The sequence below is a fragment of the Halomonas elongata genome, from assembly GCF_029081005.1.
GTDB classification, from domain to species: Bacteria; Pseudomonadota; Gammaproteobacteria; order Pseudomonadales; family Halomonadaceae; genus Halomonas; species Halomonas elongata_B.
This window is the reverse complement of sequence record NZ_JAJQTQ010000004.1, coordinates 113,279-170,949: the sequence shown is the minus strand read 5'-3', so window position 1 is coordinate 170,949 and position 57,671 is coordinate 113,279. Positions and strand designations below refer to the sequence as shown.

At 62.3% G+C, this 57,671-nt stretch carries 53 protein-coding genes and 1 other RNA gene (2 of these 54 running past the window's edge); 29 read left to right on the top strand and 25 right to left on the bottom strand.

The features are described 5' to 3' along the window. From LU493_RS04685 to grpE, 5 genes are all read right to left on the bottom strand, one after another. On the bottom strand, positions 1 to 153 hold the 5' end (the start) of the coding sequence (locus LU493_RS04685; RefSeq protein ID WP_275286630.1) for a DMT family transporter. It extends 747 nt beyond the left edge of the window; 153 of the gene's 900 nt are visible here — the first part of the coding sequence; its start codon is at positions 151 to 153; the stop codon falls past the left edge of the window. A gap of 8 nt (positions 154 to 161) precedes the next feature. Next, on the bottom strand, positions 162 to 782 hold the full coding sequence (locus LU493_RS04680) for a LysE family translocator (RefSeq protein WP_275286629.1): 621 nt from the start codon (positions 780 to 782) through the stop codon (positions 162 to 164). Between the two features lie 118 nt (positions 783 to 900). Further along, complete coding sequence (gene dnaJ / locus LU493_RS04675; RefSeq protein ID WP_275286628.1) at positions 901 to 2,040, bottom strand: molecular chaperone DnaJ; 1,140 nt, start codon at positions 2,038 to 2,040, stop codon at positions 901 to 903. 92 nt (positions 2,041 to 2,132) lie between these two features. After that, positions 2,133 to 4,073: a molecular chaperone DnaK gene (dnaK, locus tag LU493_RS04670; protein WP_275286627.1), complete on the bottom strand. Its 1,941-nt coding sequence runs from the start codon at positions 4,071 to 4,073 to the stop codon at positions 2,133 to 2,135. Between the two features lie 127 nt (positions 4,074 to 4,200). Further along, positions 4,201 to 4,830 carry a nucleotide exchange factor GrpE gene (grpE, locus tag LU493_RS04665; RefSeq protein ID WP_275286626.1) on the bottom strand — a complete coding sequence of 210 codons (630 nt, stop codon included), beginning with the start codon at positions 4,828 to 4,830 and terminating at the stop codon, positions 4,201 to 4,203. Between the two features lie 221 nt (positions 4,831 to 5,051). Between grpE and recN the strand changes: the two genes are divergently transcribed. Next, entirely contained in the window at positions 5,052 to 6,725 is a 1,674-nt protein-coding gene (gene recN, locus LU493_RS04660; protein WP_275286625.1) for a DNA repair protein RecN, read from the top strand. Between the two features lie 75 nt (positions 6,726 to 6,800). Here recN and fur read toward each other — a convergent pair whose 3' ends face one another. Next, the gene (gene fur / locus LU493_RS04655) at positions 6,801 to 7,247 is read right to left on the bottom strand and encodes a ferric iron uptake transcriptional regulator (protein ID WP_275286624.1); all 447 of its coding nucleotides are present in this window, start codon (positions 7,245 to 7,247) and stop codon (positions 6,801 to 6,803) included. A gap of 72 nt (positions 7,248 to 7,319) precedes the next feature. Between fur and LU493_RS04650 the strand changes: the two genes are divergently transcribed. Next, positions 7,320 to 7,742, top strand: coding sequence for an outer membrane protein assembly factor BamE (locus LU493_RS04650; RefSeq protein ID WP_275286623.1), 423 nt, complete (start codon positions 7,320 to 7,322; stop codon positions 7,740 to 7,742). A 6-nt stretch (positions 7,743 to 7,748) separates the two neighbouring features. On the opposite strand, the gene LU493_RS04645 is transcribed toward LU493_RS04650, so the two are convergent. After that, the gene (locus LU493_RS04645; protein WP_275286679.1) at positions 7,749 to 8,063 is read right to left on the bottom strand and encodes an RnfH family protein; all 315 of its coding nucleotides are present in this window, start codon (positions 8,061 to 8,063) and stop codon (positions 7,749 to 7,751) included. Then, on the bottom strand, positions 8,053 to 8,487 hold the full coding sequence (locus LU493_RS04640; protein ID WP_275286622.1) for a type II toxin-antitoxin system RatA family toxin: 435 nt from the start codon (positions 8,485 to 8,487) through the stop codon (positions 8,053 to 8,055). The genes LU493_RS04645 and LU493_RS04640 overlap by 11 nt, the downstream gene beginning before the upstream one ends. 129 nt (positions 8,488 to 8,616) lie before the next feature. On the opposite strand from LU493_RS04640, the gene smpB reads away from it, so the two are divergent. The 12 genes from smpB (at position 8,617) to LU493_RS04580 (ending at position 22,463) form a co-directional block, all read left to right on the top strand. Next, on the top strand, positions 8,617 to 9,108 hold the full coding sequence (gene smpB, locus LU493_RS04635; protein ID WP_275286621.1) for an SsrA-binding protein SmpB: 492 nt from the start codon (positions 8,617 to 8,619) through the stop codon (positions 9,106 to 9,108). 43 nt (positions 9,109 to 9,151) lie between these two features. Further along, positions 9,152 to 9,530, top strand: a transfer-messenger RNA (tmRNA) gene (gene ssrA / locus LU493_RS04630). A gap of 284 nt (positions 9,531 to 9,814) precedes the next feature. Continuing rightward, complete coding sequence (locus LU493_RS04625; protein ID WP_275286620.1) at positions 9,815 to 11,053, top strand: tyrosine-type recombinase/integrase; 1,239 nt, start codon at positions 9,815 to 9,817, stop codon at positions 11,051 to 11,053. A gap of 114 nt (positions 11,054 to 11,167) precedes the next feature. Continuing rightward, positions 11,168 to 11,875 (top strand): hypothetical protein, encoded by a 708-nt coding sequence (locus LU493_RS04620; protein ID WP_275286619.1) that lies wholly within the window; start codon positions 11,168 to 11,170, stop codon positions 11,873 to 11,875. Between the two features lie 103 nt (positions 11,876 to 11,978). Further along, positions 11,979 to 12,197, top strand: coding sequence for a helix-turn-helix transcriptional regulator (locus tag LU493_RS04615; protein ID WP_275286618.1), 219 nt, complete (start codon positions 11,979 to 11,981; stop codon positions 12,195 to 12,197). Between the two features lie 272 nt (positions 12,198 to 12,469). Beyond that, positions 12,470 to 12,655, top strand: coding sequence for a hypothetical protein (locus LU493_RS04610; RefSeq protein WP_275286617.1), 186 nt, complete (start codon positions 12,470 to 12,472; stop codon positions 12,653 to 12,655). Further along, positions 12,652 to 12,828 (top strand): hypothetical protein, encoded by a 177-nt coding sequence (locus LU493_RS04605; RefSeq protein ID WP_275286616.1) that lies wholly within the window; start codon positions 12,652 to 12,654, stop codon positions 12,826 to 12,828. Before LU493_RS04610 ends, LU493_RS04605 begins: the two co-directional genes overlap by 4 nt. After that, the gene (locus LU493_RS04600; protein ID WP_275286615.1) at positions 12,813 to 15,065 is read left to right on the top strand and encodes a hypothetical protein; all 2,253 of its coding nucleotides are present in this window, start codon (positions 12,813 to 12,815) and stop codon (positions 15,063 to 15,065) included. Before LU493_RS04605 ends, LU493_RS04600 begins: the two co-directional genes overlap by 16 nt. Continuing rightward, positions 15,065 to 15,358: a hypothetical protein gene (locus LU493_RS04595; RefSeq protein WP_275286614.1), complete on the top strand. Its 294-nt coding sequence runs from the start codon at positions 15,065 to 15,067 to the stop codon at positions 15,356 to 15,358. The genes LU493_RS04600 and LU493_RS04595 overlap by 1 nt, the downstream gene beginning before the upstream one ends. Before the next feature lie 523 nt (positions 15,359 to 15,881). Next, a complete protein-coding gene (locus tag LU493_RS04590; protein ID WP_275286613.1) occupies positions 15,882 to 17,858 on the top strand; it encodes a type I restriction-modification system subunit M in 1,977 nt (658 codons plus the stop codon). Further along, entirely contained in the window at positions 17,855 to 19,219 is a 1,365-nt protein-coding gene (locus LU493_RS04585) for a restriction endonuclease subunit S (RefSeq protein ID WP_275286612.1), read from the top strand. The genes LU493_RS04590 and LU493_RS04585 overlap by 4 nt, the downstream gene beginning before the upstream one ends. A gap of 73 nt (positions 19,220 to 19,292) precedes the next feature. Further along, a complete protein-coding gene (locus LU493_RS04580; RefSeq protein ID WP_275286611.1) occupies positions 19,293 to 22,463 on the top strand; it encodes a type I restriction endonuclease subunit R in 3,171 nt (1,056 codons plus the stop codon). Positions 22,464 to 23,721: 1,258 nt separating this feature from the next. Here the strand turns inward: LU493_RS04580 and LU493_RS04575 are convergent. The 7 genes from LU493_RS04575 to LU493_RS04545 form a co-directional block, all read right to left on the bottom strand. Continuing rightward, the gene (locus LU493_RS04575; protein WP_275286610.1) at positions 23,722 to 24,438 is read right to left on the bottom strand and encodes a DUF3800 domain-containing protein; all 717 of its coding nucleotides are present in this window, start codon (positions 24,436 to 24,438) and stop codon (positions 23,722 to 23,724) included. Between the two features lie 1,253 nt (positions 24,439 to 25,691). Next, positions 25,692 to 26,444 carry an SDR family NAD(P)-dependent oxidoreductase gene (locus LU493_RS04570; RefSeq protein WP_275286609.1) on the bottom strand — a complete coding sequence of 251 codons (753 nt, stop codon included), beginning with the start codon at positions 26,442 to 26,444 and terminating at the stop codon, positions 25,692 to 25,694. Between the two features lie 3 nt (positions 26,445 to 26,447). Continuing rightward, entirely contained in the window at positions 26,448 to 27,299 is an 852-nt protein-coding gene (locus LU493_RS04565) for a fumarylacetoacetate hydrolase family protein (protein WP_275286608.1), read from the bottom strand. Next, on the bottom strand, positions 27,296 to 28,294 hold the full coding sequence (locus LU493_RS04560) for an aldo/keto reductase (RefSeq protein WP_275286607.1): 999 nt from the start codon (positions 28,292 to 28,294) through the stop codon (positions 27,296 to 27,298). Before LU493_RS04560 ends, LU493_RS04565 begins: the two co-directional genes overlap by 4 nt. A gap of 3 nt (positions 28,295 to 28,297) precedes the next feature. Beyond that, positions 28,298 to 29,089, bottom strand: a complete 792-nt coding sequence (locus LU493_RS04555) for an amidohydrolase family protein (RefSeq protein ID WP_275286606.1) — start codon at positions 29,087 to 29,089, stop codon at positions 28,298 to 28,300. Further along, entirely contained in the window at positions 29,086 to 29,520 is a 435-nt protein-coding gene (locus LU493_RS04550) for an RbsD/FucU family protein (RefSeq protein WP_275286605.1), read from the bottom strand. Before LU493_RS04550 ends, LU493_RS04555 begins: the two co-directional genes overlap by 4 nt. Continuing rightward, positions 29,517 to 30,839 (bottom strand): L-fuconate dehydratase, encoded by a 1,323-nt coding sequence (locus LU493_RS04545; protein ID WP_275286604.1) that lies wholly within the window; start codon positions 30,837 to 30,839, stop codon positions 29,517 to 29,519. Before LU493_RS04545 ends, LU493_RS04550 begins: the two co-directional genes overlap by 4 nt. 101 nt (positions 30,840 to 30,940) lie before the next feature. Here LU493_RS04545 and LU493_RS04540 point away from each other — a divergent pair, with 101 nt between their 5' ends. After that, positions 30,941 to 31,654: a FadR/GntR family transcriptional regulator gene (locus LU493_RS04540; protein ID WP_275286603.1), complete on the top strand. Its 714-nt coding sequence runs from the start codon at positions 30,941 to 30,943 to the stop codon at positions 31,652 to 31,654. 15 nt (positions 31,655 to 31,669) lie between these two features. Here the strand turns inward: LU493_RS04540 and fucP are convergent, their stop codons facing one another. Both fucP and LU493_RS04530 read right to left on the bottom strand, forming a co-directional pair. After that, positions 31,670 to 33,043: an L-fucose:H+ symporter permease gene (gene fucP, locus LU493_RS04535; RefSeq protein WP_275286602.1), complete on the bottom strand. Its 1,374-nt coding sequence runs from the start codon at positions 33,041 to 33,043 to the stop codon at positions 31,670 to 31,672. Positions 33,044 to 33,353: 310 nt separating this feature from the next. After that, positions 33,354 to 34,292: a LysR family transcriptional regulator gene (locus LU493_RS04530; protein ID WP_275286601.1), complete on the bottom strand. Its 939-nt coding sequence runs from the start codon at positions 34,290 to 34,292 to the stop codon at positions 33,354 to 33,356. A gap of 261 nt (positions 34,293 to 34,553) precedes the next feature. Here LU493_RS04530 and rhmD point away from each other — a divergent pair, with 261 nt between their 5' ends. From rhmD to LU493_RS04485, 9 genes are all read left to right on the top strand, one after another. Beyond that, complete coding sequence (gene rhmD, locus LU493_RS04525; protein ID WP_275286600.1) at positions 34,554 to 35,738, top strand: L-rhamnonate dehydratase; 1,185 nt, start codon at positions 34,554 to 34,556, stop codon at positions 35,736 to 35,738. Between the two features lie 33 nt (positions 35,739 to 35,771). Beyond that, entirely contained in the window at positions 35,772 to 36,095 is a 324-nt protein-coding gene (locus LU493_RS04520) for an L-rhamnose mutarotase (RefSeq protein ID WP_275286599.1), read from the top strand. Positions 36,096 to 36,100: 5 nt separating this feature from the next. Further along, complete coding sequence (locus tag LU493_RS04515; RefSeq protein ID WP_275286598.1) at positions 36,101 to 37,000, top strand: amidohydrolase family protein; 900 nt, start codon at positions 36,101 to 36,103, stop codon at positions 36,998 to 37,000. Positions 37,001 to 37,031: 31 nt separating this feature from the next. Further along, positions 37,032 to 37,802: an SDR family NAD(P)-dependent oxidoreductase gene (locus LU493_RS04510; RefSeq protein ID WP_275286596.1), complete on the top strand. Its 771-nt coding sequence runs from the start codon at positions 37,032 to 37,034 to the stop codon at positions 37,800 to 37,802. 9 nt (positions 37,803 to 37,811) lie between these two features. After that, positions 37,812 to 38,609 carry an HpcH/HpaI aldolase family protein gene (locus LU493_RS04505; RefSeq protein ID WP_275286595.1) on the top strand — a complete coding sequence of 266 codons (798 nt, stop codon included), beginning with the start codon at positions 37,812 to 37,814 and terminating at the stop codon, positions 38,607 to 38,609. 60 nt (positions 38,610 to 38,669) lie between these two features. Continuing rightward, the gene (aldA, locus tag LU493_RS04500) at positions 38,670 to 40,109 is read left to right on the top strand and encodes an aldehyde dehydrogenase (RefSeq protein WP_275286594.1); all 1,440 of its coding nucleotides are present in this window, start codon (positions 38,670 to 38,672) and stop codon (positions 40,107 to 40,109) included. Positions 40,110 to 40,144: 35 nt separating this feature from the next. Beyond that, positions 40,145 to 41,671 carry a purine-cytosine permease family protein gene (locus LU493_RS04495; RefSeq protein ID WP_275286593.1) on the top strand — a complete coding sequence of 509 codons (1,527 nt, stop codon included), beginning with the start codon at positions 40,145 to 40,147 and terminating at the stop codon, positions 41,669 to 41,671. Positions 41,672 to 41,676: 5 nt separating this feature from the next. Then, positions 41,677 to 41,877 carry a hypothetical protein gene (locus LU493_RS04490; RefSeq protein ID WP_275286592.1) on the top strand — a complete coding sequence of 67 codons (201 nt, stop codon included), beginning with the start codon at positions 41,677 to 41,679 and terminating at the stop codon, positions 41,875 to 41,877. 151 nt (positions 41,878 to 42,028) lie between these two features. After that, the gene (locus LU493_RS04485) at positions 42,029 to 43,387 is read left to right on the top strand and encodes a GntP family permease (protein ID WP_275286591.1); all 1,359 of its coding nucleotides are present in this window, start codon (positions 42,029 to 42,031) and stop codon (positions 43,385 to 43,387) included. Positions 43,388 to 43,429: 42 nt separating this feature from the next. On the opposite strand, the gene LU493_RS04480 is transcribed toward LU493_RS04485, so the two are convergent. Then, positions 43,430 to 43,759 (bottom strand): DUF952 domain-containing protein, encoded by a 330-nt coding sequence (locus LU493_RS04480; protein WP_275286590.1) that lies wholly within the window; start codon positions 43,757 to 43,759, stop codon positions 43,430 to 43,432. Between the two features lie 78 nt (positions 43,760 to 43,837). On the opposite strand from LU493_RS04480, the gene LU493_RS04475 reads away from it, so the two are divergent. The 5 genes from LU493_RS04475 (at position 43,838) to LU493_RS04455 (ending at position 48,522) form a co-directional block, all read left to right on the top strand. Then, positions 43,838 to 44,770 carry a LysR family transcriptional regulator gene (locus LU493_RS04475; protein ID WP_275286589.1) on the top strand — a complete coding sequence of 311 codons (933 nt, stop codon included), beginning with the start codon at positions 43,838 to 43,840 and terminating at the stop codon, positions 44,768 to 44,770. Between the two features lie 115 nt (positions 44,771 to 44,885). Further along, positions 44,886 to 45,929, top strand: a complete 1,044-nt coding sequence (dctP, locus tag LU493_RS04470; RefSeq protein WP_275286588.1) for a TRAP transporter substrate-binding protein DctP — start codon at positions 44,886 to 44,888, stop codon at positions 45,927 to 45,929. Between the two features lie 55 nt (positions 45,930 to 45,984). After that, entirely contained in the window at positions 45,985 to 46,476 is a 492-nt protein-coding gene (locus tag LU493_RS04465; RefSeq protein WP_275286587.1) for a TRAP transporter small permease, read from the top strand. After that, positions 46,476 to 47,753 carry a TRAP transporter large permease gene (locus LU493_RS04460; RefSeq protein WP_275286678.1) on the top strand — a complete coding sequence of 426 codons (1,278 nt, stop codon included), beginning with the start codon at positions 46,476 to 46,478 and terminating at the stop codon, positions 47,751 to 47,753. The genes LU493_RS04465 and LU493_RS04460 overlap by 1 nt, the downstream gene beginning before the upstream one ends. Before the next feature lie 4 nt (positions 47,754 to 47,757). After that, positions 47,758 to 48,522 carry a M15 family metallopeptidase gene (locus tag LU493_RS04455; protein ID WP_275286586.1) on the top strand — a complete coding sequence of 255 codons (765 nt, stop codon included), beginning with the start codon at positions 47,758 to 47,760 and terminating at the stop codon, positions 48,520 to 48,522. Between the two features lie 208 nt (positions 48,523 to 48,730). On the opposite strand, the gene LU493_RS04450 is transcribed toward LU493_RS04455, so the two are convergent. The 7 genes from LU493_RS04450 to iolE all read right to left on the bottom strand — a co-directional run. Further along, positions 48,731 to 50,536, bottom strand: coding sequence for a TRAP transporter permease (locus tag LU493_RS04450; protein ID WP_275286585.1), 1,806 nt, complete (start codon positions 50,534 to 50,536; stop codon positions 48,731 to 48,733). Between the two features lie 66 nt (positions 50,537 to 50,602). After that, positions 50,603 to 51,997 carry a TAXI family TRAP transporter solute-binding subunit gene (locus LU493_RS04445; protein WP_343076080.1) on the bottom strand — a complete coding sequence of 465 codons (1,395 nt, stop codon included), beginning with the start codon at positions 51,995 to 51,997 and terminating at the stop codon, positions 50,603 to 50,605. A gap of 6 nt (positions 51,998 to 52,003) precedes the next feature. After that, positions 52,004 to 53,701, bottom strand: a complete 1,698-nt coding sequence (locus tag LU493_RS04440) for a purine-cytosine permease family protein (RefSeq protein WP_275286584.1) — start codon at positions 53,699 to 53,701, stop codon at positions 52,004 to 52,006. A gap of 547 nt (positions 53,702 to 54,248) precedes the next feature. Further along, positions 54,249 to 55,388 (bottom strand): Gfo/Idh/MocA family protein, encoded by a 1,140-nt coding sequence (locus tag LU493_RS04435; RefSeq protein ID WP_275286583.1) that lies wholly within the window; start codon positions 55,386 to 55,388, stop codon positions 54,249 to 54,251. Positions 55,389 to 55,445: 57 nt separating this feature from the next. Next, complete coding sequence (locus LU493_RS04430) at positions 55,446 to 55,832, bottom strand: tautomerase family protein (RefSeq protein WP_275286582.1); 387 nt, start codon at positions 55,830 to 55,832, stop codon at positions 55,446 to 55,448. A 178-nt stretch (positions 55,833 to 56,010) separates the two neighbouring features. Then, positions 56,011 to 57,513, bottom strand: a complete 1,503-nt coding sequence (locus tag LU493_RS04425; RefSeq protein ID WP_275286581.1) for a CoA-acylating methylmalonate-semialdehyde dehydrogenase — start codon at positions 57,511 to 57,513, stop codon at positions 56,011 to 56,013. A gap of 58 nt (positions 57,514 to 57,571) precedes the next feature. After that, on the bottom strand, positions 57,572 to 57,671 hold the 3' end of the coding sequence (iolE, locus tag LU493_RS04420) for a myo-inosose-2 dehydratase (protein WP_275286580.1). 803 nt of this gene lie beyond the right edge of the window; only the last 100 of its 903 coding nucleotides appear in the window; its start codon lies beyond the right edge, outside the window; its stop codon occupies positions 57,572 to 57,574.

The window sequence follows — 57,671 nt, the reverse complement described above, 5'->3', positions numbered from 1 at the left end:
CAACAGCGCGAAGGCCGAGCGGAAGAACACCGTCTGCCCCAGCGGCACCTCCGTGCTCACCACCTTGACGCACACCATCATGCTCGTGAACAGGATGCCCGACAGCAGCCGGAGCAGGATGCCGGCCATCGGCCGATCCGTGGCGTTGGTCATGAGCGTCCTTATCGATAGACCTGTGTCAGGCCATGCACCCCCAGGCTGGCCAGCAGGCCGCCACCCAGGCGCTGGGCGAGACGCCTCGAGCCCCTCGGGCCCTGCAGCCAACGACGCAACGGCGCGGCCAGCATCACCACGACCACGTCGGCCGAGGAGAACAGGAAGTTCGCGGCAATGCCGAGCCAGAACAACTGCCAGCCCATGGCCATGCCGGCATCCGGCTGCGCGAACTGCGGCAAGAAAGCCACGAAGAACAGTGCCGTCTTGGGATTGAGGATCTCGACCAGCATGCTGTCGATCAACACGCGGCGGCGCCCCTTGCCCGCACCATCAGGCGCCTCGGGCGAGCCGATACCGCGTTGCCACAGGCGCATGCCGACCCACATCAGATAACAGCCGCCGATGACCTTCATCGCCACATAGGCCGGCGGCACCGCGGCGAACAGTGCCGCCAACCCCAGCGCCGCCGCGATGACATGCACATAGCAGCCGAGATGCACGCCCAGTACCGCACCGAACCCCGCACGTCGTCCTCTGCCCAGCGTCTGGGCGGCGGTATACAGCATGGCGGGACCGGGCAGATAGGCGAAACCCAAGGCGGCGATCACGAAGGCGAGCCACTCCATGACACAGATTCCTTCTCGGCGGGGAAACCCATTACGGTAGAACGGCAGGCACATAAAGGAAAGCCCCCGCCGGGAGAACGACGGGGGCGACAGGGAGGCTTTTACGACACCCTGGTCGTCAAGGCTTCATGTCCTCGAAGAACTTCTTCACGCCATCGAAGAAATTGCTCTTCTTCGGCGAGTGATGGCTGTTGCTGCCGTCCAGGCTATCCTGGAACGTCCGCAGCAGGTCCTTCTGCTCCTCGCTGAGCTTGACCGGGGTCTCGACCACCACCCGGCACAGCAGGTCGCCGGCGGGACCGCCACGCACCGGTTTCACGCCCTTGCCCTTGAGCCGGAACATCTTGCCGGTCTGGGTCTCGGGGGGAATCTTGAGCTTCACCCGGCCATCCAGGGTCGGCACTTCCAGCTCGCCACCGAGGGTGGCATCGACGAAGTTGATCGGCACCTCGCACTGCAGGTGACGCCCTTCGCGCTCGAAGATATGGTGCGGCTTGATCGCCACCTGGACGTAGAGGTCACCGGGCGGCCCACCGTTGATGCCGGCCTCGCCCTCGGCGTTGAGGCGAATGCGATCGCCGGTATCGACACCGGCCGGGATCTTCACCGACAGCGTGCGCGTCTCGCGCTCGCGGCCTTCGCCGTTGCACTTGTGGCAGGGCACCTTGATGTGCTGGCCGCTGCCATGGCAGGTCGGGCAGGTCTGCTGTACGGCGAAGAAGCCCTGCTGCATGCGCACCTGGCCCATGCCGTTACAGGTCGGGCAGGTCTCCTTGCTGGAGCCCGGCTCGGCGCCATCGCCGTCGCAGCGCTCGCACTCGATGTGGCGCGGCACGCGGATGTCCACGCTGGTGCCCGCCACGGCGCTCTCGAGATCGAGCTCGAGGTTGTAGCGCAAGTCGCTGCCGCGCTGCGGAGCGTTCGGGTTGCGACGCGCCCCGCCGCCACCGAAGATATCGCCGAAGACATCGCCGAAGATGTCGCTGAAGCCCCCGGCCCCCGCGCCGCCGAAGCCGCCGCCTCCGGCCTGGCCATCGACGCCGGCGTGGCCGAACTGGTCGTAGGCCGCGCGCTTCTCGCTGTCGGTCAGGACCTCATAGGCCTCGGAAACCTCGCGGAACTTCTCCGCCGAGGTGTCATCATCCGGATTACGATCCGGGTGGTATTTCTGTGCCAGGCGTCGGTAGGCCTTCTTGATCTCTTTCTGATCGGCCCCACGCTCTATGCCCAGCACCTCGTAATAGTCACGCTTGGACATGTGTCTGTCCGCCTCCATAGCGACGCTGCGCAAACGCCAACGCGGGAGTCGAGCCCCCGCGCTGGCGCCAGCCGTGATTCAGACGTCGTGGTTTACTGCTTCTTCTGGTCGTCGTTGACTTCCTCGTACTCGGCGTCGACCACGTCGTCTTCCTTCTTCTGGCCCTCGGCCTGCTCGCCGGCGTCGGCCCCCGGCTGCTGGCCGGCCTCTTCGGCCTGGTCGGCGTACATCTTCTGCGCCAGGTTGCCGGACGCCTCGGTCAGGGTGTCGAGCTTGGCCTGGATATCGTCCTTGTCGTCGCCCTTGACCGCTTCCTCGAGCTCGCTGGCGGCGTTCTCTATGGCCTGCTTCTCGTCATCAGTCGCCTTGTCGCCGGCTTCCTCGAGGGTCTTGCGGGCGGCGTGGACCATGCCATCGGCCTGGTTGCGCAGCGCCACCAGTTCCTCGAACTTCTTGTCCTCGTCAGCATGGGCCTCGGCGTCCTGGACCATCTGCTCGACTTCTTCCTCGGACAGGCCACTGGACGCCTTGATGACGATCGACTGTTCCTTGCCGGTGGCCTTGTCCTTGGCCGACACGTTGAGGATACCGTTGGCGTCCAGGTCGAAGGCGACCTCGATCTGCGGCACACCGCGCGGTGCCGGCGGAATGTCGGCGAGATCGAAGCGACCCAGGGACTTGTTGCCAGTGGACTGCTTGCGCTCGCCCTGGAGCACGTGAATGGTCACGGCCGTCTGGTTGTCGTCCGCCGTCGAGAAGGTCTGGGTCTTCTTGGTCGGGATCGTGGTGTTCTTCTCGATCAGCGGCGTCATCACGCCACCCAGGGTCTCGATACCCAGGGTCAGCGGGGTGACGTCGAGCAGCAGCACGTCCTTGACGTCACCGCCCAGCACGCCGCCCTGGATGGCAGCGCCCACGGCCACGGCCTCGTCCGGGTTGACGTCCTTGCGAGCGTCCTTGCCGAAGAATTCGGCGACCTTGGCCTGGACCATCGGCATGCGAGTCTGGCCACCCACCAGGATGACATCGTCGATGTCGGAGGCGGACAGGTCGGCATCGGCCAGGGCGGTCTTGCACGGTTTCAGCGAGCGTGCCACCAGCTCTTCCACCAGCGACTCGAGCTTGGCCCGGGTCACCTTGACGTTGAGGTGCTTGGGACCGGTGTTGTCGGCCGTGATGTACGGCAGGTTGACCTCGGTCTGCTGCGCGCTGGACAGCTCGATCTTGGCCTTCTCGGCGGCTTCCTTGAGGCGCTGCATGGCCAGGTTGTCGCCGGACAGGTCGATGCCGCTGTCGGACTTGAACTGATCGACCAGGTAGTTGATCAGCGCCAGGTCGAAGTCCTCGCCGCCCAGGAAGGTATCGCCGTTGGTGGCCAGCACCTCGAACTGGGTCTCGCCGTCCACATCGGCCACCTCGATGATCGAGATGTCGAAGGTACCGCCACCCAGGTCGTAGACCGCGATGGTCTTGTCGCCACGGGCCTTGTCCATGCCGTAGGCCAGCGCGGCCGCGGTCGGCTCGTTGATGATGCGCTTGACCTCGAGACCGGCGATGCGGCCGGCATCCTTGGTGGCCTGACGCTGGCTGTCGTTGAAGTAGGCCGGCACGGTGATGACCGCCTCGGTGACGGTCTCGCCCAGGTAATCCTCGGCGGTCTTCTTCATCTTCTTCAGCACTTCGGCGCTGACCTGGGGCGGCGCCAGCTTGTTACCCTTGACCTCGACCCAGGCGTCGCCGTTGTCGGCCTCGGTGATGGTGTAGGGCACCATCTTGATGTCCTTCTGGACGACGTCGTCCTGGAAGCGACGGCCGATCAGGCGCTTGATGGCGTACAGGGTGTTCTGGGGGTTGGTGACCGCCTGGCGCTTGGCCGCCTGTCCCACCAGCGTCTCACCGTCTTCGGTGTAGGCGATGATGGACGGGGTCGTGCGTGCGCCTTCGGCGTTCTCGATCACCTTGGCGTCGTCGCCGTCGAGTACGGCCACGCAGGAATTGGTGGTCCCCAGGTCAATACCGATGATGCGTCCCATAGGAATTCCTCGAAATATCGATGTTGCGGATTCATTCATGTGCGCGGCGTTCGCCGCGGGGTTGCCGTCTATCTGGGGGCCCTCGGCGCCTTTTCAAGGGCTCCGGGCCGCTTTTCGGCGTGAAATCTCACTCGGCGGCCTGGCTGACCACCACCATCGCCGGCCGCACCAGACGACCATTGAGCAGATAGCCCTTCTGGATCACCTCCATCACGCTGTTGGGGTCCAGCTCGGCGTTGGGCACCATCGTGACGGCCTCATGGTACTGCGGGTCGAAGGGTTCGCCGGTGGGGTCGACCGCCTCGACGCCGAACTTGCCCAGCACATCGAGCTGCATCTTCAGCGTCATGGACACGCCCTCGCGATGCGCCTCGGTGGCGTCCTCGCCCATGGCGTCCAACGCCTTTTCCAAGCTGTCGATCACGGGCAGCAGTTCCTTGACGAACTTCTCCAGCGCGAACTTGCGTGCCTTCTCGGCCTCCTGTTCGGCGCGCCGGCGCACGTTCTGAGCCTCGGCGGCGGCCCGCAACGACTGATCCTTGGCGTCGGCCAGGCTCTGCTCGAGCTCCTCGACCTTGGCGGCCAGGACCTCGGCTTCCGGGTTGTCCGGCGTTTCGCCTTCTTCCTGGGGTTGCTCGGCGCTCTCGATGGCCTCCTCGAGCTCGCCTTCCACGGACTCCGGTTCCACCTGGGCATCGGCCTCTCCCTGTTGGCGGGAAAGCTCATCGTCCAGCGGTGTCTGCGGATCTTTGGCCATGCGTGCCTCCTGAATGACAGCCGGCGGCCATGGGCCGCCTGAAGACATGTTGTCGGGATGAATCGTCGTTGCGAGGTATATGGGGCTGACCGCGCGGAACTCAAGGCATCCGATCGAGCGGATTGATGCCGTGCGTTGTTGCGGGACATGAACTACTGTATAAACGCACAAGGCAATGGATGAATAGCCAGTCGCTTCGGACAAGCCCCGGGGGAAGCATCATGCTGACAGAGCTCGCCATTCGCGATTTCGCCATCGTCGACCATCTGGCGCTCGAGCTGGAGGGCGGCATGACCGCCATTACCGGCGAGACCGGGGCCGGGAAGTCCATCCTGCTCGGCGCCCTCGGCCTGTGCCTCGGTGAACGTGCCGATGCCGGCAGCGTCCGCCACGGCTGCGAGCGCGCCGACCTGAGCGCTCGCTTCGATATCGCCGAACTGCCCGCCGCCCGGGCCTGGCTCGACGAACGCGAACTCCCCGACGACGACTGCCTGCTGCGTCGCGTGGTCACCCGGGGCGGCCGCTCCAGAGCCTGGATCAATGGCCAGCCCGCCACGGTAGCGGACCTCAAGGCGCTGGGTGACCACCTGATCGAGATCCATGGCCAGCACGCCCATCAGGGCCTGCTGCGCGAGGAAACCCATCTGCACCTGCTCGATGACTTCGCCGGCCACGGCGAGACCGTGCGCGACATGGAGGAGACCTTCCACGCCTGGCGCGAAGCTCACCAACGGCTCAAGCGCCTCTCGGAGGATAATGACGAGATCCGCGCCCGCCTCCAGCTACTGCGCTACCAGGTCGAGGAACTCGACCAACTGGCCCTGGCCGAGGGCGAGCTCGAAGGCCTGGAATCGGAACAGGAAACACTGGCACACGCCGAGGAACGCCTGCGCGAGGCCCAGTTCGCCGCCCAATGTTGCGACGGCGACGAGGGCGGCGCCCTGCCGTTGCTTCACCAGGCAGTGAACCGACTCTCGGTGCTACCCGGCAGTGATCGCGGCGCCCTGGCCGATGCCTTGAGCATGCTGGGCGACGCCTGCATCCAGGTCGAGGAGGCCGGTCGCGAACTCAATCATTTCGCCTCCGGCGTGGAGCTGGACCCCGAGCGCCTGGGCTGGGTCGAAGACCGCCTCGGCGAGGTACATCGCATCGCCCGCAAGCACCAGGTGCCGCCCGACGAACTCGTCGTGCTGCACCAGCGCCTCGGCGAGGAACTGGCCGAACTGGAAGGTGGTGACGGCGATCTGGACGCCCTGGCCGGCGAGGTCGAGCACCTGAAGCAGGCCTGGCAGCAGCAGGCCGAGGTGGTGAGCGCCGCCCGCCAGGACGCCGCCCGACGCTTCAGCACGGCCGTACAGGAACAATTGGCCTTTCTGGCCATGGGCAAGGCCAGCTTCGATGTCGAGCTGATGCCCCGCGACGCCCCGTCCCCCGAAGGGCTCGAACGCGCCCGCTTTTCGATCAGCGCCAACCCCGGCCAGCCCGCACGCCCGCTGACCAAGGTTGCTTCCGGCGGGGAGCTGTCCCGCATCAGCCTGGCCATCCAGGTGGTCGCCGCCCGGCACTCCACCACCCCGAGCCTGGTCTTCGACGAGGTCGATGTCGGTATCTCCGGCGCCACCGCCGAGGTCGTCGGGCAGCTCCTGCGGCGCCTGGGAAAAGGCGGCCAGGTGATGACCGTGACCCACCTCCCTCAGGTCGCCGCTCAAGCCCACCAGCACCTGCATATCGCCAAGCAGGCCGAAGACGCGACCACCCTGACCCACATGGCGCTGCTCGACGAGGCCGGCCGGGTCGGCGAACTGGCCAGAATGCTGGGCGGCATGAAGCTGACCGACCAGACCCTGGCACACGCCCGCGAGATGCTCGACGCCAGTCAGCGCGCCCATCACTGATATTCCATACGCAAGACGGCGCCCCCGATCGCTGGATCGGGGGCGCCGTCGGTCACGCCTCATCGAGCAGGCGTGTCACTTCTTGCCGGGCGTTTCCTGGCGCGTCACCTTGGAACCCTTGGGGCGCACGTAGAGCACCAGGGCATGATCCACGAGTTCGTACCCGTGCTCCTCGGCGATCTCCTGTTGGCGACGCTCGATGGTGTCATCGAAGAACTCGATGATTTCGCCGCTGTCCAGGCACACCATATGGTCGTGATGCTCCTCCTGCGTCAACTCGAAGACGGCATGGCCGCCATCGAAGTTGTGACGAGTCACCAGACCGGCGGTCTCGAACTGTGTCAGCACGCGATAGACGGTAGCCAGGCCCACGTCTTCGCCCGCCTCGAGCAGGGTCTTGTAGACATCCTCGGCGCTCAGGTGGTGTTGCCCCGTGGCGTTCTCGAGGATATGCAGTATCTTGACGCGCGGCAGGGTCACTTTCAGACCGGCCTTGCGTAATTCATGGTTCTGGTCGGCCATGGTTGCTCTTCGCAGTATCAGGTAGGGTCGGGTATGATCGACCAAAACCACGATAGTGAAGAACAGGCGCAAATGCAAAAGCTGACTCGAACCGTCACCCTTACCGTCGCCCTGACCCTGATCAGTGGCTGCAGCTATTTCGGCGTATACAAGCGCGATCTGGCCCAGGGCAACCTGGTGACCGCCGATATGGCCGAACAACTGCAACCCGGCATGACTCGCCAGCAGGTGGTCAACCTGATGGGCAGTCCGATGCTCGAGGCACCCTTCGACGCCCAGCAGTGGGATTACGTCTATCGACTGGACGAGGCCTACGGCGGCATCGAGCAACGCCGCCTCACGCTGACCTTCCAGGGCAACCGCCTGGCTGACATCGATCGACATGGCGACTTCTCGCGTCCCCCGTCGGTCGCCAACGAGCGCGGTATCGGCCCGACGGATTCCGCCGGCGAGCAGGCCGGCAACCTGCTCAACGTACGCCCCGAGGACGACTGACCCGTCTCAGTCCCGCCGATCCGCGGCGCGGGCCGCCCGCGCCGCCTTGGGATCGATACGTAGAGGCCGGTAGACTTCTACCCGATCGCCCTCCTGCAATACGTACTGGTCTGGATCGCGCAGCGCCTTGCCGAAGATGCCGAGCGCGGCATTCTCGAAGGTTTCGGGCGGCACATCGGGGAAATACCGTGCAAGATCCGCCTCGCGCACCGCCGCACGGGCGCTGGAGCCCGCGGGCAATATCAGGGAGATGACACGCTGACGGTGCGGTAGCGCAAAGGCCACCTCGACGTTCACCACGCTCTTGTGCTCAGCGGCCATAGAGCTCATCGGCACGACGCGTGAAGGCATCCACCAGCTGGCCTGCCACCTGCTGGAACAGCTTGCCGAATGCCATGCCCAGCAGGCGGTTGGCGAACTCGAACTCCATCTCCAGACTGACCTTGCAGGTATCCTCGCCCATGGGCAGGAACAGCCAGCGCCCACGCAAGCGCTTGAAGGGGCCGCTGACCAACGACAAATCGATGCGTTCGGGCTCCTGGAGATCGTTGCGCGTGGTGAAGCTCTGCTCGATACCGGCACGGCCCAGCGTCATCTCGCCGACCAGGTGTTCGGCGTCCCGTTCGAGCAATCGCGCACGCCGACAGCCCGGTAGAAACTCCGGATAACGTTCGAAATCGTTGACCAGGTCGAACATTTGCTGGGGGGTGTGCCGCACCAGGGCGGACCGATTGACCGTTGGCATTGACCTCTCCGCTGACTTCAAGGGGCCCAAGGCGTATCATGAGCGGTTATTTCAGGCCTTGAATGGTATCACGCTTCCCCCCATATCGGAGGGGCAGGCCATCATCGGCAAGACAGGATATGAGGTTCCATGGCCAACAAGAAAGGTAAGGGCAAGGGCCCGGGCAGCAACGCCATCGCCTTGAACAAGAAGGCGCGTTTCGAATATCACATCAACGAATCCTTCGAGGCCGGCCTGGCACTGTCCGGCTGGGAGGTGAAGAGCCTGCGCGCCGGCAAGGCGCAGCTCACCGACACCTACATCCTGGTCAAGAACGGGGAAGCCTGGCTGCTGGGCAGTCATATCACCCCGCTCAACACCATCAGCACGCATGAGGTGGCCGACCCGACCCGGACCCGCAAGCTGCTGCTGCATCGCAAGGAGATCGCCAGGATCTTCTCGCGGACCCAGGACAAGGGACACACCTGCGTGCCGCTCAAGCTGTACTGGAAAGGCAGCAAGGTGAAGTGCGAGCTGGCGCTGGTGACCGGCAAGAAGCTCCACGACAAACGAGCCACCGAGAAGGACCGCGACTGGCAGCGCCAGAAGGGCCGCATCCTGCGCGAGCACAACAAGACATAAGGCTGTCACACCTATAGCCACTCTGTTAGAATGGCGTCGTTACGGGGGCGACATGGCTTCGACGCCGATGACAACCCCTGAGGTGCATGCCGAGAGCGTGATGTATCTCGTAAATCCAACATCACGATTAAATAGTCGCAAACGACGACAACTACGCTCAGGGCGCGCTGGCAGCGTAACAACTGCTAGCTTCTAGTCCTACCCGGCGGTGATGTGCCCATTCATCACCAAAGGGCACGAGCTCAGACTGATGGGATCGCGGCTGGCCCCGTCCTCGTGTCAGCCGTTAAAACTTAGAGGAATCGCGTTTCTGGATCCTGCCCGTCGGAGCCAGCGACGTTAAAACAAAAGACGGAACTAAGCATGTAGAGCCGATGGGCGAGTGTCGGCGGACGCGGGTTCGATTCCCGCCGCCTCCACCAAACCTAGGTTTCAGGACTTCCCAAGAAGCACTAGAAACCGCATGAACAGGGGCCTCAGGGCCCCTTTCTTGTGCCTGGACGTTTCATAGCATTCCTTGACATGCCCCCACCTAAGGGGGCATATCTGGGGGCACAACGCTGAAGCCGATACCCTGATGCCCCCAAACCTGCCAGAAGCCGCGCTATCCGGCGCCTGGCTGGCCGATAGCCCGCCCCCTACCCTTGGGGGCATCTGGCACTGCCGACAAGGGGGCATAAGGCGACCACCGCCCCGAGGTGCCCCCATGAGCCGCCAGACCAACAAGCTGTCCGCTACCGCCGTTAAGACGGCCAAGCCCAGGAACAAGACGTTCAAGATGACCGATGGCGGCGGCCTTTATCTGGAGGTATCCCCCAGCGGGAGCAAATACTGGCGGATGAAGTACCGCCACGCCGGCAAGGAGAAGCGGCTGGCCATCGGCGTCTATCCCGGCATTTCCCTGGTGGCTGCCCGCGAGGTCCGCGACGAGGCCAAGCGCCAGCTTGCCCAGGGCATCGATCCCAGCGCCGCCAAGCGCATCGCCCGCCAGCAAGGCGAGGAGGCCGCCGCCAATACCTTCATGGCCGTGGCCGTCGAGTGGCTGGAGAAGGTGCACCAGCACGACGTGGTGCCCGCCCACTACCAGCGGAACAAACGCCGCCTGGAGCGTGACGCCTTCCCGACCATCGGCAAGCGGCCCATCTCCGAAATCACCCCACCCGAGCTACTGGACTGCCTGCGCCGCATCGAGGAGCGCGGCCATATCGAGACGGCCCATCGAGTGAAGACACTGTGCGGCCAGGTATTCCGCTATGGCATCTCCACCGGGCGCGTCGAGCGTGACCCTGTGCCTGATCTGCGCGGCGCACTGCGCCCGCACAAGACCAAGCACTATGCAGCCGTGACCGATCCCAAGGAGGTAATCGGCCTGCTGCGAGCGATCGAGGGCTACGGCGGCCAGCCAGTCACCATCGCCGCGTTGAAGCTGGCGCCCCTGGTCTTCACCCGTCCCGGCGAGCTGCGCCAAGCCCGATGGACCGACATAGATCTGAAGGAAGCCACCTGGACCTTTCATGCCAGCAAGACGGGGCAAGCCCATATCGTTCCACTGCCGGCCCAAGCCGTGGCGATCCTGCGCGACCTGCACGGGCTGACCGGGCTGACCGGGCGAGCCGAGTATGTCTTTCCCGGCGTCCGTAGCAGCAAACGACCGATGAGTAACAATACGATCAAGGCCGCGCTGGACAGGATGGGCTTCAAAGGCGAGATGACAGCGCACGGTTTCAGGGCGATGGCCCGCACGATCCTGGCCGAGCGCCTGAATTATCCGGAGCACTACATAGAGCAGCAACTGGCGCACGCTGTGAAGGACAGCAACGGTCGCGCCTACAACCGGACTTCTCACCTGGAGCAGCGCCGGGAGATGCTGCAAAGCTGGGCCGATTACCTGGATACCCTGCGAGATGGTGCCGACAACGTGGTGCCGATCCGCGCCGGGGCCTGAGACAAGCGGCAGCCGCCGCACCCCGTTGGCTGGCTAGGGCCGATCACCCGAAAGCGTGGCAACTCCACCACGCCTGCCAGCCTTCCCCATCTGGAGTGCGTGAGGAGTAGCGCGATGTCTGATAACGAGCAGACGTTTGGGCTCGACATACCTGACAAAGTCCAACGCCATGGAAGCGACCGAGGTCTAATTGCCGGAGCAATGAACACCCCACCGCCAAAGACAATGGCTGACGAGTTGTCGCTTACTAGCCCTGACGGTCTACTACACGGTCGCGACGTACTTGCCCAGATGGTAAGCGAGCTGGTGCAAATGGCCCGATCCAGCGATGAGCAAGCACCCGCCACGGAGTATGCCGCTGACCTCTGCCTAAAGCTTGTGCAGGAAATTCAGCATAGCGCTACAGACCAAGAACTTGAGCGTCTGAGCAATGGGCATCGTCTCCTGCTGGCCGGCTACTTCTACGGCAAGCTGACGATGCCAGACAAAAATCGCCACGCCGAGATGTCGAGGCACGCCATTGCAGACATTCGGCGCCAGACAGGATTCTGGAGCGTCGATGCCGAGCGGGAACGTGGCAAACAGTGGATGAGGGAACGCGCCAGCGAGATATGGGCGGAGGACCACGCCAAGGAACTTCGTATTGGCGAGGTGGCAAGCATGGTCCACGACGACGTTGTGAAGGAGGCCGAGGAACGTCAGGGCCAAGGCGACGAAGGCCCTCATAAACACTGGCCAAAGTCACTCGACAAGATACGAGCAACGATTAGCAAAGTGGCTCCAGACTACGCCACAAAGCCAGGACGACCACCCAGAAAATAACCTCTCCCGTACGGAAACCCCCTTTTTCCGTACACGCGCACATTTTTAGGGCGCTTCCGTAATCCTAACCTTGGTCATGCATTCATTCCGTGAGGAACCAAGCGTGACCAAAACCAACCAGTCTTCCACCCTCATCCGCCGTCCCGAGGTGCTGCAACGCTGTGGCATCTCGAATACCACACTGCATCGACTCATCAATGCCGGCGACTTTCCTTCTCCGATTCAGATTAGCCCGCGCGCTGTTGCCTGGGTCGAGTCTGAAATCAATGAGTGGATTGAGCAGCGTATCGAGGCCAGCCGCAACCAAGGGGGTGCAGCGTAATGTTGACCACGACTAGCGCCCACGCCTACTATCCTCGTGCTGCCGCAAAATCGGCAGCCGATCTTGGCGGATCGGATCACTCAAGGCGCACGAGCGCCACCATCATGACGGGCGCTTTTTTTGTGCCTGCCATGCGTTATGGCGGCTGTGCGCGTGATGCCTTCGGGCATGCCGGTTTCCTTGAGTGCCGGTCCGCCAACTCGCGTACAGTCGCCCCCATCCGGTGCTTGGCGGCATCCGGGGACGACTCCTCAACTCAAGGAGCGTTACCCATGTCAATCTCACGCCTATCCCCTACCCGCAATCCATCTGCACGCGCTGCCGCCCATCGGGCCATGGCACGCGCCGCACTATTTGCCGATTCCAGCGCTTGCACTCGCCTGAAGCGCTACAACCATCACATGACCAAAGCCCGCCGCCTGGAAGCCAGCATTGCCGGCAAGGAGGAGGCGTCATGAATGATCGCGAGCGTATCAAGCTTGAAAGCTTGGCTGCTGACATCCGCGACGACTTGGCACGTGCTCAGTACATGGGCAAAGCCACCGTCGGCACATGGATGCTCATGAGCTACGTCGAGCGCCTGGAGAAACTGGTCAGGGAGATGGGGGAAGGCGAATGGCCGAACAAATGAAAGCGCCCGCCCCCCGGCAGGGGCAGGCGCATAACAGTCACAACACCGACCATTATGGCCACCCCTACCTAGAACGCAAGGAGATCGCCCTGGCTGACCTGCACGCGGTTTGCCAGACAAGCGTCACCGTCGAGACGGGCGAGGTGCGATGCCATGGCGCCGAGGACTGGCGCGGATCGATAATCCTTCGGGAGCTGGTGGATGCTGCCGGTGCGTCTGCCGGCTTCGAGCGAATCTTGCCGGAGAAGATACAGAAGTCTGAGGACGCCAAACCGGGTGACAAGTTCACGACACCGGGAAGCAAGGTGTCCGGCACCTTCACTCCCATTGGCTTCGTGCCGGCGGACCTGCTGAGCCTGTCAGGGCCGTTGATCGTCTGTGCCGGCCTGGCTGACGGCTACTCGATCCATGCGGCCACCGGGCACCCCGTTGCCTGCTGTGTTGGGGAGATGATGGTGGCCAGCGTCGTCAAGGTGCTGCGCACTGCTGCTGGTCGCGCCGAACTGCTAGCCGCCGTGGACAATGACGAGGCGGGGCATCGTGCCGCCGAACGGGCTGGGATCAAGTGGGCCTGCCCAGCCACGTGCAAGGACTGGAGCGACGTTCGCCAGGGAGAAGGGCTCCAAGCCGTCAAGGAGCAGCTACAGGCTACCCGTGAACAGGCTCCAGATACCCAGTTACAGGAAGAGAAGGGCAACGAAGAGCACGACAAGAAGCAGTCGCAAACCGATCTGATCGTGGCATTCGTCCAGACCTGGAACGACCTATTCCATGACGACAATGACGTGGCTTATGCCCGGCATCGCGGCACAGGTGAGGTATGGTCCATCGGCAGTCGCGCCTTTCGCCATTGGTTGACCGCCGAGTTCTACGCCCAGCACGAAAAGGCGGTGAAGGATCAGGCTCTGCGGGAAGCGCGTATGACGCTCGAAGGTATTGCGATGAAGGAGCATCGCACCGTCTACATCCGCTCGGCCGGCGGTGATGGCCACTACTGGCTGGATCTTGGCATTGCGGGCAGTAGTCGCTGTATTCACCTACGTTCCGGCGCCTGGACTATTGAAGAGCAAAGCGAACTAATGTTCTGCCGGTCGGAAAGCGCTGACACGCTCCCAGAGCCTCTGAGTAATGGCAGCATCGAGCCGCTATGGCGCGTGGCTAACATCCCCGAGAATGCCCGGATCATCGTTGTGGCCTGGCTGGTCGAGTGCCTGCGCCCCGACACACCCTACCCGATCATCGAGCTGCTGGGTGAGCAAGGCAGCGGGAAAAGCGGCACTCAAGCTGCATTGCGACGGTTGATCGACCCCAACGCCGCCGACCTGCGTGGAACGCCCAAGTCTGCCGAAGACCTGTTCGTCAGCGGAGGCGTAAACCATGTCATCAGCATCGAAAACGCCAGCCACTTGCCAGCACCTTTGCAGGATGCCATGTGCGTTGTGGCCACGGGTGGTGGCTTCGCCCGGCGCAAACTCTACACCGATGGTGATGAGAGCGTCATCCAGCTCAAGCGCCCCATCATCCTCAACGGCATATCGGCTGCTGTCACTCAGCAAGACCTGGTAAGCCGAACCATCACCATCGAGTTGCCGGTGATTCAGGATGCCCAGGCCAAGGACCGAATGGATGCCGACTTCGAGGCCAACCGGCCAAAGATCATCGGCGGCTTGCTGGATATAGCATCCAAGGCGCTCAAGCAACTGCCCGACATGGGGCTACCCACGCACCGACGCCCAAGGCTGGTCGAGTTCGCTTATCTTGGCATGGCTGTAGCCAAGGCGATGGGACGCGACCCCGAAGACTTCATGGCCGAGTTCACAGCGGCACGGCAAGACGGCCTCGAGCGCACACTCGAAGCCAGCCCGGTGGCGACGGCCATTCGCGATTGGGCCGAGATCCATCCTGGCGAAACACGAGACGAACCGGCCAAGCGCTGGCTGGCCATCCTCGCCGACTACAAGCCGACAGGAGCCGATGCCTGGCCACGGTCCGGCAAAGGGCTTGGTGATGCGATGCGCCGATCAGCGCCCGCTCTGCGACAACTCGGGATAGAGTGCAAGAGTCTCGGTAAGGGGGGTGGCGGTGTCATCCGCTGGAGGATCGGGAAAAACGTTCCTGAACCAATGTCCCCCATGTCACAAAGTCACAGTTCGAATGGTCGAGGGTGTGACTTTGTGACTTCTGGGACTTCGGCTGAAGAAAATTATTGGCCCAAGGTGTCCGGGGAGGAGTTCTAATGGCTGCGCTCGACTACCTCAAGGCTCACGAATTGGAGGCCGGGCCCCTGCCTGGTGGCCGCCTTTACGTCTGGCCTGCCGAGAACATCACCGAAGAAACCCGCGTCTGGATCAAGTCGCACAAGGCCGAGCTGCTGCAAGAGCTGGCGCCAGCGAACAGTGACAAGCGGCTTGCATGGCGTGTGATCCAAGGCGGCAAGCCCATCGCCACCATGGTCGGCAAGCTAATGTCACCTGAAGAGGCGCTGGCCGCTGCCCGAGCCCGCTGGTCCGATGCCACCGTGGAACCCTGATCACCACGTCGAGAACAGGCCCGTTGAGGCGGGCCTTTCCCTATTCAGAGCAAACACAGAACAGGCGACCGAATAGATGCATCCACTATGATGACGATCACCCACGCCAGTATGACCGAAGCCGCCGAGCAGGGCCTTCGTATTGGGGTTGACCCTACCCATGGTCCGCTGCCGCGCCACGGTGCGGAACCAACTGGGTAGTGAATGTCGAGCTCGATGCAGAGCACCTTGATCGACGCAAATGTTTCGCAAAAGCGGGCCTTACGCCGTTGCTGTCGGAGGCTTCACCCAGCAGAGCGTCACTGTCACTGATAGTGCGATGGCCGATCAACTCGACGTGGACAGCGACATTGAAGGGAGGTTTCCAGGGGGATACAGTTGCCCACCATAGTGGATGGCTCTCTGGCACCAGATTGCTGGCGTATAATACAGAAAAACCATCTGCAGCTCTCCTTTGAGGCCTGCGCCACGAACATCCCAGGGTGGATCGCACCGACCCAACACCCCTTTGCACGGAGCTCCAATGAACACGGAAAACCACTCCGGAATCGCATCCTTCATCTGGTCCATCGCTGAGCTATTACGTGGCGACTTCAGACAGTCCCAGTACGGCCGCATCATCCTGCCGTTCACCCTGCTACGCCGGATGGAATGCGTCCTGGAGCCAACGAAGGAGGCGGTGCTGGACGCCGCCAAACAGCACGCGGACAAATCGGAAACCGCCAAGGACCGCCTGCTGCACCGCGCCGCTGACCAGCCGTTCTACAACAACTCCCCGCTGAGGCTGGCGTCCCTGTCAGACACGCAGACCGGCGAAGACCTGATGAGCTATGTGCACTCGTTCAGTGCTCAGGCCCGAGCGATCTTCGAGCACTTCAACTTCGAGGACTTCGTCCAGCAGCTGGAAAGCAGCCACCTGCTGTATCAGGTCGTCCAGGAGTTTGCGGCGGTGGACCTGAGCCCGAAGCGTATATCCAACTTTGGCATGGGCAGTGTATTCGAGGAGCTGATCCGCAAGTTCGCGGAGAGTTCCAACGACACAGCCGGGGAACACTTCACCCCCCGCGACATCGTTCACTTGGCCACCTCCCTGGTGATGACTGGTGAGGAAGACCAGCTGCAGCCGGGCAAGATTCTGACCATCTACGACCCGACCTGCGGAACAGGCGGATTCCTCTCAGAGGCGGAACACTACGTGCAGTCCATCAGCGACCAGGTGAATGTCTCTGTCAGCGGCCAGGAACTCAACCCCGAGTCCTACGCCATCTGCGTGGGCGACATGCTCATCAAGGGCGAGAAGGTCGAGAACATCAAGCTTGGTAACACGCTCTCGGACGATCAACTGCGCGGTCAGACGTTCGATGTCATGCTCAGTAATCCGCCTTTCGGCGTGGACTGGAAGAAAGTGCAGGACAAGGTCCAGAAGGAACACAAGGAGCGCGGTTATGAGGGGCGCTTCGGCCCCGGCCTGCCAAGAGTCTCGGACGGCTCGCTACTGTTTCTCATGCATCTAGTCGCCAAGATGCGCCCGGCTGACAAGGGCGGCTCGCGTATTGGCATCATCCTCAACGGCTCGCCGCTGTTCACCGGTGGCGCCGGTAGTGGTGAATCCGAGATTCGACGCTACATGCTGGAGCACGACCTAGTGGAGGCCATTATCGCGCTGCCGTCGGACTCGTTCTTCAACACCGGCATCAACACCTACGTCTGGGTGCTGTCCAACGACAAGCCCGAGCAGCGGCGCAACAAGGTCCAGCTCATCAATGCGGCGGATCGCTACGCCAAGATGCGCAAATCACTGGGCAGCAAGCGCAACTACATCCCCGAGTCCGAGCAGGACGAGATCGTGCGCCTGTACGGCCGGTTCGAAGAGACGGACGAGAGCAAGATCTTCCCGACCGAGGCCTTCGGCTACCGCCGAATCACCGTGGAACGCCCGCTACAGCTCAACTTCCAGGCCTCACCCGAGCGCATCGAGCGGATGAAGGGCGAAAAGTTCTTCCAGAAGCTCCCCGAGGCCGACCAGGCCAACCTAGTCAGCGCCTGCGAGAGCCTGGGCGACACCCTCTACCACAACCGCGAAGCCTTCCTGGAAGCGCTCAAGGGTAAATGTACCAGAGCCACTTTCTACCCCAGTACGGCCCAACTCAAGAACATCTGGAAGGCGCTGGGCGAGCACGACCCGGTGGCCGACTACTGCCGGGATAAGAAAGGCAACCTGGAAGCCGATCCGGATCTGCGGGATAACGAAAACGTCCCGCTCGGCGAGTCCGTCTACGACTACTTCGAGCGCGAAGTCCTGCCCCATGTGCCGGACGCCTGGATCGATGAGTCCAAGACGGATGAGAAGGACGGCGAAGTCGGCATCGTCGGCTACGAGATCCCCTTCAACCGCCACTTCTACGTGTTCGAGCCACCCAGGCCGCTGGAAGACATCGACGCGGACCTCAAGGAATGCACGGATACGATCAAACGGATGATTGAGGAGATGGCGGTATGAGCTATCCGAGTTATCCAGAGTACAAGGCGACTGGAGCTGATTGGCTTGGTGAAGTGCCTAGCCATTGGAGGGTAACCCGCTTAAAACATGCTGCTTCCGTGAATATGGGGCAGTCTCCCGATTCTAGTGATTACACGGATAACGAAAGCCTGGATGCGATACCTTTTCTTCAGGGCAATGCAGAATTTGGACTGAAGAGCCCAACGGCTAAGCTCTACTGCCAAACAGCTAAAAAACATGCTCATGCTGGTGACATTTTGCTTTCTGTCAGAGCCCCTGTTGGAGCCTTAAATGTCGCTGATCGAGAGTACGGAATTGGACGTGGCTTGTGTGCAATCTCACCAGGTCAGAGAACGAACAGGAGCTTGTTATCCTGGGCACTCTCCTCGGCAGGTCCAGCTTTTGACTCTATTGCAACTGGCAGCACCTTCGAGGCAGTATCCTCCGAGCAAGTAGAGAATTTAAGTTTGACCATTCCTCCTTCTAATGAGGAACAAACCCAAATCACCCGCTTCCTAGACTACCAAACTGCCCGCATCGACGCCCTGATCACCGAACAGCAACGCCTGATCGATCTGCTCAAGGAAAAGCGCCAGGCGGTGATTTCCCATGCCGTGACCAAGGGGCTGGACCCGGATGTGGCGATGAAGGATTCCGGGGTGGAGTGGCTTAGAAAGGTTCCGGAGCATTGGGAACTTGTTCCCATAGGTTTGATTGCAGAAAAAGTTCAGACTGGTCCTTTTGGAAGCCAACTTCATGCTCACGAGTACGTTGAATCAGGGGTACCAGTTATCAATCCAGCGAACATTAAGGACGGCCAAATTGTCCCAGACAACTATCTTTCAGTGCGCGACGATGTAGTCTTAAGGCTTTCTCATCATAAGCTTTCTGCTGGGGACCTCATTGTCGGTCGTCGTGGAGAAATGGGGCGTTGTGCGGTGGTCCATGAGTACCAAGAAGGTTGGCTATGTGGCACCGGTTCAATGAAGATTTCTTTAGGCGATAAGGTGAACTCAAACTTTCTCTCAGAATTGATAAGAACTAGCGCCTTTAGGGAGCGCCTCAAGCTTGAATCCGTCGGCTCTACAATGGACAACCTCAATCCGGAAATTGTTTCCAGTATCAAGGTCCCCCTCCCTCCAAAACAGGAGCAAATTAAAATTGTTGAGACTTTAAATACATCTATGCGCTCTGTAGCCAAATTATTAGACAAGGCAGTGATGGGCATCGAGCTACTGCGAGAGCGCCGTTCTGCACTTATCTCCGCCGCCGTCACCGGCAAGATCGATGTCCGCGAATGGGAACCGCCGGTTTCTGAAACCCTCCCCCAATCCACTCCCAGCGAAGAAACGCCGGCCTGAGCCCAATTCAAGGAATGCGGCTTATGGTCTACAGTGGGGCGCAATTCGGTAAAATCAGGGAACATATAACGTCATGGCCGACGAACGAGAGCACCAGTTCCAGAAGGACATCATCAACGAGATGACCACCCAGGGGTGGCAGACCGGTACGACGGACGGTTATGACCGGGGGCTGGCCCTCTACACCCAGGACCTGGTGGGTTTCTTCAAGGAGGCCTACCCGGACCGCTGGCAGAAATTCGCCAAGGCCTACCCAGGGGATCCGGAGCGCCAACTGTGCTTGGCGGTGGATCGGGAACGGCGCAAGAAGGGTACGCTCTTCGTGCTGCGCAATCCGGTGCGTCTGCCTGGCCACTACATCGAGGCCTGTGCCTTCAAACCCGATCACGGCATGAACCCGGAGTCTGAGCAGCGCTACCACGCCAACCGGCTGCGCGTGGTACCGGAAGTCTCCTACTCGCCCCATGCCGGAGAGAATTACAACCCCCGTCTGGACCTGGTGCTGTTCGTCAACGGCATTCCCACGGCCACACTGGAGCTCAAGAGCGAGTTCAAGCAGTCCGTGGAGCGGGCCAAGCGCCAGTACCAGGACGACCGGCCGCTGAAGGCGCCCACCAACAAGCAGGTGGAGCCGTTGCTGGCGTTCAAGACCGGCGCGCTGGTGCACTTTGCCGTCAGCCAGGACCGGGTGGCCATGACGACCCGCCTGGCCGGCAAGGACACGGGCTTTCTGCCGTTCGACAAGGGCACCCCGGAAGGTGCGGCGGGTAACCCGACACCGACCGATCCCAACGAATACGCCACCGGCTATCTCTGGAACGACGTCTTCGCCCCGGATGCCTGGCTGCGGATCCTGCAGCGATTCCTGCACCTGGAGCAGAAGGAAGAGGAAGACTTCCACGGCAACATTCAGAAAAAGGAAGCGCTGATCTTCCCGCGCTATCACCAGCGGGAAGTGGTCAACCGGCTCATCGAGACGACCCGCAAGGAAGGCGCCGGCGAGCGTTACCTGATCCAGCACAGCGCCGGCTCCGGCAAGTCCAACTCCATTGCCTGGACGGCGCACCAGCTCGCCGGCCTCTACGACGACAACGACGCCAAGCTGTTCAACTCGGTCATCGTCATCACCGACCGCACGGTGCTCGATAGCCAGCTCCAGAACACCATTCGCCAGTTCGAGCGCACCGAGGGCATGGTCCGGGCCATCACCCGGGATGAGAAAACCACCCAGAGCAAGTCTGAGCAGCTGGCCGACGCGCTGCGCAAGGGCACGCGCATCATCGTGGTCACCATCCAGACCTTCCCTGCGCTCTACGATGCGCTGGAGAAGGATAAAGCGCTCGCCCAGGGCCGCTATGCGGTCATCGCCGACGAAGCCCATTCCTCCCAGACCGGCAGCTCTGCCACCAAACTGAAGGCCCTACTAGGCGGTGGCGATGAATACGACGAAGGCGAAATCAGCGCGGAGGAAGTGCTGGATGCAGCGGTGTCCTCACGCAAGCCACCCACCCAGTTGAGCTATTACGCCTTCACCGCAACACCCAAGGCCAAGACGCTGGAGCTGTTCGGGCGCCCGCCCAACTCCCACGAACCGGCAAGCGAGGACAACCTCCCGGAGCCGTTCCACCTGTACTCCATGCGACAGGCCATCGAGGAAGGCTTCATCCTGGACGTGCTCAAAAACTACGTGACCTATAACGTCGCCTGGAAGTTGGCGCATCCCCATGGCGATGAAGAGGAAGTCGAGTCCCGCAAGGCTTCAGCCACCCTAGCGCGCTGGGTGCGGTTGCACCCACACAACATCAACCAGAAGGTGGAAGTCATCGTTGAGCACTTCCGCGCCAACGTGCGCCACCTGCTCGACGGTCAGGCGAAGGCCATGGTGGTGACGGCTAGCCGCCAGGAAGCGGTGCGCTATATGCTGGCGATGCGCAAGTATGTTCAGGAGCAGAACTACCCGGATGTCTTCCCGCTGGTGGCGTTCTCCGGCGAGGTGCCCGCCGACGATGTAATCCCTGAGCCGGTGACCGAAACCAGAAAGCTGCTCAATCCGGACCTGCACGGCCGCGACCACGCCGAGGCATTCGACACGGACGATTACAACGTGATGCTGGTGGCCAACAAGTTCCAGACCGGCTTCGACCAGCCCAAGCTCTGTGCAATGTACGTGGACAAGAAGCTGCAGGGCGTGGAGTGCGTTCAGACTCTGTCCCGTCTGAACCGCGTCTTCTCGGGCAAGGAAACCTTCATCCTGGATTTCGTCAACGACGCCTCGGATATCCAGGACGCCTTCGAGCCCTATTACCAGCAGACCGAACTAGCCAACGTCTCCGATGCCCAGGTGGTCTACGACCTGTTCGACAAGCTCAACGAGTCCGACATCTACACCTGGAGCGAGGTAGAGGCATTCGCTACAGCGTTCTTCGACCCCAGGGCCAAATCAGCTCGCCTGACCAACGCTTGCCAGCCCGCCAAGGATCGCTTCAAGGCCCGTTATGACGACGCCCAGAAGAAGGTACAGGAAGCCCGAAGACAGGCCCGGGAAGCGGAGAAAAATGGCGATGAACGGGCCCAGAAACGCGCCGAGCACGACCTAAAACAGGCCGGCGAGCAACGCGACACCCTCGATACCTTCCGCAAGGACCTGCAGAGCTTTGTTCGCGCCTACGAGTTCCTCTCCCAGATCGTGTTCTATGACGACCGCGACCTGGAGCAGCTTTGCGTCTTCGCTAGAGCCCTCCACCCAATGCTGCGCATCGAGCGGCTGGAGGAAGACATTGATGTATCCGAACTGGAGCTAACCCATTACCGGCTGACCAAACAGGCTGAGAACCAGTTGGAACTGGGCGACACACAGGGCGAGTACAACCTCTCATCAGTCACTTCCGTCGGCTCTGGCAAGGCCCACGACCCCGAGACTAAGCGCCTTTCCGAGATCATCGAGTCACTGAACGAGATCTTCGGTAGCGACATCAGCGAGGATGACCAGCTCCATTACGCCAAAGGCCTTGTTGGACGCCTGGAGCGCGAAGCATCGGTGATGAACCAGGTGCTGAACAACGACCCGAACCAGATCATGCACGGCTCCTTCCCGCAGAAACTGCAGGACTTGGTGCTGGATGATATGCACGAGCACCAGAGCATGGCGGAACGGGCAATGGAAACGTCGGAGAATGAGGTAAAGCTGAGACACCTGGTGCTGCGATTGCTGCTGGAGAAGCATCGACCTTCAGTCAATCAATAAGTGCAGCACCTGCGACTTCCAGCGCTCAAGCGTTGTAAGGCTCCCGGCTGGTACGACTCAATTCCCCGGTCGTGGTTCACCAGCACGGAAGCAGTATTCAGTTTACAAGGCATACGTCCGCGCACAAGCACCAAGCGGCTCTCGATTCTTCAGCGACTGATGATGCAATGAAACGGTAAAACGAAACGGATACCAGGTTTAGATACTTGGCCCTCGCAGGCCTCAGCCTTGAGCGTGCAGGCTGGTAGCAAATGGCTTAACCAGAGGACAACAGCATGCCGAGGCGATACGTCGAGACCGAGAGGCGCTATAACCTCAAGACCGGCTGCGCCCGCTTCCCCATACCGCCCCCGCGCCCGGTCATCGTCACTCCTGACTCCTGGAGCGTTCGCGTCCTCCGACGATGGCGCTGCCGTTGGCCGCTATTTCGCCGCTGATATATCAAAAGGGTGTTCTGAAGTCCCCCCCTTGGCCTTTGGCTTCGACCGGGGGCTCGGATGCCTTTGTATTTCTAGTCGGGACCAGTCTTGCTATCCTGAGCCTGCCCAGCTTGGTGAACCACTCCCGGGGAACAGTACCCCTATGAGTCGTACCAGGTGGGACCTGCTAGACCTCGGCTGACTCTCTCCACCGGCAATTAGAGCCGTAAGGACTGGAGCCAGTCGAGGCTTTACTGCATCAATGGGCGATTAACCTCTTCTCCGGTTCCGCCAGTCCCCTTGGAACAGGACATAGGATACTCGACCACTGTCCAGAACAGCGGGAGAAAAGGCGCAGCCGCCCGCCTGGCTTGTGAAAACTTGTACCGGCAACCTGACATCGAGATACTTTTCCTGGCGTCATGGCAAGCGAGTTGGAAGCCGTGGGGAGGCGGGGCTGGCACAGCGACATGAGCTGCTGGCGCCCGGTCTGGCGGGCGGAGTAAGAGGAGGTCGAGTACCTACCGGCGCAAGGCCGTGGACATCGATGACGAGGTGAAACTTTCACTCCCGCGAAATTGAAAAATCAGCCCCACCGACCTGAAAAAACCTTAAACCTGAAACGCTGGCCGCCTGCCCTGGATGCATGACGCTGGCGCGAAGGATTTTCCTCGGTCACTACGCGAGCGAGAGACACGCCGATGCTAAGGAATGCCAAGGTCGATGCTGGTTCGCAGGCGGTGCGCACTGGGTGCGGTAAGTGGAATGTCCATGTGGCTATTGCAACAGCCAACCAGCTCTCGGCTGTCACCCCATGAGGTCTACATTGTCCACTATTTTCAGTAAGGGGCTTGCATCACAGAGCTTTGTGCGGCTGCACGTCTAGCGTTCTGAAAGAAATACTCAAAGCAACCTGATAGGCAAGGCCTCAAAACATTGTAATAGTCGGAAGTCTTTCCTTCGTAATGTAGTTGTATGGCTCCAGCTAGCATGTCGGCAAACTGAATGCCCATCTCTGCACTGCTATCTATCTGCTTGATACCAAGCTGAGTACCTCCCCCATCATGAAATTGGTGTTCAAAAATGGCTTGACGGAGGTAAATGTCTAAAGGATTCCCTGAATTAGGAGCAATTCCTCTAGGGTCGGGTATAAGCGTCACCCTGCTACATGAAGTTATTGGATTTAGCAGAGAGCACTTAATAAAGTAGTTGTATAGCATGGAGTCATCATTACGAAGCCATGAAAACACCCCTTGCTTCGCTACGACAATTGCATGGTATTCAATTGTTGGGTGGTCAACGCATAACTGCACTGCTCTTTGACAAAACTTTATACGAAGTCTGTGAGGCATATCCACCCACTTCATTTCCTCTCTTGGAGGCCAACCGGCTTCTTTTTTTAGCTTCTTAACTGTTCTAGCAAGGTGTTTTTTTGCGTCTATGCAGGTGAATGCGCTAGCAATAGTGATGTGCCTAGAAGAGCCACCTTGTCCAAAGGGAGCATCGAACTTCCATCCTAGGTCACCACTTTCATCCAAGAAAATTAACCGCTGCATACACAAGATAGGCTTCATTCGGAAAATAAAAAGGCCAATGCAAACGCATTGGCCTAAGAAAGGGGTGTGACCCCTAGGGCCGGCGCACAAAGCAGTACGCTTACGATGCAAATGCTGTCGCGGTGACCTAGGCCTTACTCACACAACCTAATGATGGGGAAGATATCGCCTAGCGTCAAGCCAAACCGCCACGTCTATTATCATGCCTCATGCATGGGAAACGCCGGTTTCTGCTTATCCTCTTGATATTAAAAAATATTTTTACCCAAGCCAAGGATTGGAGTGAGAACGCGACCGTCATCCTTCCTTAGGCGTATGCTGCCCGGCAAATTTCTCGCTGCGCTAGCGACTCCCTGCCGGCTGAGCCAGATGCCCGCCCTTTTCCCGGACGCCCATACTAAGCAGACGGTCGAGCTAACCGCTTCCCCCCTATCGATCTTGGCGAGCTGGACCGGGCCAGCATGGCGCAACTATGCGCCACCGGACCGTTACCCAAGCCAACGCCAAGATCAGTAGGAACTGGGCGATTGCATCGGTCGTGATCTCGGCTTGCTACGCGTCGGCATCGAGAAGCCGGAAGGGTAGGACTCCGGTTACGAACAGCTACGTCAGAAAACGTCAATCCGGCATCGCCCCATAGGCCAAACAGCCTGCTAGGGAGCGACGAACGCAGCAGCGTTGCCGTCCTTGACGTTATACGGACAAACCAGACGGGCCGGGCGGCTAACGTCATATATGCATCGGTCGAGCAACGGCTAGTGCTACTGGCAGCCAGGTAGGGAAAAGTAGGGGTTGGCAGGCCGTGTCTTAAGAGCCAGAGACGGGGGCAGAAATGTCTATAAGGGGGCATATCTGGGGGCATAATCTAGACATAAAATCAAAAATAACCAGAAATATCAGCATTATGAAAAGACTTTTAGTTGGACGCCGCCTCCACCACTACCAGAAGAAAGCCACCTCCACGGGTGGCTTTTTTTCGTCTGTGCCGCATGATTGCCGACGACGTGTCGGCAATCTCTCGAACGGCAAGAAGGTCGATTACCGAAACCCCACCACACGGCCAATGAAAACAGTTACTTATGATCGACTGTTTTGTTTATTGGGCCTGAATATGCCTGGTTTGGGCATGGTGTGGTCAGCTTTCTGGTCAACATTTTTGGCCACCTATCGCTGCGGGCAGACACCTGACTGTAGCTCAATGGTAGAGCCGCATCCGGCTCGCCTCGCTGTCTCACGACAGCACCGACCAACGCTCAGTGAGACCCTGACCTCAGTCGCAATGCGTCCATGCCGCCGTCCACAGGGAGGCACACACCCACTGACGAGCGGTTGTCCGGATCCGCCAGATACGCCGCTGCACGCGCGACCTCCTCAGCACTGACAAGTCGTCCATGGGGTTGGCGAGCTTCAAGAGCCACACGCTCGGCAGCCGGATCGGCAGCCTGCTGCAGAAGCCGGCCCACCCATGGCGTATCCGCCGTACCGGGTGCCACACAGTTCACCCGAACGCCGTCACGAACATGATCCGCGGCCATCGCCCGAGTCAGGGCCAGCACAGCTCCTTTTGTCGCCGAATACAACGCTCTTTGCGGCAGACCCGCCGTAGAAGCGATAGAGGCCATGTTGGTGATCGAAGCCACACCGGATTTCTGGAGATGCGGCAGCGCGGCCCGAGAGACTCGCGCCATTCCGGCAACATTGATCTCCCAGGAGCGGGCCCACTCTTCATCCGAATTGGCACAGACGTCTCCCTGGGCACCGATCCCGGCATTGTTCACCACAATGTCCAGGCGACCGAACTCATCGACTACCTTTTGAACCGCCCACTCCACCGATGCACTATCCGCAACATCGCATTCGAGTCCATAGTGCCGACTAGAAGAGGGATCGACATCCAGGACGGCAACACTGGCTCCTTCCTCTGCCAGGAGATCGGCAATGGCTTTACCGATGCCCGAACCACCACCAGTGACGAGAGCCACCAAACTTTCAAAGCGCGCTGCCATTCCTCATGCCCTCCATGCACGATACATCTGCCGCTGCCGACCCAGGCCATCAATTTCAACCTCGACCACATCGTCGGGCTGCAGATATCGGAAACGCCCCGAAACAGCCACTCCCTGGGGAGTACCCGTCGAGATCACATCACCCGGCTCGAGCTGCATATACTGGGATAGATCCCGAACGATCTCGGCACAGCTGAAAATCATGTCCGAGGTGCGAGAGTCCTGCCGCCCCTCGCCATTGACCCATGAGCGGAGCCGAACATCCGATGGATCGAACTCATCAGCCGTCACAATCCATGGCCCGAGCGGCATGTATCCAGGACTGCATTTACCCTTGCTCCACTGCCCCCCCGACACATCGAACTGAAAAGCTCGCTCGGACAGGTCATTGGCCAGCACGTATCCACCGATATGTCGGGCGGCGTCCTCGATCGAGTCGCAGTAAGCCGCTCTGCTACCAATGACGATGGCAAGCTCTACTTCCCAGTCCGTTTTCTCGGAACCACGGGCAAGGGTGACATCATCGTTTGGGCCAGCGATGGTGTTGGGAGTCTTGAAAAAGACGATGGGGTTTTTTGGCGGCTCGGCACCGGATTCGGCGGCATGCGCCGCATAATTTTGACCGATGCATATCACTGCCGAAGCGGTAGCCACTGGAGCGCCGTAACGAACACTTTCATCGACCGTAACGGGGGTCAGATGCCCTTCGTCCAACAGGCACCTGAGCTGCCCTGGCCCTCCTGCTGCCCAGAAATCGGGGCCGAAGTCGCCGACGCATGAGGCGTCATAAAGGGTCCCGTCAACTTCTACGAGCGGGAGCTCATAACCAGGCGCACCACGTCGTGCCAATCTCATACTATCTCCTTGAGCAGGCCCCGGGCCTGCAGATCGTTCCAAAAAGCTTCAGGAATCTTGGCTGTCGCCAATTCGAGGTTCGATTTCACATGGGCCGGCGTCCGCATACCGGCCATGACATTCACGACAGCGGGATGACGCCATGGGAATTGCAATGCTGCCTCGGGCAGGCTCACTCCATGTTCACTTGCCACTACGGCAAGCCCTCTAGCGCGATCCAGGGCCCACTCAGGAGCAGGTCCATACTCATACCATGCGTCTTCCGCGGGCTTGGGCCTGGCCAACAATCCCGAGTTGAAGATGCCAACAGCAACAACACCGACCCCCTGTTCATGACAGGCTGCCATCAACCCTTCCCGCTCTTGCTCGAGCAGAGTGTATCTGCCGGCGAGCATGATCAGATCAGGGCCAGCTTGGTCAACGAAACGGCGCAGCATGGCCGGATCCTTGGAGCCGACGCCCCAGGCAGAGATGACCCCTTCATCACGCAAACGGTTCAACTCCGGCACCGCCCCGGCAATCGCTTCATCGAAACGATCCGTGGGCTCCTCCGGATCATGAATCCAGAGAATGTCGACGAAATCGACACCAAGGCGGTCCAGCGACGCCTCAAGACTGCATCGAACACCCTCGGCGGTATAGTCACGCACCCGGGCAAGCTCGTCAGACACCATGAACCCATTGACGGCATCCGACCCCGTCGGCTGCGGGTTCGGTCGCAGGAGACGCCCGACTTTCGTCGAGAGCACATAGGATTCACGCGGTCGGTTCTGAAGGAACTGTCCGAGACGTTTCTCGGATAGACCCAGCCCATAGTGCGGGGCGGTATCGAAGAATCGCAGCCCAGCGTTCCAGCCGGTCTCGAGAGCATCCAGGCAGTCTCGCTCATTCACTTCCCGCCCCATGTTTCCAAACTGCGCCGTGCCAAAGCCCAAGGTGGAGAAGGCGGCGCGGAGTGTCTCGGGCAAACGAGTGGCAACAGGTCCTGAGGTCACGGTTTATTGCCTCCTGGGGTAGATGCGAAGGGCATTCTTGCTGGCCACATCTTCCTGATCGGATTCAGGCAGAAGACTCAGCACTCGACCACACCAGTCATGTACATCCCGGCTGACGGGCTGATCGCTACCAAGTAAACAGCGGCGTGGACCGAAGTGATCCATGGCGATACCGATGATGTCGGCCACCGCTCCCTCCAGTTCGGCGGTATCACGGCACTCGGCCGGGAGCCCCGAGAGCTTGCAGCATGCATTGGGCAGTTCTGCAAAACGGGCGATATTCTGGCACCAGTCACGCATGACTTGCCGACTCCCTGGCTCGGGCTTTCCCATGTGGTCCAGCACAACCGTAAGCTCCGGTACATGCTCAAGCAGACGGACCAGATCCGGAATTTCATGGGCACGAACGCAGGCATCAAAAGGCAGACCATGCCTGGCAAGCTGCCTCAAGCCGTGCAAAAGGCCCGGAGACTGGAACAGATCGCGATCCTGCAGGAGGCGCCGAACGCCAACCACCTGGGGAATCGCGGCGATCCTTTTCAGCTCACCGGTAGCATCAGCATTCTCAAGAGCGACACAAGCCACGATGCCATGAACTCGCTGATCTTCGGCGGCAACCGCGGACAGCCAATTGGCTTCTCGTGCCGGATCATCAGCATCGGCTTCCACGAGAATGTATTGGCGCCCCTCCGGGGCATCAGGAATGCATGCCGTTGCCGGCAAGCCTGCTTCGGCGAGCCATGAGACGCCCACCTCTGACGTGTCCCAGACATGCAGGTGAGAATCGAGAATCATGGCACTCCCACCGTCAGCAAGAGATTGGAATAAGGGCGCACTTCGCCAGTCGCGACAAGCAAGCAGACATCCGGCTCGCGGCAGGCGTCATAGAATGACATCCTCTCGAGACTCGACCATGAAACCGCCGCACCACCATCATGCTGATAGCTGGCAAGTAACTGCTGGAACTCCCTAACCGGCTGAGATGTGCCACCCTCGGCGGTTCGCATATAGGTAGCAGCCTCAAGCGGCACCGTTTCGGCAACGGCTTCCAGGACATCCACGGCCGGCACCATTCCGGCCCGCAAGTTTAAATGCACTCGGCTCGCCGTTGCTGCGACACCGGTAGTATGCGGGTACAAGGCATCGGCAATGAGAATCCGGGCGCCATGTCCTGCGCTGGCGAGTGCAGACAGCAACGCCGGATGGATGAGGCGGCCAGTGATCATGCGATCTCCCCATGGCGACGTCTTGTCCACTCGGTACCATCCGGCCATGACCAGGCATCCAGCGATTCGGCCTTGATCTCGGCCGAGTAACCCGGGGCTTTGGGTAGCGTGTAAGCACCATCCTTCACGACGCATGGATCAACGAAGTGCTCGTGGAGATGGTCCACAAACTCTGCCACCCGACCTTCCACCTGCCCCGAGACTGCGATGTAGTCGATCATCACCAGATGATTGACCAGTTCGCAGAGACCGACTCCTCCGGCATGTGGACATACTGGCTTTCCGTACTTTCTAGCCATGAGCAGCACCGGGATGATCTCGTTGATGCTGGCCAGACGGCAGGAGTCGATCTGAACGAAGTCCACGGCATCGGCCTGCAGAAGCTGCTTGAAGAGCACGCGATTCATGCCATGCTCGCCGGTGGCAACGCCGATTCCCTCGGGCCGAACACCGTCGGCGATGGCGCGATGACCCAGGACATCATCAGGGCTGGTAGGCTCCTCGATCCACAGCAGACGGTGGTGGGCCAACTCCCGCACCCTGTCGATGGCTTCCGGAACGTCCCAGATCTGGTTGGCATCAATCATCAAGGACGTGTCTGGCCCAATGACGGAACGAGCAATACCAAGCCGCCGTTCGTCATCGTCCGGGTTGGCACCGACTTTCAGCTTGATATGGCGGTATCCTTGCTGCATCGCTTCGCGGCAAAGCCGCTCAAGCTTCTCATCGGAATATCCCAGCCAACCCGCTGACGTCGTGTAGCACGGAAATCCACACTCCCTGAGCTCTGCGATCCTCTCGTCGCGCCAAGAGCGTTGCTCTCTGAGCATGGCAACCGCTTCGTCAGCAGTCAGGACCTCGGATAGATAGCTCAGGTCCAGGCTATCTACCAGCGCTTCCGGATCCATCTCGCAAATGAGCTGCCAAAGGGGAAGGCCTGCCCGCCGAGCCGCCAAATCCCACACGGCATTCATCACAGCGGCACGGGCCAGGTGGACAACCCCCTTGTCCGGTCCTAGCCAGCGAAGCTGTGAATCGGCAGCAAGTTCCCTGTAAGCTTCTCCGGGCTCATCGCACAAGCTGGCCACATCACGTCCAATGAAACGAGACGCCAAGGCATCGACAGCCTCGAGGCAGATATCGTTGCCACGGCCGATGGTGAAGGTGAAGCCACATCCATACAGCGCATCGTTATCGGTAACGATCCGGAGATAGGCTGCCGAGTAGTCAGCATCCTTGTTCACGGCATCCGAGCCATCGCTGCTCTCGGAAGTCGGAAAGCGTAGGTCAACCAGTTCGATCGAGGTGATAGTTTCCACCAAGGTACTCCCAATTCATCTGATGAATTTGACTGTAAACCAACACTCGTAAGATCTTCAACCCAGCTCGAGCCCATCCCGAAGACAAGGAGAAGACACACATGAAGAAAGACAAGCAGGAGGAGCGAGATGCCCGCCGACCGTCGCAATATGCGGTGGTTGTACAGGGCATTCAGGACATGATCCTCTCCGGAGAGATCACCCCCGGAGATCGCCTTCCCGTTGAATCACTGCTCGCCGATCGTTTCCGAGTCTCCCGCAGCTCTCTCCGAGAAGGCGTGAGAGCTTTGGTGGCCATGGGAATTCTGGAAACACGGCAGGGCTCCGGCACGACCGTGACATCGCTCGACCCCCATCTCCTGCTGGAGCCCCTGGTGTTCTGGGCAAGCCTCCAGGGAGGCAAGTCTTCGCGCGGCCTGCATACTGTGCGACAAGCACTGGAGGTTGAATCCGCCTCGCTAGCGGCATCACGGCGAACCGACGCCGATATCGAGAAACTCAAAAGCCTCTTGAGAGAAGCAGAGCCAGCCATCCAGAACAAGGATCATGAAGCCGCAATGGCGATAGACCTCGAATTCCACCTCACGCTGGCCCATATATCAGAAAACACCATCCTGATTGCGCTCCTCGAGGCCCTATCAAGGCCGACACTCAGAATGCGAATCTGGCAGTCCATTTACCGAGGAGGACGCCTCGAAACCACACATCATGAGCACCAGGCCATTCTCAATGCCGTCATTGCCGGCGACCCGGTGTCTGCTCATGCTGCCATGCATACGCACCTGGCCCAGGTCGCCGTCAACCTTGATGAGTAGGCCCAAACGCCAAGGTCACGAAATATCCTCAGCATTCCCTCTTCCTTCAGGAGAGTTTCGCAATACATAGAACCCGTAACAGGCAATAACCAAGAAACATCCAGCCACGACCATGTAGCTGAAACGAGCCGAAGTCAGATCGATCACCCACCCCTGTAACGGCGGCACCAAGGCCCCACCTACAATGGCCATGACCAGTCCAGCAGCGCCATACTTGGTGTCCTTCCCGAGCCCCTTGAGCGCAATGCCATAGATCGTGGGGAAGAGAAGCGAAATACAGGCACTGAGCATGACGACAGCCACAGCCCCCACGATATTACCGCTGACCACCGCCAGGGCAGAGAACCCGACACCGAGCAAGCACATCAAGGTCATGAGCTTGCGTGGATCGAACCGCCCCATGATCCACACCATCAGAAAGCGGGACACCAGAAAGACCAACAGAGAGGCCTGTAGCCAATATCCAGCTATCGTATCGCTGGCTCCCAGATTTTCCGTCATATAGTGGATCGTAAAAGTCCAGGCACAGGTCTGAGCGGCCACGTTGAAAAACTGAGCGATCACGCCAAATGCATAATGACGATTGCTCAGGAGTCGACTGAACCGATTTCCAGAAAGCTCGTCGCCACCACCTTGCCGGTCCGCGGCTATCGCCTCGTACTTCGGTACACGCACTACAGCAATCGCAATCGCAATAACGAGATAGAGCAAAGCCAATGTAATATACGGGCCCATGACCGCCTGCAACTCGGATGATTGCATGGCTTCAAGCTCGTGCTGTGACATGGCAGCACGGTCCTCCACCGTTGCCGGATTGACATGAGGGAGGATGAAAATTGCCGCAAGCAGTACACCTAGATTGGAGCCGATGGGGTTGAAAGCCTGGGCGAAGTTCAATCGACGCGTTGCATTACTTCGTGGCCCCATGGCCATCACATAAGGATTGGCGGAAGTCTCCAGAATCGAAAGACCAGCCGCCAGCGTGAACAATGCAACAAGGAAAACGGCATAGGTCATCACGACAGATGCCGGAAAGAAGAGAAACCCTCCCAAGGAAGCAAGCAGCAGGCCAATCAGCACGCCACCTTTATACCCTAGCCGAGAATTAATCCAGGCAGCCGGAATGGCAAGAGCAAAATATGCGCCATAGTATGCAAACTGTACCAGCGATGACTGGAAGGTACTCATCGAAAAGACTGAGCCAAAGACCGAGACCAGAGGGTCAGTGAGATTTCCGGCCAGCCCCCATGCCGCAAAGCAGGCAACAATCAAGGCGAATGGCAGGAACATTCCCTTGTGCAGAAATGAATCGACTTCCGTTTCGGGCGAGTCGGAGCGATCCGGCATAGGCTCATCGACCGCTGGTGCCGCAGTAGGGGATACTTTCACGTGGGACTCCTTGTTTTTCTGGCGCCACTCAATTCATCTGATGAATTTCGATCATTCCAGAAGCTAGCGGAGAACCCATCACATGGCAAGGATCATGAATAAGACCATCGTATAAGCAGCATCACCCCCGCGCGAGGTGCATGACGCCATGGGCATGAAGTGAAGAACACGCCGAGCCCCATCATCGGATAGTGGAATAGTCTTCGAGGCTCGCCCTGAGTGATCAACTAGTAGTGCAGGCACTTTTCAGACAACGCGTATCGCACCCAGCCCATGCCACACGGTGGCAATGCCGCATACGACTCACCACTCAGTGCCCGGCGATGCCGCGCAGGATGGAACACAGGTGGCGGACGGGCTCGCTGAGCGCCTCGTTCTTGCGGATCAGGATACCGAAGGGCGAAAGCGTCTTGCCGACCGAGATCGGCAACGCCTTGATCAGCCCGATCGCGAGATAGTCACGCAGCACCGATTCGGGCATCACCAGCACGCCGTCGCTGCGCTTGACCAGCTGCAATGCCGCAAAGATCGAACCGCACTCGATGATGTCACGCGGCGACATCAGGCCCGCCAGCTCGAACTCTTTCTCCAGGACCTGTCGCGCCGGACTCTCCAATGGCTGCAGGATCCAGGGCCAGGCCTCCAGCAGCGTCGCCAGCGACAACGAGGCCTCGTCAGCCAGCGGGTGATCGTGACGCACCACCGCCAGCATCGTCTCGTTGCCCAGTGACTCGAAGTCGAACTGGTTATGCTGGAGCGCGGTCACGTAGCGGGCGATGGCGATATCGATCTTGTTCTGTGCCAGCAGTTCCACGAGCTGGTCACTGGTCTCGCCCAGCAGTCGCACCTGCAGCAGCGGACGCTGACGCTTCATTTCGATCACCGCCTCCGCCACCAGATCGGGTGCCGCCCCCATGATGGCTCCCAATACCAGTTGCCCCTGGTCGCCCAGTTGATGCCGATGCAGGGATTCGGCGCATCGATCGAGACGATTCAAGGCGCCGTGGGCGAACTCGATCAACACCTCCCCCAGCCGCGTCGGCTGCACACCGCGCGTGGTGCGCTCGAAGAGCCGACAATCGAAGGTCGCCTCGATTTCGCGCAGCATGCGCGTCGCCGCCGGCTGCGACATGTTCAGGGTCCTCGCCACCTGATGCAGATTGCGGTGCTCGTCGAGCAAGGCAATCAGCAACAAGTGCTTGTAACGCAACCGGTTGAGCAGCGCAGCTTGACGCATCGATTCCGACATGGCGCCTTCCTCTTTTCCATGCTCTCTGCACCCAAGATAACGGGAAGCTATTCCGACACCTCCCATTCGACATTGGTCTAATTCCGCTCTATCCCTTGAATCTCGCGGACTCGCTGCAGAGCCCATGAGGCCTCATCTCTACGTCAATAGATAACAAAAAGGTATCACAAGGGACAGCCTCTGCATTAGTCAGACGTCGCTATCACGCGTATCTATTCCCCCACACCTTCTCCATTTGTCACCCATTGAAAGGACCGCATCATGCCGATGCCTACCATCAAGCACATCCGTGCCTATACCGTTCGCGGCGGCGGCGCCGATTACCATGACCAGGGCGACGGGCACTGGATCGATGGCCAGATATCGACGCCGATGAGCAAGTACCCCGAGTACCGCATGACCCGCAAGAGCTTCGGGCTGAACGTGCTCGGCACCCTGGTGGTCGAGGTCGAGGCCAGCGACGGCACCATCGGCTTCGCGGTGACCACCGCCGGCGAGATCGGCGCCTTCATCGTCGAGAAACACCTGGCACGCTTCGTCGAGGGGCAGCGCGTCACCGACATCGAGCGCATCTGGGACCAGATGTTCAATGCCACGCTCTTCTATGGTCGCAAGGGCGTGGTGCTCAACACCATCTCCGGCGTCGACCTCGCGCTCTGGGACCTGCTGGGCAAGATTCGCCAGGAACCCGTGCATGCCATGCTCGGCGGCCCGGTCCGTGATGAGCTGACCTTCTATGCGACCGGAGCGCGGCCCGACCTGGCCCAGCAGATGGGGTTCATCGGCGGCAAGATGCCGCTCAAGCACGGGCCGGCCGAAGGCGATGCCGGGCTCGAGAAGAACCTCGCCCAGCTCGCCGACATGCGCGAGCGCGTCGGCGACGACTTCTGGTTGATGTTCGACTGCTGGATGAGTCTCGACGTCAACTACGCCACTCGGCTCGCCCAGAGGGCCCGGGAGTTCGACCTCAAGTGGATCGAGGAGGCCCTGCCCCCCGATGACTATTGGGGCTACGCCGAACTCAAGCGCAATGTCCCGACCGGCATGCTGGTCAACACCGGCGAGCACGAGGCGACCCGCTGGGGCTTTCGCATGCTGATGGAAATGGAGTGCTGCGATGTCATCCAGCCCGATGTCGGCTGGTGCGGCGGCGTCACCGAACTGATCAAGATCTCGGCACTGGCCGATGCCCACAACAAGCTGGTCGTGCCGCACGGCTCCTCGGTGTACAGCTACCACTTCGTCGTCACCCGCCACAACAGCCCGTTCGCCGAGTTCCTGATGATGGCGCCCGACGCCGACAAGGTGGTGCCGATGTTCAATCCGCTGCTGCTCGACGAACCGGTACCGGAAAACGGCCGCATGCGCGCCTCCCGGCTCGACGCCCCCGGCTTCGGCGTGCGCCTGAACCCGGAAAGCCAGCTGGCACGTCCCTACGAGCACTGATTCCCTGCGAGCCCCGACCGGAGAGGAAACGACATGCCGATCCGTGCCCTGCGCATGACCCTGCATCCCGGCCAGGAAGCCGAGTACCGGCGACGCCACGACGCCATCTGGCCGGCGCTGGTCACGGCATTGCGCGAAGCGGGTGTCGAGGAATATCGCATCTTCCTCGACCCCGAATCGCGCCATCTCTTCGCCATCATGACGCTGGCCGACGATCACCGTGTCGACGACCTGCCGTCACTGCCGGTGATGCAGCGCTGGTGGCACGCCATGGCCGATATCATGGACACCGAGCCGGATGCCTCGCCCCAGAGCGTGGCGCTGGATGAAGTGTTCACTCTGCTTTCCGAGGAATGACGACCATGCAAGTGATCGATGCCCACGTGCATTTCTGGCAGCTCGATCAGGGCAACCAGCCCTGGCTCGAGCGGCCGTCTCCCAACCTGCTCGGCGACTACAGCCCCATGGCCCACGATATCGGCCCGGCCGAACTGCGTCGCCAGCGCGGCGATATCGAGTTGCTGGGCGCCGTCCATGTCGAGGCGGACGCCGTCGACCCGGTCAGGGAGACGCGCTGGCTGACGACACTCGATGACGACGGCCACCCACCGCTGCCTTCGGCACTGGTCATCGGCGCCGATTTCTCGACACCAGAGACCGCGCAAGTGCTCGAGGAACAGCTCGGGCACAGCGACAGGGTCCGTGGTGTGCGCCAGATCCTCAATGTGCACGAGGATCCCCTGTTCGATTACGTGGGTCGTCACTACATGAACGAGCCCGCCTGGCGCGATAACTTTCGCCTGCTGGCACGGCACGATCTCTCGTTCGACCTGCAGATCTACCCGGCCCAGATGGCGCAGGCCGCGGCGCTGGCGGCGGAACACCCCGACACGCTTTTCCTGCTCAATCACGCAGGCATGTATGTCGACCGTCAAAGTGTCGAGGGGTGGCGCGCCTGGCGTGATGGTCTGCGCGAACTGGCCGCACGGGACAACGTCGCCATCAAGTTGAGTGGTTTCGGCATGCTCGATCACCACTGGACGGTCGGCAGCATCCGGCCACTGATTCTCGAGGCGATCGACGCCTTCGGCGTGGAGCGCAGCCTCTTTGCCTCCAATTTCCCGGTGGATGGGCTCTACGCCCGCTACGCGGATATCTGGCACGCCTACGCCGAGGTCGTCGCCGATGCCTCGCCCGACGAACGACGGGCGCTCTTCATCGACAACGCCCGACGCCTGTACCGCCTCGCGCCCCACGCCTGACATCGCCGACACCCGACCCCTGGAGTCCTCCATGCTTCTCAACGACAAGACCGTCATCGTCACCGGCGCCTCGCGTGGCATCGGCCGCGCCGCCGCCCTGGAATGCGCCCGCCAGGGTGCCAACCTGGTCATCGGCTACAGCGGCAGCGACAGCAGCCGGCCGCTGGTCGACGAACTGATCGGCGAGATCCGCTCGCTCGGCCGCGATGCCACCGCGGTGGGTGCCCCCGCGGGTGACCCGGATACCGGCGACAAGCTGGTCGACGCTGCCGTCCATCACTTCGGCAGTGTCGATGTGTTCGTCAACAATGCCGGCATCTGTCCGTTCCACGGTTTCCTCGACATGCCCCGGGAGACCTATCTGGAAACCGTCAACACCAACCTCAACGGGGCCTACTTCGCCGTACAGGCCGCCGCCAACCGCATGAAGGAACAAGGCACCGGGGGGGCGATCATCGCGGTGAGTTCGATCAGTGCGCTGGTCGGCGGCGCCATGCAGACCCACTACACGCCGACCAAGGCCGGCCTGCTGTCGCTGATGCAGTCCTGCGCCGTCGCCCTGGGCCCTTACGGCATCCGCTGCAATGCCCTGCTGCCGGGCACCATCGAGACCGATATCAACAAGGGCGACCTGGCCGACCCGGACAAGCGCGACTACATGATCGGCCGCACGCCGCTGGGCCGACTGGGACGACCGGAAGACATGGCCGGCCCGATCGCCTTCCTCGCTTCCGACATGGCGGCCTACGTCACCGGCGCCTCGCTGCTGGTCGACGGCGGCATGTTCGTCAACCTGCAGTAGGAGCCCGGCATGCAACTTCCCCGCAACCCTTTCAAGCACGCGCTCGACGGCCACACGCAGTATGGCTGCTGGGCCGGTTTCGGCACCGCCTACGCCGCCGAGATCCTCGCCACTACCGGTTTCGACTGGCTGCTGATCGATGGCGAGCACGCCCCCAACCCGGTGCCGGCCATACTCGGCCAGCTCCAGGCCGTGGCGCCCTATGACAGCGCCCCGGTGGTACGCGCCGTCGATCACGACCCGGCCCTGATCAAGCGGCTGCTCGACATCGGCGCCCAGACCCTGATGGTGCCGATGGTGGATACCGCCGAACAGGCCGAGGCCCTGGTACGCGCCACACGCTTCCCGCCGCAGGGTATCCGCGGCGTGGGCGGCGGCCTGACCCGAGCGACGCGCTGGGACGCCGTGCCGGACTACATCGAGACCGCCCACCGGGAGCTGTGCCTGATCGTTCAGGTCGAGTCACCGCAGGGCATCGACAATGTCGAGGCCATCGCCGCCGTGGAAGGCGTCGATGCGGTCTTCATCGGCCCCGCCGACCTCTCCACCGGGATCGGTCATATCGGCAACCCCGGGCACCCCGAGGTACAGGCGATGATCCGGCGCGCCTTCGATGCCGCCCAGGCGGCCGGCAAGGCCACCGGCATCCTCGCGCCAGCCGAATCCGATGCCCGGCGCTATGCCGAGTGGGGCTTCGACTTCATCGCCGTGGGCATCGACATCAGCCTGCTGCGCCAGGCCGCCCTGCAGACCGTGGATCGCTACAAGCCCGGTGCTTCCCGAACGACCTCATCCGCGACGTACTGAATCGCAACGCCAACGACACGCACGACAACGCCATAACATCACAACGAGAGGAGTCGAATCATGGCCAGCGACATCCAGACCCACCAGAACTACATCAACGGCACTTTCGTCCCTGCCCGCGAGCATCTCGAGGTGCGCAATCCCGCCAATGGGCAACTGCTCTCGCATGCACCGGACGCTTCACCCGATGACGTCGAGCGCGCCCTGGACGCCGCACGCGCCGCCCAGAAACCCTGGTCGCGCCTGCCCGCCGTGGAGCGTGCCGCCTACCTGCAACGCCTCGCCGACGAGATACGCCGAGACGCCAAGTCCCTGGCGCGGATCATCACCGAGGAACAGGGCAAGGTCTCCGGTCTGGCCGAAGTCGAGGTCAATTTCACCGCCGATTACCTCGACTACATGGCCGGCTGGGCACGGCGCATCGAAGGCGAGATCATCGAGAGTGACCGTCCCGGCGAAAACATCTTCCTGTTTCGCAAGCCGCTCGGCGTGGTCGCCGGCATCCTGCCGTGGAACTTCCCGTTCTTCCTGATCGCCCGCAAGATGGCGCCGGCCCTGGTCACCGGCAACACCGTGGTGATCAAGCCCAGCGAGGAAACGCCCAACAACTGCTTCGCCTTCACTCGCCTGCTCGATCGGATCGGCCTTCCCGAGGGCGTGTTCAACGTGGTCAGCGGTAGCGGCGCCGGCACCGGCAATGCCCTGACGGCGAGCTCACAGGTGGACATGGTCAGCTTCACCGGCAGCGTCGAGACCGGCTCGCGCATCATGCGCGGTGCCGCCGACAACATCACCAAGCTCAACCTGGAGCTGGGCGGCAAGGCACCGGCCATCGTCCTCGACGACGCCGATATCGACCTCGCCGTGCAGTCGATCCGGGCCTCTCGCATCATCAATACTGGTCAGGTCTGCAACTGTGCCGAACGCGTCTACGTGCAACGCGGCGTGGCCGACGAGTTCACCGACAAGCTCGCCCGTGCCATGGCCGAGACCACATACGGCGATCCGCTGGCACAACCGGACATCGAGATGGGGCCGCTGATCAACCAGCAGGGGCTCGACAAGGTGGCCGCCATGGTCGAGCGCGCCTCCCGGGACGGTGCCGAAACGATCACCGGCGGCCGTGTCGCCGACCTCGGCCAGGGCTTCCACTATCAGCCCACGGTACTCGCCGGCTGCCGCAGCGACATGGAGATCATGCGCCGGGAAATCTTCGGCCCCGTCCTGCCGATCCAGGTCGTCGACGATCTGGACGAGGCCGTCCGGCTGGCCAACGACTCCGATTACGGCCTGACCTCCTCGGTCTATACCCGAGACCTTGCCCGCGCCATGCACGCCTGTCGCGAGATCGATTACGGCGAGACCTACATCAACCGAGAAAACTTCGAGGCGATGCAGGGCTTTCATGCCGGCACTCGCAAGTCGGGCATCGGGGGCGCCGATGGCAAGCACGGCCTCTACGAATATACCCATAGCCATGTGGTCTATCTCGAGGTCTGAGCCCCGACACCCAACAACGACTGGAGGGACTCGCCATGGGCGCGACATCCCATGAAACACGAGCCACCGCGGCGCCGGCGGGCAGCGAATATGAGCGCCAGCCCGTTCCCGACGAGGCGCGACTGGGGTTCAAGAATTTTCTCGGCATGTATGCCGGCGAACACACCGCCGGCACCGAACTGATGATCGGCCCGCTGTTCGTCCTGGCGGGCGTCTCGGCCTTCGACGTGGTCATCGGTCTGCTCGTCGGCAATGCCCTGGCGGTACTGAGCTGGCTTTTCCTCACGGCCCCCATCGGGACCCGGGCACGGCTGACGCTCTACTACCACCTCGAGAAGATCGCCGGGCGCTACACCGTCATCCTCTACAACCTGGCCAACGGTCTGGCGTTCTGCTTTCTCGCCGGCGCCATGATCACCGTCTCCGCCACCGCGGTGGGGGTCTGGTTCGGCTTTCCGCTGCCGACACTGGCGGACATGACGCCGAACAGCATCGGCTGGGTGCTCAGCGTGCTCGGGGTCGGCATCGTGATCACCATCGTGGCGGCCTACGGCTATCGCTTCGTGTCCTGGTTCGCCAACATCGCCGCCCCCTGGATGGTCTTGATCTTCCTCGGCTTCGGTATCGTCTCGCTGAAGTGGTTCATCGATGCCACGGGGACGACCGTCACGTCCGCCGGCGACCTGTGGCACCTGGCCGAGACGGCGATCTGGACCGGCGTGCACGTGCCCGGGCAGCCGGACTTCACCGTCTGGCATGTCATCTTCTTCGCCTGGTTCGCCAACATGGCCATGCACATCGGCATGTCCGACCTCTCCGTGCTGCGTTTCGCGCGCAAGAGCTGGTACAGCATCGCCTCGGCGGCGGGCATGTATGTCGGCCACTTCATGGCCTGGCTGGCGGCCTCCATGCTGTTCGCCTTCCAGATGTATGACGCCGGCCTGAGCAGCGAGGCCGCCGTGATCGCCGCGGCGGAAGGCGGCCGTATACCGGACCCGCTCCCCGGCCCCCTGGCCGATCAGGCACTGGGCGTGGCGGGGCTGATCTGCGTGATCATCGCCGGCTGGACCACCGCCAACCCGACCATCTACCGGGCCGGGCTCGCCTTCCAGGCCGTCATCCCGCAGGTCTCGCGGTTCCACGTCACGATCGGCACGGGGCTGCTGACCACCTTCGTGGCGATGTTCCCTGGCGTGGCCATGCAGCTGCTGGGCTTCGTGGCCCTGTACGGCCTGCTGTTGATGCCGATCGGCGCCGTGATCGTCATCGACTACTGGGTACTCCCGAAGCTCGGCCTGAAGAGCTTCTACGCCGAGTACGCAGGGCACCGGTTGACCATGCCGGCACTGGGAACCTGGCTGATCACCCTGGCGATCTGCCTGGTGCTGGTGCGGTTCGCGAATATCGAGATCTTCTTCGTGGCCCTGCCCGGCTGGTTCATCGCCGCCGTCCTGTTCACCGGCCTGAGCTTCCTGGCACAGCGTCGACGAACCGTGACCGATGCCACCATGAACACGGCGACCGCCCCTGGCGGCGCGACCACCACCGCGACGAGGGAGTGACCACCATGCGCACGATTCTCCAGTTCCTCTCGCTGTCGATGCTCGTCCTGACGGTACTGTTCCCGAGCCTGTACCTGTTCGATGTCCTCGGCGAGGTCGCGATGAAGTGGGCGCTGCTGTGCGTCACGCTCATCTGGTTTGCCGTCACGCCACTCTGGATGGGGCGTCAGCCCCCGGCGACCCGACACGAGCGACGCGGCTCTTGAACCACTGACCGGTGGCCTCGGCGATCGATGCCGAGGCCCGTCGCCCCGAAAACGCCATTCGCTCAAGACGTCCACCACGACAGGATGACCGGGTTGTCCCGGTCGTCATGGGCAGACTCGTCCCGACAACGACCCTTCGAGAGTTCACGCCATGGAAATTCTGCATCTCGCGATCGCCATATCGCTCATCCTGCTCCTGATTCTCTACGCCAAGCTGAACCCTGCCATCAGCCTGATCATCGGCAGTCTCTATCTCGGCCTTGCCATGGGACTCGGCATGACCGGCACCGTGGACGCCATCAGCGGCGGCTTCGGCGACATCATGGCCGGCATCGGCCTGCCCATCGGCTTCGGGGTGATCATCGGCCAATTGATGAGCGACTCCGGTGCCGCCCACAAGATCGCCCACACCCTGGTGAAGAGTGCGCCACGCGGAGCGGGGCTCTATGCCCTGGGGCTGACCGGCTTCCTGCTGTCGATCCCGGTCTTCTTCGACGTGACCTTCGTGATCCTGGTGCCGCTGGGTGTCGCGCTGGCCAAGACACTCGGTCGCCCCCTGCCCTATGCCATCGGGGCCCTGGTCATCGGGGCCGCCACCTCGCACACCATCGTGCCGCCGACCCCCAACCCGCTGGCGGCGGCCACCATCCTGGACTTCGATATCGGGGTCATGACCTTTGCTGGCCTGGGGGTCGGCCTGATCACCGCCCTGATCGTGATGAAGCTCTACTTCCTGATTCTCGACAGGGGCCTCTGGAACGCTCGCTCGGACGAGTTGAGCGTCGCCGCGGTCGGCGGTGGTGACACCACAGCACCGGCCGGTTTCGACCGGATACCGCTCTGGCAGGCCCTGCTGCCGATCGCCTTGCCGATCCTGCTGATCCTGAGTGGCACCCTCTATGATTACTGCCAGCAACTGGGCGTGCTGGCCGGTGACGAAATCCCTGCCTTCGTGGCCTTCATCAGCGACCGCATCGTCGCCCTGATGGCTGGCGCCCTGGCGGCCTATGCCGTGGCCGCACGCGGCATGAGCCGCGACGAGCGTGATACCGCAGCCGCCACCGGCCTGCAGACCGCCGGCATGGTCCTCCTGGTCACCGGCGCCGGCGGTTCGCTGGGCAGCGTGATCGAGGCGACCCAGATCGGCCAGACGCTGGTCGACAGCGTCTTTCGCGAGACCCAGTCGGGGCTCAGCATGATCCTGCTCACCTATGGCCTGGCAGCGATCTTCCGTATCGCCCAGGGCTCGGGCACTGTCGCCGGCATCACCGCCATGACGATCATGGCCGGCGCCGCCTCCACCGGCGTGGTCGACCCGATCTGGATCGCCCTGGCGGCCCTGTCGGGCGGTATCAGCATCGGCCACGTCAATGACAGCGGCTTCTGGATCACGACCCAGCTCGCCGGTTTCAGCGTACGAGGTGGGTTCAAGACCTACACGCTAGGCGAGGCCCTGGTATCCCTGGTGATCCTGGCGCTGACGCTGATGGGCGCCGCCATCTGGGGCTGAGCCCCGACGCGAGGCCATACATGTTTCGAGGCGGGGTCGCGGCTAACGCTCCAGCAACCCTGCCTCGACGCGACGGATCGCTATCACTGCCTCGGTCGGCAGGGCTTCGATACGTGCCAGCGGTCTCGGCCAGGGCTCCTCCTCGGTCGGCTCGCGCCATTCGATACACTCGGCAAAACCGCTGGGGTCCACTTCCAGTACCAGCGGCCGTTCCTCCCTGGCGAAATACCGGCGCGCCGTTTCGTCCACCGCCGCGGCGACATTCAGGTGCACGCCGTCGGCCCGGTGGTCATTGCCGCAACGCGACACCTTGCCGGAACGGCATGCCGCTTCCCAGGTTGCCTCCGGCAACACGCGATATAATGGCTCCATGCCCGCCTCCCTGACCCATGGTATTCGTCTTGAGCGTAGCGGGTGTCGCAACCGTCCACCAGACGTCATGGAGTTCCGATGCTCAACCAGCGCGCCCTGGCCTATCTCAGCGAGGTGATCCGTCGCGGTTCCCTGCGCGGCGCGGCAACGCATCTGCATGTGGATGTCTCGGCCATCAGCCGACGGATCAAGCTGCTCGAGGAAACGCTCGACGTCGCCCTGCTCGAGCGGCATGCCGGTGGCGTCAAGCCCACCGAGGCAGGGCGCCTGCTGGTCGACCATCATCATGCCCAGCGCAGCGCCGAGGACGCCGTGATCTCCCGGCTGCGTGCCCTGCAGCAGCTGGTCAGCGGCCAGGTACGCATCGCAGTGGGCGAGGGCTTCATCGCCGACTTGATTGATGCGCCGCTGCAGACCTTCATGACCGCCTACCCTGGCATCGACATCGCCGTGGAAATGGCCGGTGTCAACGAGGCCATGGCACTGGTCAAGGCCCGTGAGGTCGATCTCGCCCTCCTCTATGCGCCGCCCATCGATCCCCAGCTGCGCTGCCATGTGGAGACCCGTCAGCCACTGGATCTGATCGTGCCGACGCGCCACCCCCTGGCCGATCGCACCACGCCGGTTTCATTGCACGAGTTCGCCGACTGGCCACTGGCCTTGATGGACAACCCCTTCGGCATGCGCCAGATGGTCAATGCCGTGGCGCATCAGGAACGACTGCACCTGCATGCGCGGCTGCATACCAATTCGGTCGCGGTGTTGAAGAATTTCGTCCGCTCGGGCATCGGCGTGACCTTCATGCCGGAGTTGACCGTGGCCGAGGAGATCCAGCAGGGCGACATCGCCGTGCTGCCGCTCGCCCATCGGGTACTGAACGGTGCCCGGGCACAGATCGTCAGCCGCGCCGATCGCGAATTGACCGTCGCCGGCCGCGCCTGCCTGGACCACTTGCGACACGGCATGCGCTTCTTTCAGGACGATGCCCCCAGGCTGCTGAGCCAGCGTTGATATAAAGGCAACACCCATGGGTTTGAATAGTCAACGAAACAACGCCTAGTCTCGTTCCATGCCGGTCGTTCACCGGCACGCAATACCCCAACAACAACCCTTGCAGGAGACTCCCATGGCCGTCCTTCGTCCTACCTTCTTCCGTCCCGCTCCGCTCGCTGCCGCCTGCCTGCTCGGCGCCGCCACCCTGAGCGGCAGCGTCCAGGCCGCTACCACGGTCAATCTCGGCTACAACGGCGCCCCGGACCCCGAGAAGAACGCGGTGCATGTCTTCGCTACCGACCTCAAGAAGCGGGTCGAAGAGAAGACCGACGGCGAGATCGAGCTCAAGCTCTACCCGAACAGCATGCTCGGCGAGGAGCAGGAACGCATGGAGCAGGTCATGAGCTCGCCCGGGCTCAACATCGCCTCCTTCGCCGGCATGTCACCGGTCGTTCCGGAGATCTACGTCAGCGCCATCCCCTTTCTGTTCGACGACTTCGATGACGCCCGCCAGTTCTTCGATGAAGGCGAATACTGGCAGGCGGTGGAGGATGACCTGCGCGAGCGAGCCGGCCTGGAACTCCTGGCAGTGGTCGAGGAAGGCGGTTTCCTGGCCTTCACCAACGACGAGCGCCCCATCGCCTCGCCGGACGACTTCGAAGGCCTGCGCTTCCGTGCCATGGACCCGAGCCAGGTGGCGCTCTACGAGGCCTTCGGGGCTTCCGGTACGCCGATTCCCTGGACCGAGGTCTACATGGCCTTGAAGACCGGCGTGGCCGACGGCCAGATGAACCCGCCGATGTACATCATCCTCGGCAGCCTCTATGAAGTGCAGGACTATCTGACCCTGGCCAACATCCAGTACTCGGACCAGTTCCTGGTCGGCAACGCCGCCATGATCGACGGCTGGGACGAGGAAATGCGCAGCGCCTTCCAGGAAGCCGTGGCCGAGGCCAACCGGATGGCCCGTGAGCACAACGAGACCAGGGTGGATGAGCGCATCGCCTATCTGGAAGAACAGGGCATGGAGATCATCCGCCCCGACGAGGAGCAGCTGGCCGCCTTCCGCGAACAGGGGCAGCCGGCCTACCTCGACTGGCTCGAGCAGCAGGACATCGCGCCCCGCTACATCGACATGGCCCTCGAGGACGCCGGCCTGGACCCGCAAAGCGAATAACACCCAATCCTGGCCCGGGCATGCATCGCCCGGGCCCGCCGTACGGAATCCCCCTATGCTCCCGCACCTGTCCCGACTGCCGGACCTGACCCGGCGGGCCGCCCTGACGCTGGCCGGCAGCCTGCTGTTCATCGACCTGCTGGCGATGCTGTATGGCGTCGTCATGCGCTACCTGGCCGGCGGCGCTCCGATCTGGACCGATGAACTGGCCCGTTACCTGATCATCGGCGGCGTCATGCTCGCGGCTGGCGCGGTCTGGGTCGAAGGCGGCCACATGCGCGTGGCGCTGATCGAGCGTCTGCTGCCCCGCCCTCTGTGTCGCCTGCTCAACGTCTATCAATGGTTGTTGACGCTGACCCTGGCCGTGGCCGGCGCGATCTTCAGCTATCGCTATGCGCAATCGGTGTCGATGTTCACCAGCCAGGGACTCGGCATCAGCCGTACCATCCCGGTGATGGCCCTGCCGACCGGCTTCGCCCTGCTCGCCTGGCAGGCCCTGTGGCATGGCCCGGCGCCGCTGCCGACTCTGGAGGAGCCGTCATCATGATGACCTTGACCATGTTCGCGGTCTTCCTGACGCACGTGCTGCTCGGCCTGCCCCTGTTCATCGCGCTGCTGACTACCGCCGTGGTCGGCTTTCTATTCGTCGACCCGGCGATGATCCCGCGAATGATGCCCCAGCAATTCTTCGGCGGCATCAACGCCTTCTCGCTGATGGCCATTCCGCTGTTCATCCTCGCCGGCAACCTGATGAACGCCAGCCGCCTCACCGATCGCCTCCTGGCACTGGCTCGCCTGCTGGTCGGCCACCTGCGCGGCGGCATGGGCCACGTCAACGTGGTTTCCAGCGTCTTCTTCGCCGGCGTCAATGGATCGGCGGTGGCCGACACCTCGGCGCTGGGGTCATTGCTGGTGCCTCCCATGCGCAAGGAGGGCTATTCCACCGCCTTCGCCGCCGGTCTCACCGCGGGCAGCTCCTTGATCGGTCCGATCATTCCCCCCAGTATCTTCATGATCCTCTACGCCTCGCTGACCAATACATCGGTCGGCGACCTCTTCCTGGCCGGCGTGATACCCGGCCTGCTGCTGGGGGCCGCCTTCATGGCCATGAATGCCTGGTACGCCCGACGCCGCGGGCTCGAGAAGCGAGGCGGCTGGCCCGGCGGCGCCGAACTGGGACGCGCCACCCTGGGTGCCCTGCCGGCCCTGATCGCGCCCTTCATCATCGTCGCCGGCATCGTCATGGGCCTGGTCACGCCCACCGAGTCCGGCGCGCTCACCGCCCTCTACGTGGCACTCTACGGTCTGGCGATGGGCAGCCTCGGTCCCCGCGACTTCTGGCGCGCCATCGTCGATACGACACGACTGACGGCCGCCATCTTCATCATCATGGCGGCGTCGGCCACGGTCAGCTGGCTGCTCTCCTACGCCCAGGTCCCGAGCCAGTTCGTCGAGCTGCTGACGCCCTACATCGAGCAGCCCGTGGTGATCCTGTTGCTGCTCAGCGCCATCACCTTCATCACCGGCATGTTCATGGAAGAGGTCTCGGCCTTGATGCTGCTCACCCCCATCTTCGCCCCGGTGGCGATGATGGCGGGCATCGATCCCGTGCACCTGGGCATCATCATCACCCTCAACATCACCATCGCCCTGATCACGCCGCCCATGGGTGCCTGCGTGTTCGTGGCGGCGGCGGTCAGCCGGCTGGAGATCACCGCCCTGTTCCGCACCATCTGGCCCTTCGTGGTCACCGCATTGCTGGTGCTGGCAGCCCTGATCCTGTTTCCCCCGCTCACCCTGTGGCTCCCGACGATTCTTGGATGACCCGATGACCCGACCCGACCCCGACACCCCCCACGCCGATACGCCGATTCCGCATCGCGCCGAGCCCGACTGGCCAGCGATCGGCCGCCTGCCGATCGCCGGCAGCGACGAGCCGCTGGTGCCGATGAGCCTGGCGCCACCGCCGATCAAGGTATTCCCGGCCTACGCTCGCATGGGCATCCCCGGCGCCATCGACGAATGCTATGTCCGGGAGGGCGTCTACCGACGCCTTCTGGCGGTGGCACGCGCCCTGCCCGAGAGATTGAGCCTGCTGGTGCTGGATGGCTGGCGGCCCTGGCGGGTCCAGCAGTACCTGTTCGAGACCCTGCAGGCCACGATCCAGGCCAATCATCCCGGACTCGATGACCAGGAACTGCTGGTGCGCACCCGCGAGTTCGTCGCCCAGCCCAGCACCGAGCCGACGGCACCCAGCCCGCACCTGACCGGTGGCGCCGTGGACGTGACCCTGTGCGACGCCGACGGCCTGCCGCTGGACATGGGCACGCTGTTCGACGAGGCCGTTCCCACATCGCATGCCGATGCGCTGGAGGTCGAGCTGGAAGAAGGCGATAGACGTCACCAGGCCCGGAAAAACCGCCGACTGCTCTATCACGCCATGCACGCCCAGGGCTTCACCAACCTGCCAAGCGAATGGTGGCATTACGATCTCGGCGACCAGCTCTGGGCTCACTACGGCGGGCATGCCAGCGCGCATTACGGCCCGACGGAGCTGGATACCATCGAGAACCGCTGGCGGCGCCAGCTCTGACGATACCCCGGCGACCGGGACCGTTCGTCGACAGGCCGGTTATACTGGCAGCCCTCGAAACGGCACCACGACATCGATACCGAGAGACGCCTGATGCGATTCGCCACCCTGGGCCCCGACGACAGCAACCACGCCATGATCCTAGAGGCCCCACGCTGTGGCCCGAGGCCCCGGTCACCGACCGCCTGCGCAACGACGACCGGTAGCCCTAGCGCAGGAAAATGACCGCCAGGCCGGCGACCACCAGCACCAAGCGCCAGATGAGCGAGCGCCGCGCGATCAATCCATGGGAAATCGCCAGAAGCCCCGCCCCGACCAGACCGGTCTCGACCAGTGCTCGCCAGGGCGTATCCGCCAGATGGATGATCTCCGGCCTGGCGACCATCGCCAGCGGAATCAGGTACAGCCCGACCCCCAGCGACATCGCGCGCAGGGCAACCTTGATCCAGTTCTCGCCAGCCATGCCGGCGGCAATGAAGACCCCACCGCAGACCGGCGGCGTGATGGTCGAGAGCAGGGCATACCAGAACACGAACAGATGGGCGAGCAGCGGCGGCAGGCCCAGTTCGGTCAACGCCGGACCGGCCACCGACACGCAGATCACATAGGCCGCCGTGGTGGGCACCTCCATCCCCAGCACCAGACATGCCAGGGCGGTGAGCAGCAATGCCGGCCACAGGGCGCCCCCTGACAACGAGAGGATCGCCGAGGTGACCTTGACGCCGAGTCCGGTCATCGCCAGCACCCCGATGACCAGCGAGGCGCAGATGATGATCGCGCCGATGGTCGCCACCTGGCGCCCGGCGAGCACCATGGCGTCGGCCAGACGCGCCACCAGCCCCCGCCACGACGGCACCAGGCGTGAATCCAGCCACAACAGCGCCGCCCCGACGAAGATCGCCAGGCTGGCGGCATACTGGGGCGTATTGCCAGCATGGAAGATCCGCTCGAGCAGCACCGCGAAGGGCACGGCGAAGAACAGCCCCGTCATCCACACCTCGCGCAGGGCGGGCCGATCGTCGGCCGCCACCGGGCGGAGATTATGGCGGGTGGCATAGGCGTTGATGCCCATCCACACCGTGGCGAAGTAGAGCAGTGCCGGCAGCATGGCGGCGGCCATTATCTCGGTGTAGGGCGTGCCGGTGAGCTCCACCATCACGAAGGCACCGGCCCCCATCAGCGGCGGCATGATCTGCCCGCCTGAGGACGCCACCGCCTCGACAGCGGCGGCCAGCGCCCGAGGGTAGCCCAGGCGGGTCATGGACGGGATGGTGATCGCCCCGGTGGACGCCACATTGGCCGATGCCGACCCCGAGATGGACCCCATCAACGCCGAGGACACCACCGAGACCTTGGCACCGCCACCGGTCAAGCGGCCGGCGACCAGGCCCGCCAGGTTCATGAAGCCCTTGCCGGCCTCGCCGGCGTTGAGTACCGCCCCGAAGATCACGAAGATCGCCACCACCCCGACGCTGACGCCGGTCAGCTTGCCCCAGAGACCACCCTCGGCGATGGTCAGCGATCCGACCAGGCTGGCCGCCGGCAGCCCCGGATGCCCGAATTCCCCCGGCACAAGCTGGCCGAAGAAGGCATAGAGCAGCGCCACCGTCGCCACCAGCGGCAACGGCCAGCCGATGGCGCGACGCGCGGTCTCCAGGGACAGCATGATCAAAAAGCCACCGATGACCATCTGCAACGGCGTATCGATGAAACCGTACTGCCCGGACAGGGCCTGCTCGTTGACGGCGATCCAGAGGCAGGCGGACACGCCGAGCAGCGTCAGCACCCAACCGCTCCAGCGCTGCCAGGACGTGCGCGCGGCGAATACCAGCACCCAGGGCAGGATCAGCGCCATATGCAGCGGGCGGCTCACCAGCGCCGGGGTCAACCCATAGAAGATCAGGCCGAGATGGAAGACGACCGAGAGTGCGCCCAGCCCGACCCAGGGAAGACGGACACTCGGGCCGCTGGACGCTGCCGTCTCGGCGGCATGTGATGGCGAAGTGGAAGACATGGAGCGTTCACGACAAGGGACCAGCGAGCGCCGCCGCGATACCGCGGCGGCCCGGGCGAGCAAGGATCAGCGCAGCGTCTCTGGTATCTCGACGCCGGCTTCCTCGTAGTAACGCAGCGCCCCCGGATGCAACTCGCCTTGCATGTTGGTGAGCATCGAGGGCGATACGCTGCGCCACCAGGGCGAGCTCTCGGCCATGGCCTCGCGCCGTTCCCAGAAGGTCTTCGTCAGGGTATAGGCGGTGTCGTCGTCCATGCCGTTAGTCGTGTAAGCAGCCACCAGCAGTGACGTCGTCATCACCGGCTCGTCGATACCCGCATAGGTGCCGGCCGGAATCTCCTGTGGCGTCGCCCCGGTCTCGGCGATCTGCTCCTCGGTCATCGATACCAGCCCCACCGGCATGCTGGCCGCGGTCTCGATCACGTTGGGCGCGGGAAAGGAACCGGCCGTGGCGAAGGCATCGATCTGGCCATTCTTGAGCGCGTCAGGCGCACTTCCCACGTCGGCATCGTCGACCTCGACCGCTTCGGTGAGACCGAACAGCTCGAGATAACGCGCCGCCTCACGGGCCCCGAAGGACCCCTGACCGATCAGCAGGTGCTGACCCGCCAGGTCCTCCAAGCGCAAGGCTTCCTGCTCCCCGGCCACCACCAGATGCATGGTCAGCGAGGGAATCGGGAAGAGCCCGCGGATCTCCTGGAAACGCGGATGCCGGCGTTCGGCGAAGGAGCCCTCGCCGGCCACCGCCTTGGCCGCCAAAGACGGCGGCGTGGTGAACACATAGTTGCCCCGACGGGCCATCACCTCCATGACGTTCTGGACCGACCCCTGGCTCTCTTCCAGCGTCAGGGTCATGGTGCCGTCGGTTCCGGCCTTGATGGCTTCCGACAGCTCCACGCCCATCTGATAGTAGGCCGTGCCGGCGGACGCGGACTTGTAGGTGATGCGGGTGTCGGCCGACGCCGTCAGGGACATGGCACCCAGCCAGAGCGCGGCGAGCGCCGCGAGAGAATGCGGAAAGTGGCGCATGGGGGATCTCCAGTGCTGCAGTCGGGCACCGGCAGGTGCCTCGTCATGGATCGACTGCCAGCATATTCGACATGACGCAAGGACGCCATGCGTCGACCCCCCCGGTGTGCCACCTCGCAGGTTAACCGGACACGACCACCCACCTGCGAGATACGAGCGCTCGATGGCCTCGATCATGCGATTGCCCCGTGCCGCTTCCCGAACATCCGGGTAGAGGACCCGATTGTCCACGATTCTCGCCACCAGGCCGCGAATCTCGATGATCTTCTGGTCGTTGTAGTCCAGACCGTGACCGGGGGCAAGGCTGAAGGCCGCATAATCCGGGTGCTCGGGGCCGGCCAGCAAGGTGCGGAAACCCCGGCGTCCTTCAGGGCCTCCACCCTTGCCCAGTTGAAAGCAGGCCGGCCAATGGCCGGCCCATGAGTGGCACATGAAGGTTCAGACGGTCTGCAGCTTGCGCCGATTGCGCATCCACAAGGTCGCGGAGATGAAATAAACCACCGTGGGTACCACGATCAGGATCTGGAAGGTATCCAGGTGGACGATGGCCTCGTCACCGCGGGTCCAGGCCCAGCCAGCGGTGCCCAGGATGATAAGCAGGCAAGCCACGGCGGCGACATACCAGGGACTCCGAATATTGACCGGCACATGCTCGGTCTGCGTCGTGCCGGGATTCTCGGCCGGCTGCACGGGGCCATAGGCCGCTTCGTAGTGATCGATGCCCACCTCGCGTTCGACACCGGCAGCCTTGCACAGCAAGGGGTAGGCGATGAAGCTCGCCAGCCACCCGGGAATGAACAGCGTGAAGAGATGCAGCGAACCCTCAGCCAGCAGAATGACACCGACGGCGATGCCGATGCCCCAGGCCAGGAAGGCGGGCGTATTGTCGGTCAACGCCCGACGCTCACGCCAGAACGGGCGCATCCCCAGACGCGGCAGCATGAAGTGCTCGGCGGCAATGATGGCACCCACCGGGGCAATCAGAATGAAAAAGTAGGACATTACGCTCAGCCATTGGGTGAACACGAAGGGGAAACAGGCGATCAGAGTGGTCGCCGCACCGGTGGCCAAGGTCACCTGTACACGGGAGTACCGGGTGAATACCGACTGAAAGGCCAGTCCGGCGCGGTAGAGACTGGGGATCGAGGTCGTCCAGCCAGCCACCACCACAGCAACCAGCCCCATGGCACCGAGGATACGGAAGGCCACGCCACCGGGGTCCATGTCGAGCAGTTGGGACTTGGTCAGCAACGCCGCGGTGGCGCCCATCAGGCCGGCGCAGACCCAGGCCATGTAATGGCCGATGTACATGCCGGCAGCGGAGAAGTAGCCATAGGACGACTTGCGCGCAAAGCGCAGGATGCTCATGTCGCTCATCCCCATATGCATCGGCAGGTTGCAGCCCCAGGCCCAGGCGGCGATCACCCACATGGAGATGCCGGGGCTTCCGTCGGGTGTGGTTCCATCCCAGACGAAGGTGTCGACCACGCCTGCCAGCGTAAAGACACCATCCAGCTCCCCCAGATGCATCAGCACCGGCACGGAGAGCACACCGCTGGCCAGGAACATGATGGCCATCCACGGCGCACAGACAGTGGAGAAGTTGGCGATCAGCTTGAATCCCTTGATGGTCATCCACACCGTGATGGCGCCGACGAGCAGCACCAGGGCCACGAAGCTGAGGCTCTGGGGATACCAGGCGGTCTGCGGCGGGATATCGGTGACCACACGGAAAGCCGAGGCCGAGACGGTGATCATGGCACCGGAGACCACAGCGAAGATCAAACCGTTGAGCACGTTATAGACCAGCGATAACCGCTTGCCGGCCAGCCGCTCCAGGTACCAGTAGATGGTCATGCGAGAGCGCGTGGCTACCGGACTGCAGATCCAGGCCCAGGACAGCACCGCCAGCAGGTTGCCGATCAGCAGGCCCCACAGCAGATCGCCGGTCCCGACGCCCAGCGCCACCAGGGAGGCCCCGATGACGAACTCGGTACCGGCCACGTGCTCGCCGGCGTAAGCACCCAGGAAGTATTTGCCGCTGAGCTGCTGGCTGGGAGGGATGCGCTGCCGTTCGAGCTCTTCGGCATCGCTCGTTTCGGTCTGGGATATCTTGTTATTGACTTGCGTACTCATGTGAGTCGCTCCTTTGTCATGAAAGGGGTCCACCGAGTGACTACAGGTGGCACAATTTGGAACATCCATTCCAAACGGAGTTTTTTATAGAACAAACATTTGAAAAATGCATTTTATACTTTGGTCTATATCCCTGGGTGCGGGACGCGTGGCGAACCATCCGAAGTACCGGTCCAGCACATGAATAATGCGCCGTGGACTCACCACCGGCTGGCTCGGCGCCCCTATCGCCCCAAGAAGTTCTCGACACCCGACATGCCCCGCGCTCTGCCTTGAAAAGCCCCCTTGAATATCGGCTTGCTCCGATAGCGACGCGTCGCCATCACCGAACGACAAGCCGACACAGTGGCTCTCGACAAAATGCGATGAACAAATGAAAAGCGCCGGGCACAAGGCCCGGCGGGACGGTATAACGCGAGGCGGGCGGCATCGCCGTCGCGGGTAAAGGTGGCGGTGCCGTTGCCGTACTCGTGGTCGTTGATCATCGACACGGTCGAGCTGATGGAAGATGCCGGGACGTCATGCGTCGAAGCCCCGGTGTGCTATCTCACGGGCTAGCCGGAACCGCGACCCACTTGCCCTCGAGATGCGAGTGCTCGATGGCCTCGATCATGCGGTTGACCCGTGACGCTTCCCGAAAATCCGGGTAGAGGACTCTGTTCTCCACGATGCCCGCCACCAGGTCGCGAATCTCGATGACCTTCTGGTCGTTGTAGCCCAGACCGTGACCGGGGGCAGGGCTGAAGGCCGCATAGTCCGGGTGCTCGGGGCCGGCCAGCAAGGTGCGAAACCCCCGGCGCCCTTCGGGCCCTTCGCTCTTGTAAAGCTGCAGCTCGTTCATCCGCTCCTGGTCGAAGACGATGGTCCCCTTGGTGCCGACGAGGGTATAGCCCAACCCCATCTTGCGACCGGTCGCGACCCGCGAGGTTTCGATGTTGCCGATCAAGCCGCCATCGAAGCGCAACAACGCCTGAGCCTGATCGTCATTCTCCACCTCGCTCGAACCGCCGATGCTATCGGGCAACGCTCGCTGGGGCACCACCGTCTGCAGTTGGCCGCACACTTCGGCGATGCGCTGACCAGTGAGATACTCCGCCATGTTGAGAATATGCGAGCCCAGGTCGCCCAGGGCGCCGGCTCCGGCGGTGGCTCGCCGGGTGTGCCAGTCCTGGGGCTTGGCCGGATCGGCCAGGTAATCCTCGTTGTGGCAGCCCCGGAAGTGCACCAGCTTGCCGATCTCGCCACCCTGAACGATTTCCCGGGCCAGCTGGGTCGTCGAATTGCGGATATAGTTGAAGCCCACCAGGGTCTTGACATTGACCGCCTCGGCGGCCTCGACCATCGCCTGGGCATCGGCGGCGGAGAGGGCCAGCGGCTTCTCGGTGTAGACATGCTTGCCGGCGGTGATGGCGGCCAGGGCCATCTCCTTGTGCAGAAAGTTCGGGGCACAGATATCGACCACATCCACGTCCGGATCCTGAACCAGGGCCCTCCAGTTGCCGGTGGATCGAGTGAAGCCCAGCTCCCGCGCCTTGCGGGCCGCCCGTTCGTCATCGACGTCGGCGAGCAGTTCGCAGACCGGGAAGGCTGGCAGGGAAAAGACGGTAGGCGCCGCCTTCAGCGCGATGGCGTGGGCCTTGCCCATGAAACCGGTGCCGATCAGACCGATTCGCAAGTCATGACGCATGGTGTTAACCCTTGTACTGATGATGGAAAGACGGGCCCCGCGTGCCGACTTGAGGCGTCAGTCCTCGGGGATATCGGCTGACGCCAGGAACTGCGCCTCGCCATCGCCGAACGACCAGTCGGCGTCATGATTCTCGGTGATCACGATCATCACGTTGGCAGGCTGAATGCCGGCCTGTTGCCACAGATCGTCGGCGATGCGCCGGTAGAAAGCCCGCTTGGCCTCCGCCGAGCGACCGGCGCGCATGGTCAGTTGCAGAATCACCGCGTCGCCGTTGCGCTGTTGCAGCTCCATATCCTCGGCCGGCAGCGGCTGGAGAAGCTGGTAGCGATCGTCCGCGGGGAAGTCGAGGGTCTCGATCACCGCAGCGTTGACCAGGTCGGCGACCTTCCTGCGCCAGGGAAGGGGGCGATGGTCCGGCAGGCGGATGGTCACGAGGGGCATGGCGTGCTCTCCTGTCAAAAAAAAGCGCCTTGCTATTGCGCAGAGGCGCTTGGCAACGCGTCACGAGCAAAGACAGGTCGGGTGCCGCCGGAACGCAGGAGCCGGAGTGTACAAGGGAGTACATGAGGACTCCGAATACTGCCGGCACCCGAGATGTCGAGCGCTGTCGCTTTATCCCTTAGAGGGTCGGCATGGTGAAATGATTGGTCTCCTCGCGGATGCCGCTCGGCCAGCGCTGGGTGATGGTCTTCATGCGGGTGTAGAAGCGCACACCGTCGGGGCCGTGCATGTGCAGCGGGCCGAACAACGAGCGCTTCCAGCCGCCGAAGCTGTGGAAGGCCATGGGTACCGGAATCGGCACGTTGACGCCGACCATGCCCACCTGGATCTGCTCGCAGTACTGACGGGCGGCATCGCCGTCGCGGGTGAAGATGGCAGTGCCGTTGCCGTACTCGTGGTCGTTGATCATCGACACGGCCTCGTCGAAGCTCGCCGCCCGGTCGATGGCCAGCACCGGGCCGAAGATCTCCTCGGCATGGATGCGCATGTCCGGCGTGACACGATCGAACAGGGTGCCGCCGATGAAGTAGCCGTCGCCGGCGCCCTCGATGACCGCCTCGCGGCCGTCGACCACCAGTTCGGCGCCCTCGTCCACGCCGGTCTGGATATAGCCCTTGACCTTCTCCAGGTGCTCGCGGGTCACCAGCGGGCCCATGTCGTTGTCCGGCCCCTCGACGAGGCCCGGGCCGACGCGCAGTTGCTCGAGCTGCTCGACGATCTTGGCACGCAGCCGCTCGGCGGTCTCCTCGCCCACCGGCACGGCCACGGAGATCGCCATGCAGCGCTCGCCGGCAGAGCCATAGGCCGCACCCATCAGCGCACTCACCGCCTGGTCGAGGTCGGCGTCGGGCATCACCACCATGTGGTTCTTGGCGCCGCCCAGCGCCTGGACACGCTTGCCGTGGGCCGAGGCGGTGGCATAGATGTATTCGGCGATCGGCGTGGAGCCGACGAAGCTCACCGCCTGGACGCGCTCGTCGGTGAGCAGTACATCCACCGACGCCTTGTCGCCGTTGACCACGTTGAAGACGCCATCGGGCAGGCCGGCCTGGGTGAGCAGTTCGGCCAGGCGCATCGGCGTGGAGGGGTCCTTCTCGGAGGGCTTCATGACGAAGGTGTTGCCGCAGGCAAGCGCGATGGGGAACATCCACATCGGCACCATGGCCGGGAAGTTGAACGGCGAAATGCCGGCGCACACGCCCAGCGGCTGCATCATCGAGTAACTGTCGACGCCGGTGCCGACGTTCATGGAGTGCTCGCCCTTCTGCAGGTGCGGGATGCCGCAGGCGAACTCCACCACTTCCAGGCCGCGGGTCACTTCGCCCTTGGCATCGGAGAACACCTTGCCGTGCTCGCTGGCGATCAGTCGAGCCAGCTCGTCGGCGTGCGCCTCGACCAGCGCCTTGAAGCGGAACAGGATGCGCGAGCGCTTGAGCGGCGAGAGCTTCGACCAGGTGGCGAAGGCTGCCTCGCTGGAGGCGATCGCCTCGCGGGTCTCGTCGGCGGAGGCCAGGGCGACCCGGGCGCTCTGCTCGCCGGAGGCAGGGTTGTAGACCGGCGCGAAGCGTTCGCTGCGACCGTCGACGTGGCGGCCATTGAGATAGTGGTGGATCTGATGCATGACGTTACCTTCTGACGGATACGATAGGCCGTGAGGTGCGCGGTGCGCACCCGCACGCTCATTTCTCGATGGTGAAGCCGGCCCCTTCGGCCAGGGAGCGCAGGTTGCGGTAGCCCAGTCGGGCATAGGTCAGCGGGTGGGCAATCTGTGGGTCCTGC

Bases quoted from the DNA above. Each gene is read 5' to 3' on its own strand.
- LU493_RS04485 (WP_275286591.1), top strand. From the start codon at position 42,029: ATGGAAATTCTGCATCTCGCGATCGCCATATCGCTCATCCTGCTCCTG.
- LU493_RS04490 (WP_275286592.1), top strand. From the start codon at position 41,677: ATGCGCACGATTCTCCAGTTCCTCTCGCTGTCGATGCTCGTCCTGACG.
- LU493_RS04565 (WP_275286608.1), bottom strand. From the start codon at position 27,299: ATGAGATTGGCACGACGTGGTGCGCCTGGTTATGAGCTCCCGCTCGTA.
- LU493_RS04550 (WP_275286605.1), bottom strand. From the start codon at position 29,520: ATGATCACTGGCCGCCTCATCCATCCGGCGTTGCTGTCTGCACTCGCC.
- LU493_RS04445 (WP_343076080.1), bottom strand. From the start codon at position 51,997: ATGTGCCACTCATGGGCCGGCCATTGGCCGGCCTGCTTTCAACTGGGC.
- LU493_RS04600 (WP_275286615.1), top strand. From the start codon at position 12,813: ATGGCCGAACAAATGAAAGCGCCCGCCCCCCGGCAGGGGCAGGCGCAT.
- LU493_RS04450 (WP_275286585.1), bottom strand. From the start codon at position 50,536: ATGTCTTCCACTTCGCCATCACATGCCGCCGAGACGGCAGCGTCCAGC.
- dnaJ (WP_275286628.1), bottom strand. From the start codon at position 2,040: ATGTCCAAGCGTGACTATTACGAGGTGCTGGGCATAGAGCGTGGGGCC.
- smpB (WP_275286621.1), top strand. From the start codon at position 8,617: ATGGCCAACAAGAAAGGTAAGGGCAAGGGCCCGGGCAGCAACGCCATC.
- LU493_RS04435 (WP_275286583.1), bottom strand. From the start codon at position 55,388: ATGCGTCATGACTTGCGAATCGGTCTGATCGGCACCGGTTTCATGGGC.
- LU493_RS04455 (WP_275286586.1), top strand. From the start codon at position 47,758: ATGACCCGACCCGACCCCGACACCCCCCACGCCGATACGCCGATTCCG.
- LU493_RS04595 (WP_275286614.1), top strand. From the start codon at position 15,065: ATGGCTGCGCTCGACTACCTCAAGGCTCACGAATTGGAGGCCGGGCCC.
- dnaK (WP_275286627.1), bottom strand. From the start codon at position 4,073: ATGGGACGCATCATCGGTATTGACCTGGGGACCACCAATTCCTGCGTG.
- fur (WP_275286624.1), bottom strand. From the start codon at position 7,247: ATGGCCGACCAGAACCATGAATTACGCAAGGCCGGTCTGAAAGTGACC.
- LU493_RS04570 (WP_275286609.1), bottom strand. From the start codon at position 26,444: ATGGCAGCGCGCTTTGAAAGTTTGGTGGCTCTCGTCACTGGTGGTGGT.
- recN (WP_275286625.1), top strand. From the start codon at position 5,052: ATGCTGACAGAGCTCGCCATTCGCGATTTCGCCATCGTCGACCATCTG.
- LU493_RS04530 (WP_275286601.1), bottom strand. From the start codon at position 34,292: ATGTCGGAATCGATGCGTCAAGCTGCGCTGCTCAACCGGTTGCGTTAC.
- LU493_RS04465 (WP_275286587.1), top strand. From the start codon at position 45,985: ATGCTCCCGCACCTGTCCCGACTGCCGGACCTGACCCGGCGGGCCGCC.
- dctP (WP_275286588.1), top strand. From the start codon at position 44,886: ATGGCCGTCCTTCGTCCTACCTTCTTCCGTCCCGCTCCGCTCGCTGCC.
- LU493_RS04640 (WP_275286622.1), bottom strand. From the start codon at position 8,487: ATGCCAACGGTCAATCGGTCCGCCCTGGTGCGGCACACCCCCCAGCAA.
- aldA (WP_275286594.1), top strand. From the start codon at position 38,670: ATGGCCAGCGACATCCAGACCCACCAGAACTACATCAACGGCACTTTC.
- LU493_RS04650 (WP_275286623.1), top strand. From the start codon at position 7,320: ATGCAAAAGCTGACTCGAACCGTCACCCTTACCGTCGCCCTGACCCTG.
- LU493_RS04540 (WP_275286603.1), top strand. From the start codon at position 30,941: ATGAAGAAAGACAAGCAGGAGGAGCGAGATGCCCGCCGACCGTCGCAA.
- LU493_RS04605 (WP_275286616.1), top strand. From the start codon at position 12,652: ATGAATGATCGCGAGCGTATCAAGCTTGAAAGCTTGGCTGCTGACATC.
- LU493_RS04460 (WP_275286678.1), top strand. From the start codon at position 46,476: ATGACCTTGACCATGTTCGCGGTCTTCCTGACGCACGTGCTGCTCGGC.
- LU493_RS04590 (WP_275286613.1), top strand. From the start codon at position 15,882: ATGAACACGGAAAACCACTCCGGAATCGCATCCTTCATCTGGTCCATC.
- LU493_RS04610 (WP_275286617.1), top strand. From the start codon at position 12,470: ATGTCAATCTCACGCCTATCCCCTACCCGCAATCCATCTGCACGCGCT.
- LU493_RS04425 (WP_275286581.1), bottom strand. From the start codon at position 57,513: ATGCATCAGATCCACCACTATCTCAATGGCCGCCACGTCGACGGTCGC.
- LU493_RS04475 (WP_275286589.1), top strand. From the start codon at position 43,838: ATGCTCAACCAGCGCGCCCTGGCCTATCTCAGCGAGGTGATCCGTCGC.
- LU493_RS04480 (WP_275286590.1), bottom strand. From the start codon at position 43,759: ATGGAGCCATTATATCGCGTGTTGCCGGAGGCAACCTGGGAAGCGGCA.
- LU493_RS04580 (WP_275286611.1), top strand. From the start codon at position 19,293: ATGGCCGACGAACGAGAGCACCAGTTCCAGAAGGACATCATCAACGAG.
- LU493_RS04505 (WP_275286595.1), top strand. From the start codon at position 37,812: ATGCAACTTCCCCGCAACCCTTTCAAGCACGCGCTCGACGGCCACACG.
- LU493_RS04430 (WP_275286582.1), bottom strand. From the start codon at position 55,832: ATGCCCCTCGTGACCATCCGCCTGCCGGACCATCGCCCCCTTCCCTGG.
- LU493_RS04625 (WP_275286620.1), top strand. From the start codon at position 9,815: ATGAGCCGCCAGACCAACAAGCTGTCCGCTACCGCCGTTAAGACGGCC.
- LU493_RS04555 (WP_275286606.1), bottom strand. From the start codon at position 29,089: ATGATTCTCGATTCTCACCTGCATGTCTGGGACACGTCAGAGGTGGGC.
- LU493_RS04520 (WP_275286599.1), top strand. From the start codon at position 35,772: ATGCCGATCCGTGCCCTGCGCATGACCCTGCATCCCGGCCAGGAAGCC.
- LU493_RS04510 (WP_275286596.1), top strand. From the start codon at position 37,032: ATGCTTCTCAACGACAAGACCGTCATCGTCACCGGCGCCTCGCGTGGC.
- LU493_RS04645 (WP_275286679.1), bottom strand. From the start codon at position 8,063: ATGGCCGCTGAGCACAAGAGCGTGGTGAACGTCGAGGTGGCCTTTGCG.
- grpE (WP_275286626.1), bottom strand. From the start codon at position 4,830: ATGGCCAAAGATCCGCAGACACCGCTGGACGATGAGCTTTCCCGCCAA.
- LU493_RS04575 (WP_275286610.1), bottom strand. From the start codon at position 24,438: ATGCAGCGGTTAATTTTCTTGGATGAAAGTGGTGACCTAGGATGGAAG.
- LU493_RS04620 (WP_275286619.1), top strand. From the start codon at position 11,168: ATGTCTGATAACGAGCAGACGTTTGGGCTCGACATACCTGACAAAGTC.
- LU493_RS04680 (WP_275286629.1), bottom strand. From the start codon at position 782: ATGGAGTGGCTCGCCTTCGTGATCGCCGCCTTGGGTTTCGCCTATCTG.
- LU493_RS04515 (WP_275286598.1), top strand. From the start codon at position 36,101: ATGCAAGTGATCGATGCCCACGTGCATTTCTGGCAGCTCGATCAGGGC.
- LU493_RS04495 (WP_275286593.1), top strand. From the start codon at position 40,145: ATGGGCGCGACATCCCATGAAACACGAGCCACCGCGGCGCCGGCGGGC.
- rhmD (WP_275286600.1), top strand. From the start codon at position 34,554: ATGCCGATGCCTACCATCAAGCACATCCGTGCCTATACCGTTCGCGGC.
- LU493_RS04585 (WP_275286612.1), top strand. From the start codon at position 17,855: ATGAGCTATCCGAGTTATCCAGAGTACAAGGCGACTGGAGCTGATTGG.
- LU493_RS04440 (WP_275286584.1), bottom strand. From the start codon at position 53,701: ATGAGTACGCAAGTCAATAACAAGATATCCCAGACCGAAACGAGCGAT.